48 protein-coding genes and 3 tRNA genes (1 of these 51 running past the window's edge) are annotated in these 57671 nt (G+C 73.3%); 20 read left to right on the top strand and 31 right to left on the bottom strand.

The features are described 5' to 3' along the window. From K7787_RS15920 to ehuB, 6 genes are all read right to left on the bottom strand, one after another. Nucleotides 1-65: transfer RNA gene (locus tag K7787_RS15920), tRNA-Lys, on the bottom strand (it extends 9 nt beyond the left edge of the window). Nucleotides 66-109: 44 nt separating this feature from the next. Then, complete coding sequence (locus tag K7787_RS15915) at nt 110-910, bottom strand: IclR family transcriptional regulator (protein WP_223001808.1); 801 nt, start codon at nt 908-910, stop codon at nt 110-112. Nucleotides 911-1062: 152 nt separating this feature from the next. After that, nucleotides 1063-1851: an ectoine/hydroxyectoine ABC transporter ATP-binding protein EhuA gene (gene ehuA / locus K7787_RS15910; RefSeq protein WP_223001807.1), complete on the bottom strand. Its 789-nt coding sequence runs from the start codon at nt 1849-1851 to the stop codon at nt 1063-1065. Further along, complete coding sequence (ehuD, locus tag K7787_RS15905) at nt 1841-2491, bottom strand: ectoine/hydroxyectoine ABC transporter permease subunit EhuD (RefSeq protein ID WP_043260871.1); 651 nt, start codon at nt 2489-2491, stop codon at nt 1841-1843. Before ehuD ends, ehuA begins: the two co-directional genes overlap by 11 nt. Beyond that, the gene (ehuC, locus tag K7787_RS15900) at nt 2488-3306 is read right to left on the bottom strand and encodes an ectoine/hydroxyectoine ABC transporter permease subunit EhuC (RefSeq protein ID WP_223001806.1); all 819 of its coding nucleotides are present in this window, start codon (nt 3304-3306) and stop codon (nt 2488-2490) included. Before ehuC ends, ehuD begins: the two co-directional genes overlap by 4 nt. Continuing rightward, nucleotides 3303-4151, bottom strand: coding sequence for an ectoine/hydroxyectoine ABC transporter substrate-binding protein EhuB (gene ehuB / locus K7787_RS15895; protein ID WP_009188778.1), 849 nt, complete (start codon nt 4149-4151; stop codon nt 3303-3305). The genes ehuC and ehuB overlap by 4 nt, the downstream gene beginning before the upstream one ends. Before the next feature lie 268 nt (nt 4152-4419). On the opposite strand from ehuB, the gene K7787_RS15890 reads away from it, so the two are divergent. The 3 genes from K7787_RS15890 to K7787_RS15880 all read left to right on the top strand — a co-directional run bounded on the left by K7787_RS15890 (nt 4420) and on the right by K7787_RS15880 (nt 7889). After that, a complete protein-coding gene (locus tag K7787_RS15890; RefSeq protein ID WP_223001805.1) occupies nt 4420-5169 on the top strand; it encodes a maleate cis-trans isomerase family protein in 750 nt (249 codons plus the stop codon). Nucleotides 5170-5391: 222 nt separating this feature from the next. Then, nucleotides 5392-6546, top strand: a complete 1155-nt coding sequence (locus tag K7787_RS15885; protein WP_223001804.1) for a glutathione-independent formaldehyde dehydrogenase — start codon at nt 5392-5394, stop codon at nt 6544-6546. A 257-nt stretch (nt 6547-6803) separates the two neighbouring features. Then, complete coding sequence (locus K7787_RS15880) at nt 6804-7889, top strand: LLM class flavin-dependent oxidoreductase (RefSeq protein WP_009188775.1); 1086 nt, start codon at nt 6804-6806, stop codon at nt 7887-7889. A 26-nt stretch (nt 7890-7915) separates the two neighbouring features. Here the strand turns inward: K7787_RS15880 and K7787_RS15875 are convergent, their stop codons facing one another. Beyond that, nucleotides 7916-9850 carry a putative bifunctional diguanylate cyclase/phosphodiesterase gene (locus K7787_RS15875; RefSeq protein ID WP_247720944.1) on the bottom strand — a complete coding sequence of 645 codons (1935 nt, stop codon included), beginning with the start codon at nt 9848-9850 and terminating at the stop codon, nt 7916-7918. Between the two features lie 476 nt (nt 9851-10326). Here K7787_RS15875 and K7787_RS15870 point away from each other — a divergent pair, with 476 nt between their 5' ends. Next, on the top strand, nt 10327-11700 hold the full coding sequence (locus K7787_RS15870; protein ID WP_223001803.1) for a M6 family metalloprotease domain-containing protein: 1374 nt from the start codon (nt 10327-10329) through the stop codon (nt 11698-11700). A gap of 387 nt (nt 11701-12087) precedes the next feature. Here the strand turns inward: K7787_RS15870 and K7787_RS15865 are convergent. The 8 genes from K7787_RS15865 to K7787_RS15835 form a co-directional block, all read right to left on the bottom strand. Then, nucleotides 12088-12161 (bottom strand) — tRNA-Lys (locus K7787_RS15865). Next, the gene (locus K7787_RS15860) at nt 12152-12796 is read right to left on the bottom strand and encodes a bifunctional DNA primase/polymerase (protein ID WP_009188772.1); all 645 of its coding nucleotides are present in this window, start codon (nt 12794-12796) and stop codon (nt 12152-12154) included. Before K7787_RS15860 ends, K7787_RS15865 begins: the two co-directional genes overlap by 10 nt. A gap of 223 nt (nt 12797-13019) precedes the next feature. Further along, the gene (locus K7787_RS15855; RefSeq protein ID WP_019980558.1) at nt 13020-13394 is read right to left on the bottom strand and encodes a DUF8844 domain-containing protein; all 375 of its coding nucleotides are present in this window, start codon (nt 13392-13394) and stop codon (nt 13020-13022) included. Between the two features lie 227 nt (nt 13395-13621). Then, a complete protein-coding gene (locus K7787_RS32125; RefSeq protein WP_282107264.1) occupies nt 13622-13753 on the bottom strand; it encodes a hypothetical protein in 132 nt (43 codons plus the stop codon). Nucleotides 13754-13782: 29 nt separating this feature from the next. Further along, on the bottom strand, nt 13783-15189 hold the full coding sequence (locus K7787_RS15850; RefSeq protein WP_223001802.1) for an AAA domain-containing protein: 1407 nt from the start codon (nt 15187-15189) through the stop codon (nt 13783-13785). Beyond that, complete coding sequence (locus K7787_RS15845; RefSeq protein WP_164388618.1) at nt 15186-16781, bottom strand: amino acid adenylation domain-containing protein; 1596 nt, start codon at nt 16779-16781, stop codon at nt 15186-15188. The genes K7787_RS15850 and K7787_RS15845 overlap by 4 nt, the downstream gene beginning before the upstream one ends. Further along, nucleotides 16772-17962, bottom strand: a complete 1191-nt coding sequence (locus K7787_RS15840) for a hypothetical protein (RefSeq protein WP_223001801.1) — start codon at nt 17960-17962, stop codon at nt 16772-16774. Before K7787_RS15840 ends, K7787_RS15845 begins: the two co-directional genes overlap by 10 nt. Next, entirely contained in the window at nt 17913-18878 is a 966-nt protein-coding gene (locus K7787_RS15835; RefSeq protein ID WP_164390634.1) for a phosphatase PAP2 family protein, read from the bottom strand. Before K7787_RS15835 ends, K7787_RS15840 begins: the two co-directional genes overlap by 50 nt. 215 nt (nt 18879-19093) lie before the next feature. Between K7787_RS15835 and K7787_RS15830 the strand changes: the two genes are divergently transcribed. Next, nucleotides 19094-19690, top strand: coding sequence for a histidine phosphatase family protein (locus K7787_RS15830; protein WP_164390632.1), 597 nt, complete (start codon nt 19094-19096; stop codon nt 19688-19690). A 32-nt stretch (nt 19691-19722) separates the two neighbouring features. Here the strand turns inward: K7787_RS15830 and K7787_RS31780 are convergent, their stop codons facing one another. Further along, nucleotides 19723-21420, bottom strand: coding sequence for an NsdA family TPR-like regulatory protein (locus K7787_RS31780; RefSeq protein WP_247720943.1), 1698 nt, complete (start codon nt 21418-21420; stop codon nt 19723-19725). Nucleotides 21421-21703: 283 nt separating this feature from the next. Between K7787_RS31780 and K7787_RS15815 the strand changes: the two genes are divergently transcribed. After that, entirely contained in the window at nt 21704-22111 is a 408-nt protein-coding gene (locus K7787_RS15815) for a hypothetical protein (RefSeq protein WP_009188765.1), read from the top strand. Nucleotides 22112-22233: 122 nt separating this feature from the next. Then, nucleotides 22234-23103: a spermidine synthase gene (locus K7787_RS15810; RefSeq protein WP_027757809.1), complete on the top strand. Its 870-nt coding sequence runs from the start codon at nt 22234-22236 to the stop codon at nt 23101-23103. A gap of 81 nt (nt 23104-23184) precedes the next feature. Here the strand turns inward: K7787_RS15810 and K7787_RS15805 are convergent, their stop codons facing one another. Continuing rightward, complete coding sequence (locus K7787_RS15805; protein ID WP_223001800.1) at nt 23185-23715, bottom strand: hypothetical protein; 531 nt, start codon at nt 23713-23715, stop codon at nt 23185-23187. 153 nt (nt 23716-23868) lie between these two features. On the opposite strand from K7787_RS15805, the gene K7787_RS15800 reads away from it, so the two are divergent. The 3 genes from K7787_RS15800 (at nt 23869) to K7787_RS15790 (ending at nt 27586) form a co-directional block, all read left to right on the top strand. Beyond that, a complete protein-coding gene (locus K7787_RS15800) occupies nt 23869-24573 on the top strand; it encodes a response regulator transcription factor (protein WP_043260864.1) in 705 nt (234 codons plus the stop codon). Continuing rightward, complete coding sequence (locus K7787_RS15795; protein ID WP_223001799.1) at nt 24570-25946, top strand: sensor histidine kinase; 1377 nt, start codon at nt 24570-24572, stop codon at nt 25944-25946. The genes K7787_RS15800 and K7787_RS15795 overlap by 4 nt, the downstream gene beginning before the upstream one ends. 173 nt (nt 25947-26119) lie before the next feature. After that, nucleotides 26120-27586 (top strand): glycoside hydrolase family 18 protein, encoded by a 1467-nt coding sequence (locus tag K7787_RS15790; RefSeq protein WP_223001798.1) that lies wholly within the window; start codon nt 26120-26122, stop codon nt 27584-27586. Nucleotides 27587-27705: 119 nt separating this feature from the next. Here the strand turns inward: K7787_RS15790 and K7787_RS15785 are convergent, their stop codons facing one another. Both K7787_RS15785 and K7787_RS15780 read right to left on the bottom strand, forming a co-directional pair. Further along, entirely contained in the window at nt 27706-29133 is a 1428-nt protein-coding gene (locus K7787_RS15785) for a GH1 family beta-glucosidase (RefSeq protein ID WP_223001797.1), read from the bottom strand. A gap of 156 nt (nt 29134-29289) precedes the next feature. Further along, nucleotides 29290-30324 (bottom strand): LacI family DNA-binding transcriptional regulator, encoded by a 1035-nt coding sequence (locus tag K7787_RS15780; RefSeq protein WP_027757805.1) that lies wholly within the window; start codon nt 30322-30324, stop codon nt 29290-29292. Nucleotides 30325-31292: 968 nt separating this feature from the next. On the opposite strand from K7787_RS15780, the gene K7787_RS15775 reads away from it, so the two are divergent. The 5 genes from K7787_RS15775 to K7787_RS15755 all read left to right on the top strand — a co-directional run bounded on the left by K7787_RS15775 (nt 31293) and on the right by K7787_RS15755 (nt 38114). Continuing rightward, on the top strand, nt 31293-32615 hold the full coding sequence (locus tag K7787_RS15775; protein ID WP_164387418.1) for an ABC transporter substrate-binding protein: 1323 nt from the start codon (nt 31293-31295) through the stop codon (nt 32613-32615). Between the two features lie 294 nt (nt 32616-32909). Next, nucleotides 32910-33902: a carbohydrate ABC transporter permease gene (locus K7787_RS15770; protein ID WP_009188756.1), complete on the top strand. Its 993-nt coding sequence runs from the start codon at nt 32910-32912 to the stop codon at nt 33900-33902. 14 nt (nt 33903-33916) lie between these two features. Beyond that, nucleotides 33917-34834, top strand: a complete 918-nt coding sequence (locus K7787_RS15765; RefSeq protein WP_019980541.1) for a carbohydrate ABC transporter permease — start codon at nt 33917-33919, stop codon at nt 34832-34834. Nucleotides 34835-35284: 450 nt separating this feature from the next. Next, nucleotides 35285-36742: a GH1 family beta-glucosidase gene (locus K7787_RS15760; protein ID WP_009188754.1), complete on the top strand. Its 1458-nt coding sequence runs from the start codon at nt 35285-35287 to the stop codon at nt 36740-36742. Between the two features lie 319 nt (nt 36743-37061). Beyond that, complete coding sequence (locus K7787_RS15755) at nt 37062-38114, top strand: LacI family DNA-binding transcriptional regulator (RefSeq protein ID WP_009188753.1); 1053 nt, start codon at nt 37062-37064, stop codon at nt 38112-38114. 51 nt (nt 38115-38165) lie between these two features. Here K7787_RS15755 and K7787_RS15750 read toward each other — a convergent pair whose 3' ends face one another. The 5 genes from K7787_RS15750 to K7787_RS15730 all read right to left on the bottom strand — a co-directional run bounded on the left by K7787_RS15750 (nt 38166) and on the right by K7787_RS15730 (nt 42113). Beyond that, nucleotides 38166-38675, bottom strand: coding sequence for a GNAT family N-acetyltransferase (locus K7787_RS15750; RefSeq protein WP_223001796.1), 510 nt, complete (start codon nt 38673-38675; stop codon nt 38166-38168). Nucleotides 38676-39156: 481 nt separating this feature from the next. Beyond that, nucleotides 39157-39229, bottom strand: a tRNA-His gene (locus tag K7787_RS15745). Nucleotides 39230-39342: 113 nt separating this feature from the next. Next, nucleotides 39343-39951 (bottom strand): oligoribonuclease, encoded by a 609-nt coding sequence (gene orn / locus K7787_RS15740; protein WP_009188751.1) that lies wholly within the window; start codon nt 39949-39951, stop codon nt 39343-39345. A gap of 127 nt (nt 39952-40078) precedes the next feature. Beyond that, complete coding sequence (locus K7787_RS15735) at nt 40079-41323, bottom strand: helix-turn-helix domain-containing protein (protein ID WP_009188750.1); 1245 nt, start codon at nt 41321-41323, stop codon at nt 40079-40081. A gap of 379 nt (nt 41324-41702) precedes the next feature. Beyond that, on the bottom strand, nt 41703-42113 hold the full coding sequence (locus K7787_RS15730; RefSeq protein ID WP_009188749.1) for a hypothetical protein: 411 nt from the start codon (nt 42111-42113) through the stop codon (nt 41703-41705). A 511-nt stretch (nt 42114-42624) separates the two neighbouring features. Between K7787_RS15730 and K7787_RS15725 the strand changes: the two genes are divergently transcribed. Together K7787_RS15725 and K7787_RS15720 are read left to right on the top strand one after the other, a co-directional pair. Further along, a complete protein-coding gene (locus K7787_RS15725) occupies nt 42625-43152 on the top strand; it encodes a universal stress protein (RefSeq protein WP_009188748.1) in 528 nt (175 codons plus the stop codon). A 245-nt stretch (nt 43153-43397) separates the two neighbouring features. After that, nucleotides 43398-43964: a GPR1/FUN34/YaaH family transporter gene (locus K7787_RS15720; protein ID WP_009188747.1), complete on the top strand. Its 567-nt coding sequence runs from the start codon at nt 43398-43400 to the stop codon at nt 43962-43964. Nucleotides 43965-44113: 149 nt separating this feature from the next. On the opposite strand, the gene glmS is transcribed toward K7787_RS15720, so the two are convergent. After that, on the bottom strand, nt 44114-45931 hold the full coding sequence (gene glmS / locus K7787_RS15715) for a glutamine--fructose-6-phosphate transaminase (isomerizing) (RefSeq protein WP_019980526.1): 1818 nt from the start codon (nt 45929-45931) through the stop codon (nt 44114-44116). 35 nt (nt 45932-45966) lie between these two features. Beyond that, nucleotides 45967-46224, bottom strand: coding sequence for a hypothetical protein (locus K7787_RS15710; protein ID WP_009188745.1), 258 nt, complete (start codon nt 46222-46224; stop codon nt 45967-45969). Between the two features lie 165 nt (nt 46225-46389). On the opposite strand from K7787_RS15710, the gene K7787_RS15705 reads away from it, so the two are divergent. Both K7787_RS15705 and K7787_RS15700 read left to right on the top strand, forming a co-directional pair. Further along, nucleotides 46390-47967, top strand: coding sequence for a purple acid phosphatase family protein (locus K7787_RS15705; protein ID WP_223001795.1), 1578 nt, complete (start codon nt 46390-46392; stop codon nt 47965-47967). 241 nt (nt 47968-48208) lie between these two features. Beyond that, nucleotides 48209-49921 (top strand): beta-N-acetylhexosaminidase, encoded by a 1713-nt coding sequence (locus tag K7787_RS15700; protein WP_372456647.1) that lies wholly within the window; start codon nt 48209-48211, stop codon nt 49919-49921. Between the two features lie 148 nt (nt 49922-50069). Here the strand turns inward: K7787_RS15700 and K7787_RS15695 are convergent, their stop codons facing one another. From K7787_RS15695 to K7787_RS15675, 5 genes are all read right to left on the bottom strand, one after another. Then, complete coding sequence (locus tag K7787_RS15695) at nt 50070-51122, bottom strand: ABC transporter substrate-binding protein (protein WP_009188742.1); 1053 nt, start codon at nt 51120-51122, stop codon at nt 50070-50072. Nucleotides 51123-51243: 121 nt separating this feature from the next. Further along, nucleotides 51244-52404, bottom strand: coding sequence for an acyl-CoA dehydrogenase family protein (locus tag K7787_RS15690; RefSeq protein WP_009188741.1), 1161 nt, complete (start codon nt 52402-52404; stop codon nt 51244-51246). Then, the gene (locus K7787_RS15685) at nt 52404-53375 is read right to left on the bottom strand and encodes a hydroxymethylglutaryl-CoA lyase (protein ID WP_223001794.1); all 972 of its coding nucleotides are present in this window, start codon (nt 53373-53375) and stop codon (nt 52404-52406) included. The genes K7787_RS15690 and K7787_RS15685 overlap by 1 nt, the downstream gene beginning before the upstream one ends. Then, nucleotides 53372-55336 (bottom strand): acetyl-CoA carboxylase biotin carboxylase subunit, encoded by a 1965-nt coding sequence (locus tag K7787_RS15680; RefSeq protein WP_164393746.1) that lies wholly within the window; start codon nt 55334-55336, stop codon nt 53372-53374. Before K7787_RS15680 ends, K7787_RS15685 begins: the two co-directional genes overlap by 4 nt. A gap of 16 nt (nt 55337-55352) precedes the next feature. Further along, a complete protein-coding gene (locus K7787_RS15675; RefSeq protein ID WP_019980520.1) occupies nt 55353-56969 on the bottom strand; it encodes a carboxyl transferase domain-containing protein in 1617 nt (538 codons plus the stop codon). A gap of 107 nt (nt 56970-57076) precedes the next feature. On the opposite strand from K7787_RS15675, the gene K7787_RS15670 reads away from it, so the two are divergent. After that, the coding region (locus tag K7787_RS15670; protein WP_223001793.1) for an SACE_7040 family transcriptional regulator at nt 57077-57671 on the top strand (595 nt) is incomplete at its 3' end.

Below are 57671 nucleotides of genomic sequence, written 5' to 3'. Positions count from 1 at the left end.
AGGGACTCGAACCCCGGACCCGCTGATTAAGAGTCAGCTGCTCTAACCAACTGAGCTAGCGGCGCATGACTCCCGCCTTCCGCTTCCGCGGCCGGCGACGAAGAAAATACTACCCGGTGCCGAGGGATGCTCGTGACCACCCGTCCGTCAGCCGGATGGCCAGCGCGAGCAGCACCGGAGCGGAGTTCCGGCCGAGCCCCTCCACGGCCCGGCGCAGCCGGTGCGCCTGCTCGGTGGGCAGCGACAGCGCCAGGCACCCCACGGCGGAGCCGGCCCGTACCGGGACCGCCGCGCAGACCGTGCCGACGGCGTACTCCTGGAGGTCCAGCACCGGGGCCGTGGGCGGCTGGGCGTCCAGACGGGACAGCAGCAGCTTGTCGCTGGTGATGGTGCGCGAGGTGAGCCGGGCCATCCGGTGCCGGGCGAGATGGTCGCGCCGCCCGTCGTGGTCGAGCTGGGTCAGCAGGCTCTTGCCGACCGCGGTGGCGTGCGCCGAGCAGCGGAAGTCCACCCACTCGTGGACCGCGGGCGCGCTCGGCCCCGCGGCGTACTGGGTGACGCTGACCTCGCCGTCCACGTACCGGCTCAGATAGACGGCCGCGCCGACCTGGTCGCGCAGCCGCTCCAGGACCGGCTGGAGCAGCGCGCGCAGCGCCCGTTCGTCGCCGCGGGCCGCGCCGAGGCGGGCGAGGGCGCCGCCGGCGACGTAGGCGTCCTCGGTGACCTGCTCGACGTAGCCCTCGCGGCGCAGCAGCCGCAGCAGGGCGGTCAGCCGCCCGGCGGGCAGGGCGGTGCGCCGGGACAGTTCGGCGGCGGTGACCCCGGCGGAGTGCCGGGAGACCGTCTCCAGGACGCGCAGCGCGTCGGAGACGGAGTGGTCGAAAGCGGTCGGCTCGTGCTTCAGCGCCACGGATTCCCCCTGCGCCTGCTCGCTCCTCGGGCCGTGATCCGGCCGGCCGGCCGGACCCGACCCACGATACGGGGCGCACGGGCCGCGCGGAGCGGCCGTCGGCGAGATTCCCCGCCCCGGCCGCCCCTCCGCGACATCGGCATATGCCAGGGTCACAGCACCGCGCTGAGGAACTCCCGGGTGCGCTCCTGCTCCGGGTCGCCGAAGATCTTCTCCGGCGGACCGGCCTCCACCACGCGCCCCGCGTCGAACATCAGCACCTGGTCGGAGATGTCCCGGGCGAAGCCCATCTCGTGGGTGACGCAGAGCATGGTGATGTCGGTGGAGCGGGCGATGTCGCGCAGCACGTCCAGGACGCCCGCCACCAGCTCCGGGTCCAGCGCCGAGGTCACCTCGTCCAGCAGCAGCACCTGCGGGCGCATCGCCAGCGCCCGGGCGATCGCCACCCGCTGCTGCTGACCGCCGGACAGCTGCGAGGGGCGCGCGTCGCACTTGTCGGCCAGGCCCACCAGGTCCAGCAGCTCCTGGGCCCGCTCCTCCGCCTCGTCCTTCGACAGGCCGAGCACGGTGACCGGGGCCTCGGTGATGTTCCTGAGGACGGTCATGTTCGGGAACAGGTTGAAGTGCTGGAAGACCATCCCGATCTTCTTGCGGATCTCCCGGACCTGTCTGGCGGGCGCCGGGAACAGCCGTTCCCCGGCCACCGTGATGGTGCCCTCGTCCGGCGTGGTCAGCGTCATCAGCAGCCGCAGGATCGTCGTCTTGCCCGAGCCGGACGGCCCGATCAGGGTGACGTGCTTGCCGGCGTCGACGCCGAAGTCGAGCCCGTCGAGGACCGTGTGGTCGCCGAACCGCTTGGTCACGTTCTCCAGGCGGACCAGTTGCGGGCCGGTCCCGGGGACGGGGGCGTGGTCGGGGTTCTTGGCGGTGTCAACGGACAAGACGTCGCTCCAGTGCTCGCAGGAGGAGGGAGGCCAGATAGGAAACGAGGATGAAGGCCACGCCGATCACGGTCAGCGGCTCGGTGAACCGGAAGTGCTGCTGGGAGTAGAGCCGGGCCTGCCCGAGCATCTCCAGCACGGTGATCGCCATCAGCATCGGCGTGTCCTTGAGCATCGAGATGACGTAGTTGCCGAGGGCCGGCACCACCCGGCGGATCGCCTGCGGCAGGATCACCGCCGTCCAGGTCCGCCGCCGGGGCAGGTTCAGCGCCGTCGCCGCCTCCCACTGGCCGGCCGGCACCGCCTCGATGCCCGCCCGGTAGACCTGCATCGTGTACGTCGAGTAGTGCAGCCCGATCGCGAAGACGCCGGTGGTCAGGGCCGAGAAGGTCAGGCCCCACTCGGGCAGCACGTAGAAGAGGAAGAACAGCTGCACCAGCAGCGGGGTGTTGCGGACGAACTCCGTCACCGCCCCCACCGGCCAGCGCACCCAGCGGGTGGGCGCGCGCATCAGCAGCGCCCACACCAGCCCGAGCGCGAAGGAGATCACCGAGCCGAGCGCGAGGGCCTGCAGGGTGACCAGCAGGCCGTCCCGGAAGTGCGGCATGAAGTCGCGTACGGCGCCCCAGTCCCAGTTCACGCGGCACCGCCCTCGGCCGTCCCGACACCGGACGCCCCGGTGCGCGCGGCGCGCGCCGCGGTGGCGCCGGTGCGCGCGGCGCCCACGCCGGAGGTCCCGCTGCCGGCCGCGCCCACGCCGGTGGTCGCGGCGCGCTTGACCGCCCGCGCCCCCGCTCCGTCCAGCGGGTCCTTGCCGATGCCCCGCTTCAGCCGCTTCTCCAGGCCGCGCATCAGCCGGGTCAGCGCGAACGCGATCAGGAAGTAGCCGATCAGCAGGTACGTGTAGATCTCGGCGCTCTCCTGGAGGGCGAGGCGCACCAGGTTGCCGCTGAAGGCCAGGTCGCCCATGCCCATGATCGACACCAGCGACGTGCCCTTGAGCAGCTCGACCAGCAGGTTGCAGAAGGAGGGGATCATCTCGGGCACGGCCTGCGGCAGCAGGATCAGCCGCAGCCGCTGCCAGGGCGTGAAGCTGAGCGCGATGCCGCCCTCGCGCTGCGCCGGGTCCACCGCGTTCAGCGCGCCGCGCACGATCTCCGAGCCGTACGCGCCGTAGGTCAGCCCGAGCGCCAGCGTGCCCGCCCACATCGGCACCAGCTGCCAGCCGAAGGCGGGCGGCAGCACGAAGAACACCCAGAAGATCATCACCAGCGCGGAGGTGCCGCGGAACACCTCGGTGTAGAAGCCCGCCAGGAAGCGGACGATCCACAGCCGGTGGGTGCGGGCGACGCCGACCGCGAAGGAGACGGCGCCGGCGAGCAGGGCGCTGAAGAACAGCAGCTGGAGCGTGGTCCACAGGCCCCGCAGTACGAGTTCCCACAGTCCGGTGGTCATCCCGCGCACAGCTCCTTCGCGGTCAGGTCCGTCATCTCGTCCTTCGTGAAGCCGAAGGGCCGCAGGATGCGGAACAGCTCGCCGCTCTTCTTCAGCTTGTGCAGCTCGGTGTTGAAGGCGTCCCGCAGCTTCGTCTCGGTCGGCCGGAAGGCGAAGGCGCCTCCGTCCACCTGCGGTTTGCCGTCCACCAGGGGCGCGAAGGCCTCGGTGGCCTCCGCCTTGGCGGACTTCTTCACCACCTCGCGGGTGGTGAGGGCGGTGCCCGCGAAGACGTCCGCGCGGCCGGCCTCGACGGCGTTCAGGCCGGCCACCTGGTCGGGGACGATCAGGATGTCGCTCTCCTCGTACCCGGCGGCCACCGCGTGCTGGATCTGCGCGTAGCCGGTGCCGGTGGCGAATTTCGCCTTCTTCGCGACGACGTCCCGGTAGTCGTGCAGGCCCTTCGGATTGCCCTTGCGGACGACGAAGGAGTCGAGCATCTGGTAGTCGGGGTCGGCGAAGATCACCTGCGCGCAGCGCTCCGCGTTGACGTACATCCCGGCGGCGACGACGTCGAACTGCTGGGAGTTGAGGCCCGGGATCAGCGAGCCGAACTCGGTCGGCACGGGCTGGACCTTCGCCACCCCGAGCCGCTCGAAGACCACCCGGGCCAGCTCGGGCGCCTCCCCGGTCAGCTCGCCGTCCCGGTCGATGTACCCGAACGGGATCTCGCCCGCGATGCCGAGCCGTACGACGCCCTGGGCCCTGAGCCGGTCCAGGAGGTCGCCGCCGTTCTCGGCGGACGCGGTGGCCACCCGGCTGCACCCCGCGGCGCCGAGCGCGCCGACCGCGCCGAGCGCCGCCACCCCCGCGAGCAGCGACCGGCGGGCGGGGGCTCGGGGCGGACCGCCGCGGGGCCCCGGACCGGGGCCGTTTCCCGGACCGCTTCCGGGTGCGTTCCCGGGTATCCGTCTGACTTTCCCAGGTGCGTCATGTGCATGTGGTGGAGCCATGAGCGCGCCGCTACCCAGACGCCGCGGGGTTATGCCGAGGAGATCCGCGGCCGCGCTGGGTACCCGGACAGGCACGGCCGCACCGTACGCGCGGCGGAGACGACACGCAGGAAGGCTGGTCATGACCGCACTCGGAATCCTCTACCCGGGCCACTTCGCCGAGGACGACTACCCCCGCATCGAACAGCTCCTGGGCAGCGACATCCGGGTGGACCTGATCGGAACGGAGAACGAGGAGGACGCCGGCGGGACGGAGACGGTCCCGGGCGCCCCGGACGGGAGCGCCCCGGACCACGACGCGTGGCTGCGGCGGAGCGTGGAGGCGCTGCGGCTGTCCGGCGCGGAGGCCGTGGTGTGGGCGAACACCCGCGGCGGCTTCGACCAGGGCTGGGAGGGCGCCCACGCGCAGGTGCGCGAGCTGGCCCTGGCCGCCGGCATGCCGGCCTCCTCCACCTCCTTCGGGTTCGTGAACGCGGCGCGGGAGATCGGGGTGCGCCGGGTCGCGGTCGCGGCGCCCTACGCGGACGACGTGACCGCCCGCTTCACGGAGTTCCTGCGGGCCGGCGGGCTGGACGCGGTCGCCGCGCACAGCGCCGGTCAGGCCACGGCGGCCGAGGTGGCCGGCTGGGGCGAGGCGCAGGTGCGGGCGCTGGCGCGGGCGGCGGACACGGCCGACGCGCAGGCGCTGCTCGTGCCCTGCACGGCGCTGCACACCGCCTCCTGCGTGGCGGAGCTGGAGAAGGAGCTGGGCAAGCCGGTCCTCACCGCGAACCAGGTCACCGTGTGGGAGGCGCTGCGGCTGACCGACCGGCGCGTCAACGCCCCCGGTCTCGGCGCGCTGTTCACCCGGGAACCCGTCATCCAGGTGTGACCTGAGTCACGTAGGGCGAGGGGCGGGGCCGGTGGGTTGCGGGGCCCCGTGCGGGGGCGTTACCTGGAACTGTCCGGCGGTGCGGCGAGAGTCCGCCCCCGGGGCCACGGCGCGGTCCGGCGGCCCCCGCCCGACCGCGCGTCCTCCCTGGCAGCGGCCCGTCGTCGCCGTGAAGGCCGGTGCTCGTCAAGGCCGGTGCTTTCGACGCGGAGGTGACCGAAGGTGAAAGCCGTCGTCTATGAGAAGCCCTTCAACGTCACGGTGCGGGACGTCGACGATCCGGGGATCCAGCACCCCAACGACGTGATCGTGCGCATCACGTCCAGCGCGATCTGCGGGTCCGACCTGCACATGTACGAGGGCCGTACGGCCGCGCAGGCCGGCATCGTCTTCGGCCACGAGAACCTCGGCATCGTCGAGGAGGTCGGCAGCGGCGTGACCTCGCTCGCCGAGGGCGACCGGGTCGTGATGCCGTTCAACGTGGCCTGCGGCTTCTGCAAGAACTGTCTCGCCGGGAAGACCGGCTTCTGTCTCACGGTGAACCCCGGGTTCGCCGGCGGGGCCTACGGATACGTGGCGATGGGCCCGTACACCGGCGGCCAGGCGGAGCGGCTGCGGGTGCCGTTCGCCGACTTCAACTGCCTGAAGCTGCCGCCGGGGGAGGAGCACGAGACCGACTTCGTGCTGCTCGCCGACATCTTCCCGACCGGGTACCACGGCTGCGAGCTGGCCCAGGTATCGCCGGGCGAGTCGGTGGCCGTCTTCGGCGCGGGGCCGGTGGGCCTGATGGCCGCGTACTCGGCGCTGCTGCGCGGGGCGTCCAAGGTGTTCGTGGTGGACCGGGTGCCCGAGCGGCTGGCCAAGGCGGAGGAGATCGGGGCCGTCCCGATCGACTTCACGAAGGGCGAGCCGGCCGACCAGATCAAGGAGCAGACGGGCGGCGAGGGCACCGACAAGGGCGTGGACGCCGTCGGCTACCAGGCGCAGTCCCACCACGAGGAGGGGCACGAGGAGCCGGCCGTCGTCCTCAACACGCTGGTCGAGACGGTACGGCCCACCGGACTCCTCGGCGTGCCGGGCCTGTACGTCCCGTCCGACCCGGGCGGCCCCGACGAGCACGCCAAGCACGGCCAGCTGCTGGTCTCGATCGGCAAGATGTTCGAGAAGGGGCAGCAGATGGGGACCGGGCAGTGCAACGTGAAGCGGTACAACCGCCAGTTGCGCGACCTGATCATCTCCGGCCGGGCCAAGCCGAGCTTCGTGGTCTCCCACGAACTCCCCCTGGACCAGGCCCCCCAGGCCTACGAGAAGTTCGACAAGCGGATCGAGGGCTATACGAAGGTGGTGCTCCACCCGGGCCACGCGCTGGCGGCGTAGGGGCTGTGCGGGGCGGGAAGGGCGAGGCGGCCCGCCTCGCCCTTCCCGCGGGCCTGCGGCGTCCGCGGTCGGCCGCCGGGGGGGGGGGGGCGCCGGCGCCGGTCCTGCCCGGCCCCCGGGAGGGCTGTGCCCGGGGTTCGGGGCGGGGACTTGTGCAGGTCCGGGTCGATCGGATGGGCGGGCCGGGGAACAAACGGGGACCGTCTCCTGTTGCCGACCGGAAGAGCACCGGACGGTACGAGCGCAGGAGGCACCCCGTGGCAGACGAGATCCGAGGCACGACACACGGCACGGCGCCCGTGCCCCTGTCCGTACTGGATCTGGTGACCGTGGGGGCGGGCCGCACGGCCACCGACGCCCTCCGCACCAGCGTCGCCCTGTCCCGTCTCGCGGAGTCCCGCGGCTACCACCGCTACTGGGTGGCCGAGCACCACTCCATGCCCGGCGTGGCGTCCTCCTCGCCCGCGGTGATCCTCGCCCACCTCGCCGCCCACACCGACCGCATCCGCCTCGGCTCGGGCGGCGTCATGCTGCCCAACCACGCCCCCCTGGTGATCGCGGAGCAGTTCGGCACCCTGGAGGCCATGGCCCCCGGCCGGGTCGACCTCGGCCTCGGCCGCGCCCCCGGCACCGACGGCGCCACCGCCGCCGCCCTGCGCCGCACCGACCGGCTCAACGAGGGCGCGGACGACTTCCCGCAGCAGCTCGCCGAGCTGACCCGCTTCCTGGACGACGACTTCCCCGACGGCCACCCCTACCGCCGTATCCACGCCGTCCCCGGCCCCGTCCAGGCCACCTCGCCCGGCGGCGTCCAGTCCCCGCACCGCCCGCCGATCTGGCTGCTGGGCTCCTCCGGCTTCAGCGCCCGGCTGGCCGGCATGCTCGGTCTGCCGTTCGCCTTCGCGCACCACTTCTCCGCGCAGAACACCGTCCCGGCCCTCGACCTCTACCGCGAGTCGTTCCGCCCGAGCGCGGTGCTCGACGCGCCGTACGCCCTCATCGGCGTCGCCGCCCTCGCCGCCGACGACGAGAAGGAGGCCCGCCGCCAGGTCCTGGCCGCCGCGCTGAACATGGTCCGGCTGCGCACCGGCCGCCCGGGCCTGGTCCCCACCCCGGAGGAGGCCGAGGCGTACGAGTTCAGCCCGATGGAGGAGGAGTTCGTCCGCTCCTGGAACGCCAACGTCGTCCACGGCACCCCGGACGAGGTCCGCGCCGGCCTGGACGACCTCCAGAAGCGCACCGGCGCCGACGAGCTGATGCTCACCGCCAACGCCCACGGCGGCGACGTACGCGTCCGCTCCTACGAACTCATCGCCGACGCCTACGGACTGCCCACCGCCTGACCCCCGGGCGCCGCGGTCGCCGCGTGTCAGCGGCGGCCGCAGGCGTGGCCGTCGAGGAGTTCGGAGATGCGGTCCGGTGACACCGGGCGGGAGTACAGCCAGCCCTGCCCGGTGTCGCAGCCGATCCGCCGCAGCCTGCTGGCCTGGTCGGAGGTCTCCACGCACTCCGCGGTGACGGTCAGCCCCAGCCGGTGCGCGAGCTGGATCATCGCCTCCACGATCACCTCGTCGGCGGGGCTGGGCAGCTCCGCCTCGCCCGTCTGCCGCCCGGGCTGGAACCCCCGGACGAAGGACCCGTCCAGCTTCAGCGCCGACACCGGCAGCCGGCTGAGGTAGGCGAGGTTGGAGTAGCCGGTGCCGAAGTCGTCGATGGCGATGGTGACGCCCATGTCGCTGAGCGCCCGCAGGGCCTCCAGCGGGCGTCCGGCCGAGCCCATCACCGCCGACTCGGTCAGCTCCAGCTGGAGCAGCCGCGGCGCGAGCCCGGTCTCCGCCAGCACCTCGGCGACGTCCGCCACCAGGTCGGAGTCCCACACCTGGCGGACCGCGACGTTGACGCTGACGAAGATCGGCGGCTCGTCCGGGTGGTCCAGCTGCCAGCGGCGCGCCTGACGGCAGGCGGTGGCCAGGATCCAGCGGCCCAGCGGCACGATCGAGCCGTCCTCCTCCGCCAGTGTGATGAACCGATTCGGCGTCAGCACCCCGAACTGCGGGTGCCGCCAGCGCACCAGCGCCTCCACCCCGCGCAGCCGCCCGTCCGCCATGGCGACCAGCGGCTGGTACTCCAGCGTGAACTCGCCCCGCTCCACGGCCGCGCGCAGCGTGGAGACGAGGGCCTGGCGGGTCATCCGGGTCGCGTTGCGCTCCGGGTCGAACAGGGTCCAGCGGGCCTTGCCGTCCGCCTTCGCCCAGTACAGCGTCGTGTCGGCCGCCTGCATCAGGGCGGTGGCCGAGGTCCCGGCCGCCTGCCGTTCGACCACGCCGATCGACGCCGACACCGACAGCCGCCGGCCGGAGACCTCGAACGGCTCCTGAAGCGCCGTCAGCACCGACTCGGCCAGATCGGCGAGCTGTTCGGTGCCGGTGGAGTCCTCCACCAGCAGCGCGAACTCGTCCCCGCCGAGCCGGGCCACCAGCGGCGCGCTCGCCCTGCCGTACCCGGCCTCGTCCGCACAGCCCTGGAGCCGCCGGGCCACGGCCGCCAGCAGCCGGTCGCCGATCCGGTGGCCGAGGGTGTCGTTGACCGCCTTGAAGCCGTCCAGGTCGAGGTAGCACAGGCCGATCCGGCCGGTCCCGCCGCGCTCGTACGACTCGGTCTCCAGCGCGGCCGACAGACGTTCGAAGAACAGCGTGCGGTTGGGGAGCCGGGTCACCGGGTCGTGCATCCGCAAGTGCCGCAGCCGGGACTGGAGTTCGCGGCGGACGCTGATGTCGGCGAGGGACAGCAGCACGCCCGCGGTGCTCTCCGGCCCGCTCGCGGGCGCGTCCGTGCCCGGGTGCTCCGCCGGCAGCGGTGCGAGGGTGACCTGGACCCAGCGGGAGCGGCCGTCGGCGTGCTTGAAGTGGCGGACGCAGCGCAGCCGTGCCTGCCGCCCGCGCAGCACCGCCCGGTACGCCTGCCAGGTGCGGGCGTCGGAGGCGAGGTCCACCAGATCGGCGGCGGGCCGGCCGGCCAGCTCGCCGGGGTCGGTGCCGAGCAGCTCGCCGAAGGTGTCGTTGGCGCTGACGACCAGGCCCTCGCGGTCCACGACGGCCATCGCGAGCGGCGCGGCGTCGAAGGCCGAGCGGAACGGCGATCCGACGGGTTGCGCCGTCCGGGTGACGCCGGGCGCGGGGGTGGGCCCGGAAGCGGGCTCGGGGGGCGCTGCGGGAGCCACCGTGCGGGCCACGGCCCCGGCGGCCCCGACGCGCACCTGGCCCCCGGCGGCGGCACCGGCCGATTCGACACCAGGCGGCGCCATAACATCACTCTGTGTGACTTTCGGCTGGATGAGGTCTGCCGTGGGCGTCGGCCCTTCGGACGTTCCGCTCACCGCTCGCTCCCGCAGTGCACTCGGTTCTCGTATCGGTCTCGTCGGGTGGCCGGCCGAGTGACGCTTGGCCGCCGGGCCCGTGTCCGCGCAGGAAAGTGCCAGGAAAGTGTGCCGATCATAGAGGTTGGCGCCGGGCCGCTGCCAGCGGTTCGCCGGTCTCGTCGGATCACTCGCACTCCTGACGGATCGTTTCTGTCCGCACCTGGACAGGTTCTTCGGACCACCGACCGCTTGTGACGTTCCGTGAACGGCCCGGGGGTGTCGCTCCTCCCGGCGTCTCGCCACGGCTCCGTACCTCGCGAACTCGGGCCCCTCACCCTTCCGGTGCAGACAAACAGGGCGTACCTCACCAAACTCCCACAGGCTGGGTGCGGTGTCCCCGCGAACCGCACCCGGAGGTTTCCGTGCCGCGTCAGCTCCCCCTGAAGGCGCTCGGCCGTGACGCCCTCAAGGCGCTGGACCGGGCCGGAGCGCGGCCCCGACTGCGCAGCACCGCCGCCGTGTTCACCACGCTGTCCGCGGTCGCCGCCACCTCCATCCTCGGCGGCCCGTCGGTCGCCGAGCCGTTCTCGACGGCGCCCTGCGCCCTGCACCGCACCGCCGCGCACCACTCCGAAGGGGTGGACACCTGGAACGCCTCCTATGCCCGGCCGACCCGGCCGCTCGACGCCGTGATGGTCTTCCTGTCCTTCCCCGACTCGGCCCCGCTCACCACCCCCGACGACCTCACCGCCGACCACTTCCCGGGCACCAGCCAGTTCTTCGAACGGGCGTCCTACGGCAAGTTCACGCTGCGCCCGCACCCGCTGCGGCACTGGATCCGGATGCCGCGCCCGTCCACGGCGTACGCCATGCACCGCGACTGGAACGCCGCCGACCGCACCGCCTATCTGCGCGACGCGATCACCGCCGCCGACCCGGAGGTCGACTTCTCCCGCTACGACGTCGTCTACCTGGTGGCCGACCCGGACGCGCCGGGCGTCGACTCGGACGCCACGAAGGTCGTCAACCTGGACGCCCCGCTGCGGGCCGACGGCCGGGACCTGCGGCGGGTGGTGACGGTGTTCGAACGGCACCCGCCGGACCGGCTGGTGCTCGCCCATGAGACGGGGCACGTCTTCGACCTGCCGGACCTGTACCACCGCCCCTCGGACGACAAGGGCGACTGGGACACCTACGTCGGCGACTGGGACCTGATGGGCAGCCAGTTCGCGCTCTCCCCGGACCTGTTCGCCTGGCACAAGTGGCGGCTCGGCTGGCTGGACCCGCGCCAGGTGACCTGCGTACGGGGCGCCGGGACGACCCGGCTGACCCTGGAGCCGGTCGAGGCCGGCCCGGCCGGCGCGGACGGGGGCGCGAGCACGGGCGGGGACTCGGGCGTCGACGAGGCCGGGGACGACCGGAGCGTGACGGGGCTCGGCGGGCAGCCCCTGTTCGGGCTGGGCGGCGGGACGAAGCTGGCCGTGGTGCGGACCGGGAGCGACACCGCGCTGGCCGTCGAGGCGCGGGACTCGATCGGCAACGACACGACCGGCTGCCGGTCGGGGGTGCTGATCTACCGGGTGCGCGGCACGGCCGAGTCGGGCGGCGGCGCCGTGCAGGTGATCGACGCCCATCCGCGCACCGAGGCCTGCTGGGAGAACTCCGTCTACCCGCCGCTCGCGGACGCGCCCGTCGACGTGGGCGAGAGCTTCACCGTGCCGGGGGACGGCGTCCGCGTGGAGGTCGAGAACCGCACGGCCTCGGGCGCGTACACGGTCGACATCACACCCGGCTGAACGAAGGCCCGCCGCGGGGCGACCGGCGCGGGGCGACCGGTGGGGTGGACGTGCGGTGGGGTGGGCGTGCGGCCGAGGGGGCCGGTCGAGCGAGGGCGCGACCGAGCGGGGCGTGGTCGCGCGGCGGTGCCACCGAGCGGGGCGTGGCCGACCCGGGGGTGCCACCGAGCGGAGCCTGGTCGAGCGGGGAGGCGACCGAGCGGGGCCCGGTCGAGCGGGGCGCGGCCGACCCGGGGGTGCGACCGAGCGGGGCCTGGTCGAGCGGGGGTGCGACCGAGCCGGGGGTGTGGGTGGCGAAGCCCCCACAACGCGCGGCGCAGCCGCGCAAAAACGAAGATGGCGGGCTGGGTTCGCGCTTTCCACGAACACAACCCGCCACCGCCATCGTGCGCCGCCAGGGACTCGAACCCCGGACCCGCTGATTAAGAGTCAGCTGCTCTAACCAACTGAGCTAGCGGCGCCTGCTGACGTCGTAGACATTAGCACCCTGGTCGGCCGGAGGAAAAATCGAAATCCGCACCGCGGCGCGGGCCGCCCGCACCGCCGCCCACAGCAGGATCTCGGGGCCCGGCAGCCACGGATGGCGGGTGTCGGGGGCGACCAGCCAGCGGGACGCGGAGCGGCCGAGGCCGGCGCCGGCGACGGGCGCGGGCACGGTCACCGCGTCGCCGTTGCCGTGGCACAGCAGCGGCGGGACGCCCCCGGCGCGCCCGGCGCCGTCCGTCCGGCCGCGCGCGCCCCACTCCTCCCACTCCAGCAGCGAGGGCAGCCGGTGGGCGGTGCCCGGCGCGGTGAACAGCAGCATCCGCCCCCGGTGCACGGCGACCGGGCCGGAGCCGGGGCCCTCCTCCCACATCCGGTCCAGCATCCGGCGGCCGAACATCGCCGGCGCGTTGACCACGTCGAACGCGGCGCCGCAGGGCAGCACGACCGGGGCGTCCGGACGCTCCCGCCAGAAGGCGAGCGTGCTGCGCGGGTAGGGGGCGGCCGAGGCGAGCCAGGCGGCGCCGTCCGGGGTGACGCCACACGGGTCACCGCCGTGGCCGGCGGCGAGGTCGAACTGACGGGGGAGCGGGTCGTCACTGGTGCGGCTCATGCCGATATATCTACCGACCGTGCGCGGCCGGTTTCGCAGGGTCGCGGGAAACCGGGACAGACGGCGGAGGAAAGGAGTATCTTGCCCGCCTGTCATATGCCAGGTCGATGATCACGGGGTGTCCCGGAGCGTGGAGGGGGCGCGTGGAGGGGGACCAAGCCGCGGCCGTGCATCTGTGCGCCGCCGACCCGGACGGGGCGGTCCGGGAGCCGGACCGGTCGGATCAGAGGGGGTCGGACGGATTGGCGTGCACGCTCTCCCCGGTGCCGCGCAGCAGGTCCCAGCCGAACTCGATCATCTTCTTGGCGTAGTCCTCGGTCCACTCCGCCCGTTCGGCGATGTCCGCCGCGCTCAGCCGGTCGAACCGCCGCGGGTCGGCGAGCTGCGCCGCGGCGACGGCCTGGAACTCCACCGCGCGGTCGGTCGCCGCCCGGAACGCGAGCGTCAGTTCGGTCGCCCGTTCCAGCAGCGCCTGGGGGTCGTCGATCGACTCCAGGTCGAAGAAGTGCTCCGGGTCGGCAGCGGCCGCTGCGGGCTCGAAGAGCAGGGGCGCGGGGCGTAGCCGCGGTTCGTTGCGACGCGGCGTGGGCTCCGCCATGTCTTCTCCTCCTCGTACGGTTCGGATGGCGCCGCCTTCTGGAAGGGCCACCCTCCATTGTCTCGCGCGAGCGCAAGGGGGCGTCGGGGCAAGCGGCGCCGAGGGCGGGCGGCGCCGACCCCCGGAGGTAGTCAAGGCGCGAGCGCCGCCCGATGTTCCCGCACCGCCCGGACCTGTCCCGGCGGAGCCGATCCGGCGCGCGGACGGCACCGCACCCGTACCGCCGGTCAGGGCCGCCAGCTCACCCGGTGTTCGTGCAGCCGGGCCAGTACCGCGTGATTCGCCTCCCAGCCGTCCGGGCTGTGTTCATCGGCCGCCTCCGGCGGCGTGCCGGACTCCGTCCGGCGTGTGAGCGGCACCGTTCGCGTCCTCCGCGCCCGTCCGCCGCTCACGGTCTCCAGCTCACCCGGTGTTCGTGCAGCCGGGCCAGTACCGCATGATTCGCCTCCCAGCCGTCCGGGAACTTCACCGTCACCCCCAGCTGGACCGGTTCCGTGGACGGGTGGTCGTCCAGGAGTTCGCTCACCCCGGCGCGGCAGACGACGATGCAGGCGTGCCGGTGGCGGGAGGCGAGGACGCACAGCCGGCCGGTCTCCAGGTGGAACGCGGTGGCGTCGGGACGGCCGGAGAGCGGGTGCAGGACGACCGTGACGTCGAACTCCCGTCCCTGGAGCCGGTTCGCGGTGTCCACCGTGACGTCCGTGACGCCCAGCTCCGCGAGCGCCGCCCGCACCGCGGCCGCCTGGTCCCGGTGCGCGGTGCCGACGGCGATCCGGTCGGCGGTCAGCGGCGCCGGGTCCGCGACGGGGGTCCCCCCTGCTGGAGCGGAGCCGAGAGCTCGGGTCAGCTCCGAGGTCGTCGCGCCGCCGCGCTCCAGCAGCCGCCGTACGACCGCCGCGAGGGCCCGCACCGCCTCCGGGTCCGTGCGCGGAGTGTGCCGTGCGGGCAGCTCCAGCAGGCCCCAGCCGGACGCGGCGGCCTCGTCGATCACCCGGTCGGGCCCCGAACCGTCGGAGGGCACCGCGAAGGAGAGCCGCCGGTCACCGGCGGCCGTACCGCTGCGGAACGGCGTGTACGGGTAGAACGCGTCCGAGACCAGCGGCGCCGCCGACGCCGGCAGCCGCCAGGACACCGGCAGCCGGTGCTGGGGCAGCTCCGGGTTGTGCGCGAGCAGGGTCGTCACCGCGGACGCCGACGGATCGTACGTCAGCCCGGCCCACTGCTCGCTGCCGACGATCGCGAACGGGTCCAGCTGACCGGGGTCGCCCACGAACAGCGCCCGCTCGAACAGCCCGGCCACCGCCAGCAGCGCGTCCGAGCGCATCTGGTACGCCTCGTCCACGATCGCGTGCCGCCACGGCTCGTCGACCTTCACATGCGCCCACTTCGCGGCCGTGGACACCACCACGTCCAGCCCGGCGAGATCGGCGGCCTTCGCGGACTTGCGCACGTTCGCCAGGCCGTCCAGCGCCTTGTCGTAGGCGTCGGCGTCGCTGCTGTGCAGCCGCCCCACCGGCAGCTCGGGCTCCTTCTTCGCGAGCCGCAGGACCAGGTCGTCCACCTGGGCGTTCGTCTGCGCGACGACCATCAGGGGCCGTCCGGCGGCGGCCAGCTCCAGCGCGGCGCGCACCACCAGAGTCGACTTCCCGGCGCCGGGCGGCGAGTCCACGACCACCCCGCGGTGCGTGCCGTGCAGGGTGTCGCGCAGGATCGCCCCGGTGGCCCGGGCGGCTGCCGCGCCGGGGTCGAAGGCCGGCTCCGGGCCGGTCGCGGTCGGGTGGACGGGGGCGGTCACAGAAGGTCCTCCTCGGTCACCGGGTCGGGGGCCTCCGGGACGCTCTCCTCGCCCGGCGGGCCGCCGTGCGTCCACGGGGTCTGCTCGGGGTCGGGCAGCTTCGCGCCGCCGCGCTGCTCGTGCTCGAAGAGCGTGAAGCACACCCGGTCGCCCTTCTCGGGCACGGAGCCGGCCTCGGGCTCCTTGCCGCGGCCCATCTTGTCGAGGACCCGCAGCACGATCAGCGTCCCGTCGTCCTCCTCGGCGACGAACTCCGCCGACTGCGGCCTGCCGTTCAGTGAGCGGTACGCCTTCGCCCGCTCGCCGAGGTGCGGCCGGTCGTCCGTGCGCACGGTGACCAGCGGGCGGGGGCTGGGCCGCTTGCCCTCGCTGTAGGCCATGACGACCTCGACGACCTCGCCCGCGAACGCCTCCCCGGCCAGCCGCCGCCCCGCCATCACCAGCGGGTCGTCCAGCGCCTCCTGCGCGTCCAGGCGGGCCTGCTCGCGCTCGCGCGCGGCCAGCTTGTTGGCCGCGGTGACCGCGTCGTCGCGGCGCGGCTGCGGCGGCTCCCCGGCGGTGATCCGGTCGCGGTGCCCGGTGAACGACCAGCGGTCGCGCGTCCACCGCTCCGCCACGTGCGCCCCCTCGGGCAGCGTCCGCAGCAGGTCCAGGCCGTCCCAGACCTTCTCCCAGGTGGGCAGCGCGCACTTCTCGACCAGGGCGAGGATGTCGCGCTCGGCCGCGGTGACCGCGCCGAGCCGGTCGTCGGCCGCCATGCCGTCCTCGGCGGCGGCGAGGGCCTGGCGGGCCCGGTCGTAGCGCTCGATGGCGGGCGCGAGCAGCTTGTTGTCGAAGGCCGGGTCGGTGGCCGGACCCGCCGGCGGGCACAGCAGCTGGCCGGCCGCGTCCCGCTCCAGCTCGGCGCGCAGCGCGGCCTCGGCGCCCGAGCCGCCGTCCGGCGGGGCGATCCACGCCAGCAGCGCCCCCAGGTGCTGGTCCTCCAGACCGGACTGGCCGGTGGTCCAGTGCCGGGCCAGTACGTCGCTGAGGGCCAGCAGCAGGGAGGAGCCGGGCACCCGCGCCCGCTCCCCGAAGTGGGTCAGCCACCGCCCCAGCAGCGGCACCCTGGGCGGCGCCGGATGCGGGGTCTCCGGGTCCTGCTCGGCGGTGCGCCGGAACCGCATGGAGCGGCCGAGCAGCCGGACGAAGTCGATGCCGGCGCGGCTCGGCACGATCAGCTGGGGCGCGTCCGCGCACAGCTCCACCTCGACCTTGACCCGCTTGCCGGTCTCCGGGTCGGTCTCGGTGCGCTCGGCCGCCTCCACCGACTCGGCGAAGGAGTCGACGTAGGGGAGCATGACGTCGGCCAGCTCGGCGAGGAACGCGAACCTGAGGTCGCGGTCGCGCGGCTGCGGCACGGCCAGCAGCCGCGGCGCGTCCCGGTCCGTGCCGACCAGCGCGCCGAGCGGGGCGCCCGCCTCACCGGCGGTGGTGAGCGGCACGAACACCAGCGGCCGGTCGGACAGGTGCCGGTGCCGCACGGTCGCGGCCGGCTGCGCCCGGCCGCTGTGCACGGCCTCGAGCCGGGCCAGGGTGGCGATCAGCGACATGCCGCCCCCTGCCGCTCGCCGTCCTGCTCCAAAGTCTCCTGCCGGTGGCCGCCGGGGGGCGCCGCCGGGCGGTGTCCGGCCAGGGCCTCCGCCCGCAGGCGGGCCGCCCTGCGCAGGGCCGCCACCGCCGGGTCGTCCGGGTCGCCGGCCTCGCCGCGGGCCGCCGTGAGCACATCGTCCACCGTGGACAGACCGCCCAGCTCCGCGCGCACCGAACGGCCCAGCGCGGTCACCGCGCCCCGCGCGCGGGCGCGCGCCCGGCAGTGGAAGGCCAGCTCGCACGCGGCCAGGCACTCGGGCGCGTACGCCGCGGGCACCGCCTCGACGGCGGCGGTCAGCTCCTCGGCGGGCAGCTCGGGGGAGAAGCAGGCGCCCTCGGGGAGCGCGTCGGCGATGTCCTGGACGCGGGTGAGCCGGGCCAGCTGGCGGGCGGTCACGGCCCGCTGCTTGCGCACGTCCACGGCGGAGGCGGTGGGCAGGTTGGAGAAGTCCTTCGGGCACACCAGCAGCACCCGGTGCCGCACCCGGGGCGCGGGGTCCAGGCGGGCGGCGGCGTGCTCCAGCGCCAGTACGTACACCGCGGCCTGCCGCGCCGCCGCGCCGACCTTCGCCGGGTCGGCGGAGCCGTCCAGCATCGGGAACGACTTGATCTCCACGACCGTCCAGCTGCCGTCCGGGTGCACCACCACCGCGTCGGGCTCCAGGAAGGCGGGCGAGCCGGCCACCTCCAGGGCGAGCATCGGGTGGTCCAGCAGCGTCCACGCGCCGGCCGCCGTCGCCTCGCGCAGCGCCAGCGCCGTGCGCTCCGCGCGCCCCTCGGGGCCCGCGGCGCTCAGCTCGGGCAGCTCGGCCCGCTCGGGCGGTTCGGCGGCCGGGTCCAGCCGCCGGTGGACCAGGCGCAGCAGCTCGGCGCCGCCGTCGGCCTTGACCCGCGCCTCGAACGCGTTGCCCCGGGTCAGGGCGAACTGGGACTGGCCGAACGCGGAGGGCGCGCCGAGCGCGCCCGCCAGCGCCGCCTTGTCCACGCCCGCGCCGTCCAGGAGCGCGCGCCGCCGGCAGCCCGGGTTCGCGGCCAGCGCCGCCAGCGCGCGGGCGTCCAGCGCCCGGGCCGGAACGCCCGGCCCGCGCAGCTCAGCGAGCTGCCGCCGGAGCGCCGTCCCCCGTGTCCTGGGAGGAGGCACCCGGCTCGGCTCCGGACCCGAACCGTGTTTCGCGCTGCCGTGGAATTCGCTCACCCGCCGAAGTCTGGCACCCGCCACTGACAATCGCGGAACCCGAGCCCGCCGCGGCCGGCGCGAGGGCGGGGACGCGGGCCGCCAGCAGCGTCCGCACCCGGTCCGCTGCCCGCGTCACGTACGGCGCGAGGATCAGGCCGACGGCCATCACGGCCACTCCGGCGACCGCGTCCAGCAGATAGTGGTTGGCGGTGCCCATCACCACGATCGCGGTCAGCAGCGGATAGGCGACCCCGGCCGCCTTCGCCCACCGGGTGCCGCCGTGCCGCCACAGCATCACGCCGCACCACAGCGCCCAGCCCACGTGCAGGCTCGGCATCGCCGCGTACTGGTTCGTCATGGCGCCCATGCCGCGCGGGGCGCTGGCCTCGCCGCCCCACCAGCCGTAGGAGCTGTAGTGGGCCATGGTGTCCACGAAGCCGTACTCGGGCGACAGCAGGCGCGGCGGGCAGGTCGGCAGCAGGGTGAAGCCGATCAGGCCGATGAACGTCGACGTCATCAGCCAGGTGCGGGCCGCGCGGTAGAGCCGGGAGCGCGCCCGGAACAGCCACACCAGGATCGCGGGCGTCACCACGTAGTGCAGCGAGGCGTACCAGAAGTCGGCCGGGACGCCGAGCCAGGGCTCGCGGGTGAAGAGGCGGTTGAGCGGGTGCTCGGCGTTCAGGTGCAGCGTCTGCTCGAAGCGCAGCAGCGCCAGGCCGTGGTCGACGGCGGAGGCGACGTCGCCGCGGACCAGCAGCCGGCCGGCGGAGTAGCAGGCGTACACCAGCGCGATCAGCGGAAGCTCGGTCCACCAGCGCAGCCGGGTGCGCGGGGCGGCCTCGGTGTGTGGTGCGGGTGCCGGTGCCTTGGTCTGCGGCATCCGATGCCCCTCCCCCTTCTGGTCGCTGCGGCGCCCGGTGATCCCCGGTCGGTCGTGACACTTTACGGGGGATGCGCCCCGGTGTGGGGAGCGCCCCCGGCCCTCGAAGACGCAACGAGCGCCGCCCGGGTTGCCCCGGGACGGCCCCCGACCAGGGTGCGCGATGATGGGAGGGTTCCGTACGAAGATCTGACTTTCTCCCGGAAGGGCTCCTCATGGCACCGCGCATCCTGCTGGCCCGGCACGGACAGACCGAGTGGTCGCTGTCCGGAAAACACACCGGCAGGACCGACGTGCCGCTCCTGGACGAGGGCCGGCGCGGCGCCAAGCTGCTCGGCGAGCGGCTGCACCGGGCGCCGTTCGACGGCCTGCCCGGCGTCGAGGTGCGCACCAGCCCGCTGGTCCGCGCGCGCGAGACCTGCGAACTGGCCGGCTTCGGCGACCGCGCCACCCCCTGGGACGCGCTCATGGAGTGGGACTACGGCGCCTACGAGGGGATGACCCCGCAGCAGATCCAGGACGAGCGGCCCGGCTGGTTCCTCTGGCGCGACGGCGCCCCGCGCGGGGAGACGATCGCCGACGTGACGGCCCGCGCCGACGAGGTGGTCGCCTGGGCGCGCGCCGAGGACCGCGACGTGCTGGTCTTCGCGCACGGGCACATCCTGCGCTCCATCGGCGCGCGCTGGCTCGGCCTGCCGATCGACTTCGCGGCCCGGCTCCGGCTCGACCCGACGTCCCTGTCGGTGCTGGGCTGGGCCTACGGCGAGCCGGCCCTGCAGCACTGGAACGACGTGGGCCACCTCGCCGCGTAGCCGCCGAGCGGGCCGCGTCCTTCCTGACCCGCTCACGCCGTCCGCGGCGCCGAGGCGTGCCGTTCCAGGAACGCCGACACCCCGGAGGCCCGCCGGTGCGGCAGCAGCACGCGCGCGGTGCCCGCCAGCATCGTCTGGATACGGGAGGACTGCACCTGGTCGAGCAGGTCGAGGACCTTCATCCCGGCCGTCGCGGCCTCGTCGGGACGGCCCCCGCGCGCGAGGTCGTCGGCCAGCTCGGCCGTGTAGAGGGCGATGTTCCGGGTGAAGTGCGGGTCCTGCAGCTCGGCCGCGCGCCGGGCGTGCAGCGCCGCCCGCGGCCAGTCCCCGAGCGTGGACCAGCACTGCGCCTCCAGACCCTCCAGCTCGGCCTCGCCGTAGAAGGTCATCCACTCCGGGTCGGCGTCCGAGGGGCCGCGTCCGAACAGCGCCTGCGCGCGGGTGAGCGCCTGCGCGCAGGCGGTGCGGTCGGCGAGCCCGGCCCAGCCGCCCGCCTCGCGCAGCGCGAGCAGCGACATCAGCCGCGCGGACCCCAGCTCCCGGCCGACGCGCTGCGCGGCCTGCGCGGCGCGCACCGCCTCGCGCGGGCGGCCCGCGTCCCGGGCCAGGAACGCCGTGTTGCAGAACGCGTGCGCCTCCAGGCCGGCGTCCCCGGTCATGCGCGCGGTGGCCAGCGCCTCTGCGTAGTGCGAGCGGGCGTCGTCGAAACGGCCCGAGTCATGGGCCAGCCAGCCCACCGAGATCGCCAGTTCACCGGCGCCCGAGTGCAGCCGGTCGGCGGTGGCCTGCCGGGTCGCGCCGGCGTCCAGCAGCGCGTAGGCGGCGCGCAGGGGTGCGGCCGCACGCCGGTAGAGGCCGTCCGCCCCGTGCCGGTCGTCGAGCACCCGGATCTTGCGGACGGCCTCTTCCAGGGCGCCCGCGTCGCTCGCGCCGGCGCGGCGGACCGGCCGGTCCGCCGCCGAAGCGTCGAGGGCGAGCCCCAGGGGACCCAGCGAGACGGCGGCCACGGTGGCGCCGGAGCTGGTCATGAATGCGCGACGCAGCACGTCGCTCTCCTCGTGGTCTTCGTGCGGGTGGTACGGGTCTTGCCGGTCGTGTGGGTCCGGTCGGTCCGGCGGCTCCGGTCGGTCCGGCCGGGTCCGCAGGCCGGTCCCGGTCCGACGGTCGTTCCGGAGGGCCCGGTCGTCCCGGTCGTTCCGGTCAGTCCGGACGGGCCGGACCCGCCGGCCCGTCCGGACTTCCCGGTTCTCCCGGTTCTCCCGGTCCTGCTGGTTCTGCTGGTCCTCCCGGTCCTGTCCGGCCGGCGGGGCCGCGGTGTCGCGCGGTTCCCGTGCTTCGTGGGCGTGATACGGGTGGCTCGCGCTCCGCGTTTCAGACGGGGCGCGTTCCGGGCTCGTGGTGTGCGCGGGGGGCGCGTCGTCCTCGGGTGTGCGCACCGCCCGCCCGCGGACGGACGAGCGGGGTGCGAACCCCAGGTCGGCGAGCGTCCGGCCGGGGAACATGTGCAGGAACACGCGTTCGTAGGCGTAGTTGGGGCAGCGGATCTCGCCCGCCTCCACCCGGCCGATGTAGCGGGCGTCACAGCTGACCCGCTCGCCGATCTCGCGGGCGGCCCGCCGCACCGCCGCGGCGAACTCGGCCGGCGAGCGCTGGCCGCGCAGGCGCCGGAAGGCGAGATTCGGCCGCGGTGGCCGGGGGGACGGGGACGAGGTCACCGTTGACGACGCCATGGCCGGGCCCTCTCGTGCGAACCGTCGAACCATGCCGGATACGGGGTGAGTTGTCCGGGTCGTCCCGGTGCCACCCTGTTTCCGGCGAGCAAGAACGTACCCGCTGTGTCCGCTCCGCCACGCGGAGTTTGGCCACAAACCGGATATCCCCTCCGCGATCTGCCATGAACTGCCATCCTTTGAGGCTGTCTTCGGCCGTAGCCGTTGACGCGCCGCCGCGTTGTACCCCATGGACCGGGAGCCAACCCGACTCCCGCCCGTCGACTCACGAGGAGGGGTATCCGTGGTGGAGGCCGGGACGCAGACCAGTGGGAGCGTCGATCCGTGTCCACCGCCGGCAGCGCGGACCGGGTGCGACCTGGTGACGGTGCCGGCGCGACAGGGCCTGGAGGCGGTCGACATCCTGCGCCGCGGGACGGGGGAGGCGGTGGGCCCCGTTCTGCACGACGACGGCGGCGACACCCTGGGTTTCGTGGTGCCGGCGGGCACCGCCGAGGGCTGGGACGTGCCGGGCAGCACCTGCACCGGCACCGACGGGCGGGGCCTGCGCCTGGCGCCCGAACCGCCCGTGGAGGGCTCGGACTGGCTCCTCCCGCCCGACGAGGCCGACCCGGCGACGGACCCGGCCGTACTGCGCCGCGCCCTGGGCGAGGCGGCCCGGCTGATCGCGGCGGCCGACAGCTGCCGTTGACTCGCGGCTGCCGCTGACTCCGCGGACGTGACGCTGCGGCGCCGTTCGCCCGTACCGCCCCGCGCGGCCACGCACCGTCACCGCCCGCGCGTGCCCCCCTCGCGGCTTGCGACAATGTCCCCATGGGAAGGTCCAGGAGCCCGCGCCGTGAGCGTGGCGCCGTCGAAGCCGTGAGCGAGCGGGTGGACGGCGGCCTCGCGCAGCTCGTCCCCGACAGGGAGCGGCCCCGCGCCTGGACCCTGCTGATCGACGGCGCCCCGCAGTCCCACGTCGACCTGGACGACCCGGCGCACCTCTCCTTCGAGTACCAGCGCCGGCTCGGGCACGTCATCGACCTGGCCGCGCCGCCCGGCAAGCCCGTCCACGCCGTCCACCTCGGCGGCGGCGCGCTCACCCTCGCCCGCTATGTCGCCGCCACCCGCCCCCGCTCCACCCAGCAGGTGGTCGAGCGCGACGCGGCCCTCGTCCGACTGGTGCGCCGTGAGCTGCCGTTGGACGCGAACGCGCGCATCCGGATACGTTCCGCCGACGCCCGCGCCGGACTCGCCAAGGTGCCCGACGGCTGGGCCGACCTCGTGATAGCCGACGTGTTCAGCGGCGCCCGCACCCCCGCCCACCTCACCTCCACGGAGTTCCTGGACGAGGTCCGCAGGGCGCTGAAGCCCGGCGGCCGCTACGCCGCCAACCTCGCCGACGGGCCGCCGCTGGCCCATCTGCGCGGCCAGATCGCCACCGCCGCCGCCCGGTTCGCCGAACTCGCCCTGGTCGCCGACCCCACCGTGCTGCGCGGCAAGCGCTTCGGCAACGCCGTCCTCGTCGCCTCCGACCTGCCGCTGCCGGTTGCCGAGCTGACCCGCAGGGCCGCCTCCGACCCGCACCCGGGCCGTGTCGAACACGGCCGCGAGCTGACCGACTTCACCGGCGGCGCCCTGCCGGTGACGGACGCGGCGGCCGTCGCCTCACCGGCCCCACCGCCCTCCGTCTTCCGCTGAACCGCACTCCGCGGGCGGCAGATGGGGCCAAGCGACGTCCTGGAAGCGACGTCCGGGGAGCGACGTCCTGGAAGCGACGCCCTAGTAGTCGCCCACCTCCACCCGTGGCGGGCCGTCGTGCCAGGTGCAGATGACCGACACCCGGTCGGCGCCCGAGGTGAACTCCACCCGGATCCACGACGCCGTCTTCCACACCTGCATCGACCAGCCCGTGCCCGGGGTCGCCGAGACCAGGGTCGCGGCGGCCGGACCGAGGTCGAAGACCACCCGGCCGCCGTCGGTGTCGTAGCTCTCGACCCGGCCGGCGGCCGTCGCGGTGGGGGAGGGAGTGGTGCGCGCGGCGGACGCGGACGCCGGGGGGCGCGGGGCGGCGGAGGTCCGGGACGGGGTGGCAGAGGCGGCCGGGGTGCTCGGCGGCGCGGCCGGCCCACGGGTGGCGGAGGCGGTCGGCGACGGCTCCTTCGCCTTGGCCTCGGCCGCCGTGATGGGCAGGGCGCGCGGCGGATCGTAGGCCGTGCCCGCCATCACCGTGTGGACGCCCCACCACGACAGGGTGGCCGCAGCGCCGGTGGCGAGCGACCACGCCAGTACGTGTACGAGTCCTCTGTGCATCGCGGTCATACTGCCGCACGCACCCCGCCCGGGGCGGCGTCAGGGGCCCGGCGTGAGGTGGTCCACAAGGAGTTGTCCACAGCCGGCCGGGGTCCGGCCGGAGTTGTCCACAGGCCCGCACCGCCCTCGCGTCCATGGCGTACGGTGCGGCGCATGGCAAGTGTGCTCGTGGTCGAGGACGACCAGTTCGTACGCTCGGCGCTCATCCGGCAGTTGACCGACGCCTCGCACACCGTGCGCAGCGTCGGCACCGCGCTGGAGGCGCTGCGCGAGGTCGCCCACCTCCGCTTCGACGTCGTCATCCTGGACCTCGGACTGCCGGACCTGGACGGCTCCGAGGCCCTGAAGATGCTGCGCGGCATCACCGACGTGCCCGTCATCGTCGCCACCGCGCGCGACGACGAGGCGGAGGTGGTCCGGCTGCTCAACGCCGGGGCGGACGACTATCTGACCAAACCGTTCTCGGTCGAGCACCTGTTCGCGCGCATGGCCGCCGTGCTGCGCCGCGCCCGCTCCGGACCGGCCGAGGCCGCGCCGTCCCCCGTCCTGCGCGTCGGCGGCCTCACCGTCGATCCGCTGCGCCGCCAGGCCGAACTGGACGGTGTGCGACTGGACCTCACCCGGCGCGAGTTCGACCTGCTCGCCTTCCTGGCCGGCCGGCCCGGCGTCGTCGTGGCGCGCCGGGAGCTGCTGGCCGAGGTGTGGCAGCAGTCCTACGGCGACGACCAGACCATCGACGTCCATCTGTCCTGGCTGCGCCGCAAGCTGGGGGAGACCGCCGCCCGGCCCCGCTATCTGCACACCCTCAGGGGCGTCGGCGTGAAGCTGGAACCGCCCGGAGCGGAGCCGTTGCGATGAGATGGGCCCTGGTCAAGGTCTGCCTGGCGGTCACCACCATGGTCGTGGTCGCCTTCGCCGTGCCGCTCGGCCTGGTCGTCAAGGAGATGGCCCGGGACCGCGCCTTCTCCCACGCCGAGCGCCAGGCCGCCGCCGTGGCGCCCGCGCTGTCCATCACCACCGACCACGACCAGCTCGAACGGGTCGTCGCCTCGGCCGGCTCGGACACCGAGATGGCCGTGCACATACCGGCGACCGACGGCGAGCCGGCCGTCGACATCGGCCGCCGCCGGGCCGCCGAGGCGGACATCGCGGCCGTCCGGCGGATGGGCCGCGCCTTCACCACCGGCACGCCCGGCGGTTCCGTCCTGCTCCAGCCGGTCGCGCTCAGCTCCGGGGCCATCGCGGTGGTCGAGGTCTACGTCCCCGAGGCCGAGACGAGCAACGGCGTCGGCACCGCGTGGGCGGTCCTCGCCGGGGTCGGCGTGGCGCTCGTCGTCGGCTCCGTCGCCGTCGCCGACCGGCTCGGGGTGCGGATGGTGCGGCCCGCGCAGCGGCTCGTTCAGGGCGCGCACGAACTGGGCGAGGGCAAGCTCGGCGCGCGGGTGCCCGAGGACGGCCCGACCGAACTGCGCCTGGCGGCGGTCGCGTTCAACTCCATGGCCGACCAGGTCGTCCAGCTCCTCGCCAACGAGCGGGAGCTGGCCGCCGACCTCTCGCACCGGCTGCGCACCCCGCTGACCGTGCTGCGGCTGAACGCGGCCTCGCTCGGCGACGGCCCGGCCGCCGACCAGACCCGGGCCGCGGTGGCGCAGCTGGAGCGCGAGGTGGACACCATCATCCGCACCGCCCGGGAGGCCAAGCCGCAGACGGCCGCCGCGGGACCGGGCGCCGGCTGCGACGCGGCCGAGGTGGTCCGGGAGCGGATGGGGTTCTGGTCCGCGCTCGCCGAGGACGAGGGCCGCAAGTGGCGGCTGGCCGGGGTGGAGCGGCCGGTGCGGGTGCCGGTGGCCCGGGCGGACCTCGCCGCCGCCCTGGACGCCCTGCTCGGCAACGTCTTCCGGCACACCCCGGAGGGCACGGCGTTCGCCGTCGACGTGCACAACGGCGACGACGCGGTGATCGTGCTCGTCTCCGACGCGGGGCCCGGCATACCCGACCCGGACGCGGCCATGCTGCGCGGCAGCGGATCGGGCAGCGACGGCTCGACCGGCCTCGGCCTCGACATCGTGCGGCGGCTGGCGGAGTCCACCGGCGGCGACGTCCGGATCGGCTCCTCCGTCCTCGGCGGCACCGAGGTGCGTATCTGGCTCCAGCTCGACGGCCGCGGCCCCGCCGCCCGCCGCGGCCACCGGGGAGCCGTACGGCGCCGCAGACGCCTGGCGGCGAAGTGACGGAGCGAGCGGGGGAGGCCACTGCGCGCAGCGATCTTTAACCGTCCCCGATCCCTTCCTTAAGCGCACCCTAAGAAGCTCAACGGCGGTCCGGATCAGGCGGATTGCCCGATTCCGGGTCGCTAGCGTGCTGCCGCACCGCACCCCCCTCGTGAACAGTGAAGGCAGGCACGATGAGCACGCACCGGCGCAGGATCAGTGGCAGGAACAAGGTGATCGGCGGTCTCGTCGCGGCGGCCGTGGTGGGCGGCGGCGCGCTCGTCTTCACCGCCACCGCGCAGGCGGCCGGCGTCGGCGCCGCGTACACGAAGACCAGCGACTGGTCGACCGGCTACACCGGGCAGTACGTCGTCACCAACGACAGCGGCCGGACGGAGAAGGACTGGACGCTGGAGTTCGACCTGCCGGCGGGCGCCAAGCTCGGCTCGCTGTGGAACGGCGAGTCCACGGTCAGCGGCCGGCACGTCACCGTGAAGCCGGCCAAGTGGGACACCGCCGGGCTCGCCCCCGGCAAGACGGTCACCGTCGGCTTCGTCGTGGACGGCAGCGGCGACCCGACCGGCTGCCGGATCGACGGCGCCTCCTGTTCCGCGGACGGCGCCGCCACCCCCGAGCCCAGCGGCCGCCCCACCCAGACCGCCACCCCCACCCCGGCGCCCACCGCCACCCAGACCACCGCGCCGCCCGCCACCTCGACGCCGACCCCCACCGCTTCCCAGAGCACCGGCACCGGAACCGGCACCACCGCGACCGCCGGCTTCGCCCCCTACGTCGACACCTCCCTCTACCCGGCCTTCGACCTGCTCGCGAGCGCCGACGCGACGGGCGTGAAGAACTACAACCTCGCCTTCGTCACCGACGGCGGCGGCTGCACCCCCAAGTGGGGCGGCGTGACCGACCTCGCGAGCGACGCGGTGGCCGCCCAGATCGGCGCGCTGCGCGCCAAGGGCGGCGACGTACGGGTCTCCTTCGGCGGCGCGTCCGGCTCCGAACTCGCCACCACCTGCACTTCGGCGGACGCGCTGGCGGCGGCCTACGGGAAGGCGGTCGACCAGTACAAGCTGACCAAGGTCGACTTCGACGTCGAGGGCGGCGCGCTGCCCAACACCGCCGCCAACACCCGCCGCGCCCAGGCCATCGCCGAGCTCCAGCAGCAGCACCCCGGCCTGGACGTCTCCTTCACGCTGCCCGTCATGCCCGAGGGCCTGACGCAGGACGGCGTCAACCTGCTGGCGAACGCCAAGACCAACGGCGTGAAGATCTCCACCGTCAACATCATGGCGATGGACTACGGCGCCTCCTACAACGGCGACATGGGCGCCTACGCCGAGCAGGCCGCCACCGCCACCCAGGCCCAGATCAAGAGCGTCCTCGCCCTGTCCGACAGCGCCGCCTGGAAGACGGTCGCCGTCACCCCGATGATCGGCGTCAACGACGTCTCCTCGGAGGTCTTCAAGGTGGACGACGCCACCCAGCTGGTGAACTTCGCCAAGTCCAAGGGCCTCGGCTGGCTCTCCATGTGGTCCGCCACCCGCGACAAGCAGTGCGCCGGCGGCGCCAAGCCCACCGCGGACGCCACCTGCAGCTCCGTCACCCAGGACGCGTACGCCTTCAGCAAGGCGTTCGGCGCCTACAACTGACGTACCGCCCGGGCCCACGGCCCGGTGGGGCGCGGCACTCCCCCCGACTCCCGTGTGCCGCGCCCGCACCTCCCCGGCCGACGGCCCCGGCCGACGGCCCCGGCCGCCCGGCCGGGGCGTCAGACGGCCGCGTCCACCGGCGGCAACTGCCCCGTCCGGGCGGCCTTCCCATACCACAGGGCACTGGACTTCGGGGTCCGGGCGAGCGTCGCGTAGTCCACGTGGACCGCGCCGAACCGCTTGGCGTAGCCGTAGGCCCACTCGAAGTTGTCCATCAGGGACCACAGGTAGTACCCGCGCACGTCCGCGCCGTCCGCGATCGCGCGGCGCACCGCGGCCAGATGGCCGTGGAGGTAGGCGATGCGCTGCGGGTCGCGCACGCGGCCGTCGTCGTCCACCTTGTCCTCGTAGGCGGCGCCGTTCTCCGTGACGTACAGCGGCACGCCGGGCGCCTCGCGGGTGTAGCGCGTGATGAGCTCGTGCAGTCCGTCCGGGTCGACCGTCCAGCCCATGTCGGTGCGCTCGCCCGGCACCTGGTGGAACACCACGTCGTCGGCGGCCGGCCACGGCGAGTGCGCGCTCGCCCCGTGCGTGTCCGAGCGCGGCCCCTCGGGCGCGGTCTCGACGGACGAGACGATCTGGGGCGTGTAGTAGTTGAGGCCCAGCGCGTCCAGCGGTTGGCGGATGTCGCGCAGATCGCCGTCCAGGACGAAGGACCAGTCCGTCAGGGACGAGGTCGCCTCCAGCAGGGTGTCCGGGTAGGCGCCGTGCAGCAGGGGGCCGTGGAAGACGCCGTTGGCCAGGTCGTCGATCCGCCGCGCGGCCGCCAGGTCCGCCGGGTGCCGCGAGAGCGGGCGGATCACCTGGGAGTTGAGGCTGACGGCGACCGAGGCGCGCGAGGGCAGCACCGAGCGCAGCGCCTGGACGGCCAGTCCGTGCGCCAGGTTCAGATGGTGGGCGGCGCGCAGCGCGGCCGCGGGCTCGGTGCGGCCGGGGGCGTGGACGCCCGAGCCGTAGCCGAGGAAGGCGCTGCACCAGGGCTCGTTGACCGTGATCCACTGCTCGACCCGGTCGCCGAGCGCCTCGCCCACGAGCCGCGCGTACTCCGCGAAGCGCGGCGCGGTGTCCCGCTCCGGCCAGCCGCCCGCGTCCTCCAGCTCCTGCGGGAGGTCCCAGTGGTAGAGGGTGAGGGCGGGTTTGATGCCGTGGGCGAGGAGTTCGTCCACGAGCCGCCGGTAGAAGTCCAGGCCCACCTGGACGGCGGGGCCGCGCCCGGTGGGCTGCACCCGCGGCCAGGACACGGAGAAGCGGTAGGCCGTCAGACCGAGGTCCGCCATCAGGGCCACGTCGTCGCGGTAGCGGTGGTAGTGGTCGACCGCGATGTCGCCGGTGTCGCCGCCGGCCGTCCTGCCCGGCGTATGGCTGAAGGTGTCCCAGATCGAAGGGGTACGGCCGCCCTCCCGTACCGCGCCCTCGATCTGGTAGGCGGAGGTCGCCGCTCCCCAGAGGAAGCCGGGCGGAAAGGACACGGTCAACGGTTCGGGCATGGAATCGCTCCCACGAGTCGGGTCCGCCCATTATGCATGGGAGCGCTCCCACGACGGAAGGGGGTCTCGAAAGAGTTCGGGGCGTCCGAGGCGCCGACGAGGCGGGATGCCGCCGACGGCCGTCCGGGGCGCCGAGCGGGGAGGCCGCCCGAGCCCTCAGGCCGACTCGCGCACCACCAGCTCCGTCGGCAGGACCACCTCGCGGTGGCCGGTGCCGCGGTGGGCGATCTCGTCCAGCAGCAGGCTCGCCATGGTGCGGCCCATCTCCTCCAGCGGCTGGCGCACGCTGGTCAGCGGGGGATCGATGTGCCGGGCCACGATGGAGTCGTCGAAACCGATGAGGGCGACGTCGTGCGGCACCCGCCGTCCCGTGGCGCGCAGTTCCAGCACCGCGCCCGAGGCCATCACGTCGGACGCCGCGAACACGGCGTCCAGGTCCGGACGGCGGCGCAGCAGCTCCCGCATGGCCGCGCGCCCGCCCTCCTCCGTGAAGTCGCCGCTCGCGATCAGGTCGTCCTCGACGGCGACGCCCGCCTCCCGCAGCGCCTCGCGGTAGCCGTCGAGCCGGTCCCGCGCGACGTCCATGTCGAGCGGCCCGGTGATGGTTCCGACGGCCCGCCGCCCGGAGGCCAGCAGATGCCGTACGGCGACCCGGGCGCCGCCGCTGTTGTCCGCGCGGACGTGTCCCAGCGGTTCGCGGTGGCTGCGGCGGCCGGCCAGCACGGTCGGCACCGCGAGTTCCTCCAGCCGGTCGGGCAGCGTGTCCTCGCTGTGCACCGCCATCATCAGCACGCCGTCCACCCGCTGCGCGGACAGGTACGAGGCGAGCCGCGCGTACTCCTGCGCGTCCCGCGCCAGCACCAGCAGCAACTGCATCCCCGCGCCCGCGAGTCCGGCCGACACGCCCCGGATGATCTCCGAGAAGTACGGCTCGGAGAAGAGCCGGGTCTCGGCGTCCGGGACGACCAGGGCGACCGAGTCGGTGCGGCGGGTGACCAGGGAACGGGCGGCGCGGTTGGGGACGTAACCGAGTTCGGCGATGGCCTGCTCGACGGCGGCCCGGGACCGCTCGCTCACCTTGGGGGAGCCGTTGATCACCCGGGAGACCGTGCCGCGGCCGACCCCGGCGCGCGCGGCCACGGCGTTCAGCGTCGGCCGCCGCACCTCCGCGGCCGGGACCGGTCGCCGCACCTCCGCCGACACGGCCGCACGCCGGACGCCCGCGGCCGGCACCGCACTTGAGGCGTCCGCGGCCGATGCCGTGCTCGATGCCTCCACGGCCGACGCCGGACTCGACGCCTCCGCAGCCGGCACCGCGCTCGACGCCGCTGCCTCCGACACCGTGCTCGACGCTTCCGCGCCCGGCACCGCGCTCGACCCCGCCGCCACCGGTACCGTGCCCGACGCGTCCGCGGGCAGGGCCGGGCCCGGGATCTCCGCGGAGCCGGAGCCGGACCCGGACCCGGAGCCGGACCCGGACCCGGAGCCGGACCCGGACCCGGACCCGGACCCGGAGCCGGACCCGAACCCGGAGCCGCACCCGGCCCCGGACGCGCACGGAACGCCCCCGTCCCGCACCGCACTTGAGGCGTCCGCGGGCAGGTCAGGGCGGGGGGCGGGGGTCGGGGCGCCCGCGGCCTCGGGCCGGTGCTCGGCGGAGTTCATCGTTCACCTTCCGGCGGTCGGTCGGGGGTCGCCTCATTCTGGCCCAGAAAAATCCGGCCACGGCCCCGGCGTCGCCCGCCGGTCCGCGACCGGCTCCACCGGCCCGTCTGTGACCTGCGTGAATCCGCTGTGCGTCCGGCCGGTGTCGGGCGGATGTCGCCGCCGTTCCAGACACATTCACGTGACGCGCCGAACACGCTTGCGCAACAACGCCGTTTTCAACTCTTGACACCTGGCCCGGCAACCACGAGTCTTCCGGACATGCCGCGTGGGAGCGGTCCCACGGAAACGTAGGAGTCGCCTCCCGTGTGGACCGAACCACCCAAGGTCCTTCCCTCTGACTCGCATGACACACCGTTGACCAGCACCTTTTCACCGCACGCCCAGTGCTGTGGGCTGGCCGCTGCTCGATCCGAGAGGGCAGGTCCGAGCCGTCGAACCCCGGCGGTCTGATTCCTGAGGTCCCGTTCCCCACTGGAACAAGGAGTAGTGGAATGCGCATCACCCGTACCGGCGGCGGTCGTGGCCGCAGAGCAGCGGCCCTGACCACGACGGTCCTGACGGCCTCCGCCCTGCTGCTGACCGGCTGCAGCAGCGACGACGGCGACTCGGACGCCTCGGACTCCAACGGGAACATCACCCTCAAACTGGCCGACTTCGGTCAGTTCGGCTACAAGGAAGCCGGTCTGTTCGAGCAGTACCACAAGCTGCACCCGAACATCACGGTCAAGGAAGAGACCACCGCCGAGGAGCAGCAGTACTACCCGAAGTTCCTTCAGCAGCTGAACTCGAACAGCGGGCTGGGCGACGTCACGGGCATCGAGGTCGGCCGCATCAAGGAGATCGTCGACACCCAGGCGGGCAAGTTCGCCGACCTGAGCAAGACCATCAACGTGAGCGACTGGGTCTCCTGGAAGGAGAAGCAGGCCACCGCGAAGGACGGCACGGTCATCGGCGCCGGCACCGACATCGGCCCGATGTCCCTGTGCTACCGCAAGGACCTCTTCCAGAAGGCGGGCCTGCCCACCGACCGCGAGGCCGTGGCCAAGGCGATCTCGGGCGGCTGGGAGGACTACCTCAAGCTCGGTGAGCAGTACAAGGCGAAGGCGCCCTCCGGCACCTACTTCATGGACTCCGCGAGCGCCATGTACAACGCGGTCGTCAGCTCCTCCGCCCAGCAGTACTACGACGCGGACGGCAAGCCGGTCTACAAGGACAGCCAGGCCGTCAAGCAGGGCTGGGACCTGGCCGCCGAGACCGCCTCGAAGAAGCTGAGCGCCGGCCTGCCCCAGTTCGGTGTCCCGTGGCAGACGGCGCTGCGCAAGGGCCAGATCGCCTCCATGGTGTGCCCGGCGTGGATGGCCGCCCAGATCTCGACCTACTCCGGTGACGCCTACAAGGGCAAGTGGGACATCTCCCGTGCGCCCGGCACCACCGCGGCCAACTGGGGCGGCTCCTTCCTGGCCGTGCCCAAGGGCGGCAAGCACGTCAAGGAGGCCACCGAGCTGGTCAAGTGGCTGACCGCGCCCGAGCAGCAGGCCGCCGTGTTCAAGGCCGTCGGCGTCTTCCCGTCCAACAAGGGCGCCTACGAGCTGGCCAGTGTGAAGAGCGCCAAGCTCCCGTACTTCAGCGACGCCCCGATCGGCGAGATCTACGCCGACGAGGCCAAGTCCATCCCCGAGGCCGTGCTCGGCGCGAAGGACGGCGTGATCAAGGACACGATCTCCAACCAGATCAACAACATGGAGACGCGGGGCACCAGCCCCGACAAGGCCTGGAAGGCCGCGACCGAATCGGTCGACAAGGCGCTCGGCTGACGACAGCCCGGGGTGCGGGCGGCCACGCCGGCCGCCCGCACCGCGCCCGCCCGCGAAGCCGTACGACGGCTGCCGCGGCGGGCGCGGAGCCGTGTGGCGGCCGTCGCCGCGGTCCCGGTCCCGCCTGAGGGACCACCGCCGGCCGTGCGGGAGCCGCCGTACGCACCGGAGCCGCCGTACGCACCGGGTCGTACACACCGGGTCGTACGCACCGGGTCGTACGCACCGAGCCGTGTGCGCCGGACCCGACTTCCGCCCCGTACCCGGCCAGACCTCCAGGGAAGGACTCCCTCCGTGGCAACGACAACTCCCGCACGGGGCGCCTACACCCCGCCGCCCGGCGGCACCGGTACCGCCTCGAAGCGGCACAGCACATGGCGTTCCCGGCTGTGGCGCTTCGACGACAAGGCGTCGCCGTACGCCTACATCGCCCCCTTCTTCCTCATCTTCGGCGCCTTCGGGCTCTACCCCCTCCTCTACACCGGCTGGATCGCCCTGCACCGGGTGGAGATGACGGGGCTCGACCAGTCCGAGTGGGTGGGCTTCGACAACTTCGCCAAGATCCTCCAGGACTCCGAGTTCTGGACGGCCGTCGCCAACACCTTCGTCATCGGCGTCATCTCCACCGTCCCGCAGCTGCTCGTGGCACTCGGCCTGGCCCATCTGCTCAACTACAAGCTTCGCGCCAGCACCTTCTGGCGGACCGTCATCCTCACCCCGTACGCCACCTCGGTCGCCACCGCGGCCCTGGTCTTCGCCCTGGTCTTCCGCGCCGACGGCGGCCTGCTCAACTGGGTGCTGCACTTCTTCGGCGCGGGCAACACCGACTGGGGCAACGGCGAGTGGACCTCCAAGATCGCCATCTCGGTCATCGTGATCTGGCGCTGGACCGGCTACAACGCCCTGATCTACCTGGCCGCCATGCAGGCCGTGCCGACCGACCTGTACGAGGCCGCATCGATCGACGGGGCCTCGCGCTGGCAGCAGTTCCGCAAGGTGACCATCCCCGCGCTGCGGCCGACGATCCTGTTCACCATCGTCATCTCGACGATCGGCTCCATGCAGCTGTTCGGCGAGCCGCTGCTGCTCCAGGGCGGCACGCTCGGCTCCGTCGGCGGCAGCGAGCACCAGTACGAGACGCTGAGCATCTACCTCTTCAACTACGGCTGGAAGCTCGGGCACCTCGGCCCGGCGGCGGCCGTGGCCTGGGCGATGCTCGTCCTGCTGCTGCTCATCGCCCTGATCAACTGGATCGTCGGCCGGATCATGCGCAAGAGCGCGGCCTGACGGGAGCGATATCGATGACCACGACCAGTCCCACCAAGACCGTGCCGGACCTCGCCCCGGCACCGCTCCCCGCCGCCCCGGGCAAGGGCGGCCGCTTCAAGATCGGTGCCGGGCAGCAGCTCAGGGGCGGACCGTTCACCTACATCGCCCTGATCGTCGTCGGCCTCGGCTCGGTCCTCCCGCTGTACTGGACGCTGGTGGCCGCCTCCCACGACCAGGCGCGGGTCCTGGACAGCCCACCCCCGCTGGTGCCGGGCGGCAGACTGTGGCACAACCTCCAGGCGGCCTGGGAGCAGGCCAACCTGGCCAAGGCGATCGTCAACACCGTCATCGTGGCCGGCTGCATCACCGCCGCCACCCTGTTCTTCTGCACCCTGGCCGGCTACGCCTTCGCCAAGATGCGCTTCCGCGGCCGAGGCGCGCTGATGACCGCCGTCATCGCCACCCTCACGATCCCGCCGCAGCTCAGCGTCGTCCCGCTGTACATGATGATGTCGGACATCGGGTGGAACGGAAAACTGGAGTCGGTGATCTTCCCGACCCTGGTCGGCGCCTTCGGCGTCTTCTTCATGCGGCAGTACCTGCTGGAGGCGCTGCCCTACGAGCTGATCGAGGCCGCCAAGGTGGACGGGGCCAGCAACATCCGCATCGTGTGGAACGTCGTCCTGCCCGCCGCCCGGCCCGCGATGATGGTGCTCGGCATGCTCACCTTCGTGCAGGCGTGGAACGACTTCTTCTGGCCGTTCCTCGCGCTGGACCAGGAGAACCCCACCATCCAGGTGGCACTCGGCCAGCTCAGCGCGTCCTACACCCCCGACCAGAGCATCGTCATGGCGGGCGCGCTGATCAGCACGCTGCCGCTGCTGCTGGTCTTCGTGATCTTCGGCAAGCAGATCGTCGGGGGGATCATGGCGGGGGCGGTCAAGGGCTGACGGGGCGCGGCGGGGCGGCCGGGGCGCGCGAGGGTGTGCGGGGGAGTGCGGACACGGTACGGATCGCCTTCCCCGGGCGCCTTCCGCCCCCCTGCCCCTCCGCTTCCGCGGGGGACTCGGCGCACCGGTCCGAGCCGCCGCCCCTCCCGCCCGGTTCCGTCCGGCCCCGCACGCCGGTCGGCCGCCCTGGTCCGGTAGGGCCTGCGGAAGAGCCGTACCGGGAGCCGTATCGGAAGCCGTACCGGACCGGGCGCTCCCACCCCGTCACACCTCCCGCCCGTCACGGCCTCGTACCCCCTGACGACCTCGCGCCCCTGACGACCTCCCCGGCCGGAGCGCCCGCCCCGCGCCCGGCCACGCCCTTCCTCCCTCCTCTCTCTCCTCTCCTCTCCTTCCTCTCCTCTTCCTCTTCTTCTTCCTCCGCCACGCCACCTTGGGAGCGTTCTCACCATGACCGCCGTACGACCCGAGACCACCGCCCAGCCGGCCCCGGGCGCCGCCTCCCTCTCCTTCCCGACGGGATTCGTCTGGGGCGCCGCCACCGCGGCCTACCAGGTCGAGGGCGCCGCCGCCGAGGACGGCCGGACCCCGTCCATCTGGGACACCTTCAGCCACACCCCCGGCAAGGTCCGCAACGGCGACACCGGCGACATCGCCGCCGACCACTACCACCGCTACCGCGACGACGTGGCCCTGATGAAGCGCCTCGGCCTCAAGGCGTACCGCTTCTCCGTGTCCTGGTCGCGCGTCCAGCCCACCGGCCGCGGCCCCGCCGTAGAACGCGGCCTCGACTTCTACCGCCGGCTCACCGACGAACTCCTCCAGGCGGGCATCACCCCCGTCGCCACCCTCTACCACTGGGACCTGCCCCAGGAACTGGAGGACGCGGGCGGCTGGCCGCAGCGCGACACCGCGGACCGCTTCGCCGACTACGCCGACCTCGTCGCCCGCGCCCTCGGCGACCGCGTCGGCGTGTGGACCACCCTCAACGAGCCCTGGTGCAGCGCCTTCCTCGGCTACGGCTCCGGTGTGCACGCCCCGGGCCGTACCGACCCGGCGGCCACCCTGCGCGCCGCGCACCACCTCAACCTCGCCCACGGCAAGGCGATCGGCGCACTGCGCTCGGCGCTGCCGTCGTCCGCGCAGACCTCCATCACCCTCAATCTGCACCAGGTGCGCCCGCTCACCGACAGCGCCGAGGACGCCGAGGCCGCCCGCCGGATCGACGCGGTCGGCAACCGGATCTTCACCGGGCCGATCCTCGACGGCGCCTACCCGGAGGACCTGCTCGCCGACACCGCGCACCTGGTGGACTGGGGGCGGCTGGTGCACGAGGGCGACCTGGCCGAGATCTCCCGCCCCATCGACGTGCTCGGCGTCAACTACTACGCGCCGACCGTGGTCTCGCACCCGGCGGACGGCGCCGGCACCACCAAGAACGACGGGCACGGCGCGAGCGAGCACTCCCCGTGGACCGGCTCCGACCACATCGCCTTCCACCTCGCCAACGACGACCTGACCGCGATGAACTGGGCCATCGACCCGAGCGGGCTGCACACTCTGCTGACCGGCCTGGCGGCGTCGCACCCCGAGCTGCCGCTGATGGTCACCGAGAACGGCGCCGCCTTCGACGACTACGTCTCGCCCGAGGGCGTGGTGAACGACCCGCAGCGCATCGCGTACCTGCACGCCCACCTGGACGCGGTGCGGCGGGCCATCGCCGACGGGGCGGACGTGCGGGGCTACTTCCTGTGGTCCCTGCTGGACAACTTCGAGTGGTCCTACGGCTACTCGAAGCGCTTCGGCGCCGTCTACGTCGACTACGGCACCCAGCGCCGCATCCCCAAGGCGAGCGCCCACTGGTACGCGGAGGTGATCCGCGCGAACGCCTTGCCGGCGGGGCGCTGAGGACCCGCCGAGGATCCGCCGAGGGCGGGACGGGGGACGGGGAGGGGCGGGGGGAGGCCGGAGGACCGGCCGGAGGACCGGCCGGAGGGACGGTCGGCCGGCGGACTGGTCGGCCGCACGACCGGTCGGCCCGGGAGGACCGCCGCGCCCCCGCCCCGCCCCCCGCCCTCGTGCGTGCCCCGTGCGTCCCCCGGGCGTGCTCCGTGCGTCCCCCGCCGGGGTGGTCCCGCGGCGGAGGGGGCACGATGACGGGGGAGGGGGCGGTAGGCCGCAGGCTGTTACATTCCTGGCCTGACGGCTGCGAACGGAAGGCGCGACTATGGTCAACGGCGGGCGGAACCGTGGCGGTCGGCGGCCCACCCTGGAGGAGGTCGCCGCCCGGGCCGGTGTGGGCCGCGGCACGGTCTCGCGGGTGATCAACGGCTCGCCCCGGGTCAGCGACGCCACCCGCGCCGCCGTCGAGGCGGCCGTCGCCGAACTCGGCTACGTCCCCAACACCGCCGCCCGCGCCCTGGCCGCCAACCGCACCGACGCGATCGCGCTGGTGGTGCCCGAACCGGAGACGCGGTTCTTCGCCGAGCCGTACTTCTCCGACATGCTGCGCGGTGTGGGCGCCGAACTCGCCGACACCGAGATGCAGTTGCTGCTGACCTTCGCGGGCGGCGACCGCGAGCGGCGGCGGCTCGCCCAGTACCTGGCCGCGCACCGGGTGGACGGGGTGCTGCTGGTGTCCGTGCACGCCGACGACCCGCTGCCCGACCTGGTGGCCCAGCTGGAGATCCCGGCCGTGATCAGCGGCCCGCGCTCGGCGGCGGAGACCCTGCCCTCGGTGGACTCGGACAACTACGGCGGCGCGCGCTCGGCGGTGGAGCACCTGCTGGCCGGCGGCCGGCGCCGGATCGCCCACATCACCGGCCACCTGGACGTCTACGGCGCCCAGCGACGCGTCGACGGCTACCGCGACGCGCTGCGCGAGGCGGGCCTCGGGGTGGACGAAGTCCTGGTCGAACAGGGCGACTTCACGGAGGAGGGCGGACGGCGCGCGATGGCGCGGCTGCTGGACAACGCGCCCGACGTGGACGCCGTCTTCGCCGGTTCGGACGTCACCGCGGCCGGCGCCCGGCAGGTGCTGCGCGAACGGGGCCGCCGTACCCCCGAGGACGTGGCCCTGGTCGGCTACGACGACTCGGCCATCGCCCGGCACATGGACCCGCCGCTGACCAGCGTCCGCCAGCCCATCGAGGAGATGGGCCGCGCCATGATCGACCTGCTCCTGACGGAGATCGCCGACCGCCGCCTGGCCGGCGCCCCCGCCCACGAACCCCACCACGCGGTACTCCCGACGGAACTGGTGGTGCGGGCGTCGTCATAACGGCGGTCTCACGCGGCAGGGCGCCGGATCGGGCGGTGTGCGCCGGTCCGCTCACCACCCGCCGAGTGCCAGCCGCCACACCACCTCCCCGTCCGCCCTCTCGTCGGTCGGCGCGAGCCCGGCGGCGCGGGCGACGGCGGCGGAGGCCCGGTGCTCCGGGTGGATGTGCGCGAGGACCAGACCGACGCCCCGCCGCTCCAGCAGCCCGACCAGCCCGCGCGCCGCCTCCGAGGCGAATCCGCGCCCCTGCCAGGCGGTGCCGACCACCCAGGCGACCTCGGCGACCGAGCCGCCGGCGGTCACGGTGGCCTGCACGGTCCCCACCAGCCGACAGGGCCGCTCCCGCGTCCGCAGGACCCAGTTGCACCAGGAGACCTCGGGGTCCGGCGACCCGCCCGCCAGCCGCGCGTACCGCTCGCGCAACCGCGCCGCCCCGAGCGGCGCACCCCCGATGAACTCGTGCAGCGCCGGATCGGCCAGCACCTCTGCCATCTCCCCGGCGTGTCCCGCCTCCAGCGGCACCAGCTCGAGACGAGCGGTGCGGACGAACTCGGCACGCATACGACCCCTGACCCGGAATGGTTCACAACGGCGCGGACCCGAACGGAATTTCACCGGACGGGCGGCGGTTCCACCCGTCGGACCCCACCCGAGGACACGGCCGGCCGGCTGCCGAGGACCACTCCGACGACCTCTGGAGCGCCCACGCCATGACCCGATCGTTCCTCTTCCTCCTCGCGGGCGCCCGTGCGGACGGCAACTCGGAACTGCTCGCCCGTACGGCGGCGGAGCAACTGCCCGGCGGCACGGGCAGCGCCGGCTGGACCTGACGCGGCTGCGCCTGCCGGACTTCACGGACGAGCGGCACACCGGGAAGCCGCCACGCGCGGAAGCGGAGGACGAGACGCTGCTGCGGCGGGCGACGCTCGCCGCCACCGACATCGTGATCGTACGAGGAGTAGAGGCCGTGGCCCGGCCCTGGACGCGGCGGGGGACACGAAGAAGGGCCGCTCCGTTCTCACGGAGCGGCCCTTCTTACCAGGGTGAGTGACGGGACTCGAACCCGCGGCATCCTGGACCACAACCAGGTGCTCTACCAGCTGAGCTACACCCACCATGACCGGAAGCGGTTCACTTGGTCGTTTCCCCGACCGGCCGAGAAAAAGTGTACAGGGTCCGAAGGGGTGCTCGCGCACGACTTTCGCGGCGCCCCTCCGCGGGGACCCGTTCAGCCCTGCTGAGCAGGCAGGACGTGCTTCGCGGCGATCGCCTTCGCGGTGTCGGAGTCCGGGCCCGGCGGCGGGACGAAGACCGCCTCGCGGTAGTACCGCAGCTCCGCGATGGACTCGCGGATGTCGGCGAGCGCCCGGTGGTTGCCGTTCTTCTCCGGGCTGTTGAAGTACGCCCTCGGGTACCAGCGCCGGGCCAGCTCCTTGATCGAGGAGACGTCGACGATGCGGTAGTGGAGGTAGCCCTCCAGGACCGGCATGTCGCGCAGCAGGAAGCCGCGGTCGGTGCCGACCGAGTTCCCGCACAGGGGCGCCTTGCCGGGCTCCTTCACATGCTCGCGGACGTAGGCGAGCACCTGCTCCTCGGCGTCCTTCAGGGTCGTGCCGCCGGGCAGCTCGGCGAGCAGGCCGGACGCGGTGTGCATCTGGCGCACCACCTCCGGCATCGTCTCCAGCGCGGCGTCCGGCGGGCGGATGACGATGTCGACTCCCTCGCCGAGCACGTTCAGCTCGGAGTCGGTGACGAGGGCGGCCACCTCGATGAGAGCGTCGTCGGACAGCGAGAGGCCGGTCATCTCGCAGTCGATCCACACCATGCGATCGTTCATGTGTGCAACCTTACGGCGAGCGGCCCCCGGCCGGACCCGCCGTGCACCGCCGCGACGGCACACGGCGCGGGAAGAGGCACGGGACGCGAACGGGCGGGCGCCCCCAGGACGCCCGCCCGCTCCTCGCTCAGCTGCCGGACCGCTGCCCCGGCAGGCTCGCCGACAGGGCCCCCGCCGGCGTCCGCCGGGCCTGGTGCGGCACCGGGCCGTCGGAGTGCAGCGACGACGGCACCGGACCCGCGGGCTGCGGCATGCCCACCGGTCCGGCCGGAGCCGGTCCGGCGAGGCCCTGGCCGTTCGGGCCCGGCCCGCCCGGCCCCAGCGGCTCCTCGCCCTCGCCCGGCCGCTCGCCCTGCGGGCGGCGCGCCCGGTACGCGGCCCGGTAGGCGGCCGGGGACGACCCCAGCTGCCGCCGGAAGTGGCCGCGCAGCGCCACGGGGGAGCGGAAGCCGCAGCGGCCCGCCACCTCGTCCACCGAGTAGTCCGACGTCTCCAGCAGCCGCTGCGCCTGCAGCACCCGCTGGGTGATCAGCCACTGCAGCGGGGCGCTGCCGGTGAGCGAGCGGAAGCGGCGGTCGAACGTCCGCCGGCTCATGTACGCGCGCGCCGCCAGCGTCTCCACGTCGAACTGCTCGTGGAGGTGCTCCAGCGCCCAGGCGACGACCTCGGCGAGCGGGTCGGCGCCGATCTCCTCGGGTAAAGACCTGTCGAGATAGCGCTCCTGCCCGCCGCTGCGGCGCGGCGGGACCACCAGCCGGCGGGCCAGCGCGCCGGCCGCCTCGTTGCCGTGGTCCGTGCGCACGATGTGCAGGCACAGGTCGATCCCGGCCGCGGTGCCCGCCGACGTCAGCACATCGCCGTCGTCGACGAACAGCTCCCGCGGATCGACGTGCACCGACGGGTAGCGCTTGGCCAGCGTCGGCGCGTACATCCAGTGGGTGGTCGCGGGACGGCCGTCCAGCAGGCCTGCGGCGGCCAGGACGAACGCCCCGGTGCACAGGCCGACGATGCGGGCCCCCTCTTCGTGCGCCCGGCGCAGCGCGTCGAGCGCCTCCGCGGGCGGCGGCGAGGTGATCGAACGCCAGGCCGGCACGACGACCGTGCCCGCCCGCGAGATCGCCTCCAGGCCGTGTGGCGCGGTGAGTTCCAGGCCCCCTGTGGTCCGCAGCGGGCCGTCCTCGCCGGCCGCCACCAGCAGGCGGTAGCGCGGCACTCCGGCGTCCTGGCGGTCGATCCCGAACACCGAAAGCGGTATGGAACTCTCGAAGATGGGGCCGCCGCTGAACAGCAGCACCGCGACGATCTCCTTGCGGCGTCGCCCGGAAAGCTTCCGGGCCGCGGCATCCGGCGCGGCAGTGGAGTCGTGGCTCATACTGCTAAGCCCCCCTCGGTGGTCGCGGCTCCTCGGTTGTGTCGCTCCTGCACGTTTCCCCTCGGTCCTGCACGAGTCCCCCGCCGTAAAGACAGTCAAGATCGAATCTACTGTGTCCAGCCGTGCGCCAGTGGCCAGTTCACCACCCGGCACATTGTCGACATGGCAACTTGGCGTGAAGCATTCGATCACGAAGCGTCGCACTAGCGCGGCGCGCAGGGAAGTGCGCCTCGTCGCGGTGGCCAATCCACGTAGGGTGCGCAGACCCCCTGTGGCCCTTTCCGTGCAGGTCGAACGGGGGTTGGGGGGTACTTCGGCCAGGGAAAGCACAACTCAGAGAAGTTGGCTGAAAAGATACGGGCGGGGGCGCGGAAACCGGTCAGTCAGCCGGTGTAGTTCCGCCGGGGTGCCGGTGGCCCCGGTGAGCCCCCGTACCGGTCCGCCGCCGCCGGCCGCGGTGCGGTACGCGTTCCTCGGCGCGCAGCCGGGCCGCCCCGCGCTCCGACTGGCGCAGCAGGACGCGGCAGGCTCCGGTCACGGCCGCCAGCCCCAGCGCGGTCCCGGCGGCGTCGGCCGGCGGCGTGCCGTACCAGAGCAGGACCGCCGGTACGAGCGCGCAGCTGAAGGCCGCCCAGCGGAGCACCTCGGTCACGCCGCCGTCGGTCGGACCGCCGTCGCCGTCGGCCGTCCCCGGCGGTGGCGGCGGCGCGGGGCGGGTCCCAGCTGCGGGGCGGCCGCCCGGGTCGCCGGGAACACCGGTCGCACCCGGGACAGTACGGGGTCCGGACACGGCGCGCTCCCTGATTGCTCCCGGCGACGGCTCGCCGGGTTCAACGCCGGTTCGGTCCGTCGGTCACTGTCCGGAGCCGACGGGCCTCTCCGCGACCGTCCCGCGCGCCCCTTTCCGTGACCTCCCGCGCGCCCTCCGCACGTCGCGCGCCGCCCGCGCGCCGGTCCCGCACCGGACCCGCGCCCCGATACGTACCGCCCTGTCAGGGCCTCCCGCCTTCCCCCACATGCCCCTCTTCAATCCCACTGGCCCCACCGGAACCTCCACGCTCCGGCCATGGCCCGTTCATAGCGCGCAAACCGCCTGTACGGGGCAGCAACCATTGCGTTACGGGCGCGCGTCGTGCATGCTCCGGTGAACCGCGCCGAACCGCCACGGAGAGTGCGCGGAATCTGGGCTAGAAAGGCTTGGCGCCGTACCCTTGGGGGTATGGGGACGGGAAGACGATTCCCGGACACAGCTTCGCCGCAGACTGTCGTCCCCGACTAAGGATCACATCGCCGAGACAGCCATGGCCGGTCACGAATTCTTCGAACCCGCGGACCGCAAGCGGCCGGTCGCCGACCCCACGGCGGCCGATCCCCTGGCGGCGCAAGAGCCACGCCACCCCTGCGATCCGGCGTTCAAGCACGGCGTCGTCGTCGGTTTCGACGGGTCCGACTCCAGCGAGCGCGCCCTCGCCTACGCGATCGGGATGGCCCACCGCACCCGCTCCGGTCTGATCATCGTCCATGTCGCCAACCGGCTGCCCACCACGGTGTGGGCCGGCTGCGAGCCACCCGTCTTCGTGGACGTGCCCGACCACCGCACCGAGGTCCTCGGCCTGGAGCTGGCGTGCGCGGAGTACCTCGCCGAGGTGCCGTGGATCCTGGTCGAGCGCGGCGGCGACATCTGCCACGAGCTGGAAGAGGTCGGCAAGGAGTACGCGGCGGACGCCATCGTCGTCGGCACCACCCACGGGCTCGTGGGCCGGATCTTCGGCTCGGTGGCCGGGCGGCTCGCCAAGCGCGCGCAGCGGCCGGTCGTCGTCATCCCGTAGACCGTCCCCGGCCATCCGCGGACCGCCCACGGCCACCCGTACGCCGTCCTCGGTCACCCGCCCTTCCCGGCCATTCCGTACGCCGTCCCCGTGGCTCGCGGGAGCGGCTTCGGCTCTCCCCAACTCGCCTGTGCGACCGGGCACTTCGAGGTGCGAACCTACTCGCGCGTAGAGGTGTTCGTGCCTTTGTGAAGGGCATATACCGGTCACCGCACAACTGCACACAGGCATGAAGGGAGCCCGCCGTGGCCAACGACGTCTCTGCGGGAAGCGCGACCACCACCATCGCCGGCCGACTCGCCCTCTTCGTCACCCTGCTGGCCTTCGGCCTCGGGAACACGAGGGTCGTCCACTCCGTCACCGCCGCCGACGCCGTGACGGTGGCTCACTACATAGGCGGAGCAGCCCTGTTCCTCATAGGACTGCTCGCCTTCCACGACCGCGACACCGCCTCCGGCACGGCCTTCACGGCCTTCGGCGCCCTCTGGTTCACCTGGGCGCTCTCGGCCGGCGGGCCGTCCTCCGCCAACGCCGGGGGACTGTTCCTGGTCCTGTTCGCCGCGGTGGTCCTCACACTGACCCTCGCGGCCGGCGATCAGCTCACCCAGGCCGGGTACGGGCTGTTCCTGGTCTCGCTGGTCCTGCTCGCCATCGCCGACTTCGCCGGGAACGACGGGCTCGGCAAGGTGGGCGGCTGGTTCTCCGTGGCCGCGGGAGCGGTGGTCTGGTACGCGGCCACCGCCGCGCTCGCGCACTGGCCCACGGCGTTCTCGCGTCGCGCTGCCCGCCGGGGGGTGACGGCCACCGGCTAGCCGCGCGGGCCGGGGGGTGGGCGGCTCCCCGGCATGCGGGGCGGCCCCCCACGTGGTCGGTGGCGACACGTGGGGGGCCGTTCTGTTTCGTCGGCCTCTGCGGGGCCGTTCTGTCCGTGGGCTCTGTTCGTCGCCCGCGCGGGGGAGTCCTACTCCACCGTCACCGACTTCGCCAGGTTGCGCGGCTTGTCGATGTCGCGGCCCAGGGCCAGGGCCGTGTGGTACGACAGGAGCTGGAGCGGGATGCCCATGAGGATCGGGTCCAGCTCGTCCTCGTTCTTCGGGACGACGATCGTCTGGTCGGCCTTCTCCTGCACCTGGTGGGCGACGGCGAGGATCTTGCCGCTGCGGGCCTTGATCTCCTCCAGGGCCGCGCGGTTCTTCTCCAGCAGGTCGTCGTCCGGCACGATCGCGACCGTCGGCAGCGCGGGCTCGATCAGGGCCAGCGGGCCGTGCTTCAGCTCGGAGGCCGGGTAGGCCTCGGCGTGGATGTAGGAGACCTCCTTGAGCTTCAGGGAGGCCTCGCGGGCCACCGGGTAGCCGCGCACCCGGCCGATGAAGAGCATCGAGCGGGCGTCCGCGTAGCCCTCGGCCAGCCGCTTGATCTCCTCCTCCTGCTTCATGATCTCGGTGATCTGCTCGGGCAGGCGGCGCAGGCCCTCGATGATCCGCTTGCCGTCGCGCACCGACAGGTCGCGGATGCGGCCGAGGTGCAGGGCGAGCAGCGCGAAGGCGACGCAGGTGTTGGTGAAGCACTTGGTGGACACCACGCACACCTCGGGGCCGGCGTGCACGTAGATGCCGCCGTCCGCCTCGCGGGCGATCGCGGAGCCGACGACGTTGACGACGCCGAGCACCCGCGCGCCCTTGCGCTTGAGTTCCTGCACGGCGGCCAGCACGTCGTAGGTCTCGCCGGACTGGGAGACCGCGATGTAGAGGGTGTCGGGGTCCACGACCGCGTTGCGGTAGCGGAACTCGGAGGCCGGCTCGGCGTCGGCGGGGATCCGGGCCAGCTCCTCGATCATCTGCGCGCCGATCATGCCGGCGTGGTACGAGGTGCCGCAGCCGAGGATCTTCACCCGGCGCACCGCGCGCGCCGCGCGGGCGTCGAGGTTGATGCCGCCGAGGTGCACGGTGGCGAACCGGTCGTCGATCCGGCCGCGCAGCACCCGGTCCACGGCCTCGGCCTGCTCGTGGATCTCCTTGTGCATGTACGTGTCGTGGCCGCCCATGTCGTACGACTCGGCCTCCCACTCCACGGTGGTCGGCTCGGCCGTCGTACGGGTGCCCTCGGTGGTGTACGTGCGGAAGTCGTCGGCCTTGAGGGTGGCCATCTCGCCGTCGTCGAGGGTGACTATCTGGCGGGTGTGGGCGACCAGCGCGGCGACGTCGGAGGCGACGAACATCTCCTTCTCGCCGATGCCGAGGACGACCGGCGAGCCGTTGCGGGCGACGACGATGCGGTCGGCGAAGTCGGCGTGCATGACGGCGATGCCGTAGGTGCCCTCGACCAGGCGGACCGCGGCGCGGACCTTCTCCTCCAGCGTCGCGGCCTCGGAGCGGGCGATGAGGTGGACCAGGACCTCGGTGTCGGTCTCGGAGAGGAACTCGACGCCGTCCGCCTCCAGCTTGCGGCGCAGGTCGGCGGCGTTGTCGATGATGCCGTTGTGCACGACGGCGACCTTCTGGTCGGCCGACATGTGCGGGTGGGCGTTCACGTCGGAGGGGGCGCCGTGCGTGGCCCAGCGGGTGTGGGCGATGCCGGTGGTGCCCTTGAAGCGCGCCGGGACCTTGGCCTCCAGGTCGCGGACCCGGCCCTTGGCCTTGACCATCTTCAGACCGGGCGCCTTCGGCGAGGTGACGACGATGCCCGCGGAGTCGTAGCCGCGGTACTCCAGGCGCTGCAGGCCTTCCAGGAGCAGCGGCGCGACGTCACGCTTGCCGATGTATCCGACGATTCCGCACATAAAGACGTATTCCTCAGGGTTGGAGGGCGGGGGACTCAGCCGTAGACGATGCGGCGCAGCTGGCGGAGGGACAGCTCCGGCGGCGCGACCGCGCGGTACTTCAGGTCCGTCCCGATCCGTTCGAAGATCTCCGCGTTCACCAGGCCCTGCGCCTGGAGTTCGCGGTGGCGGCGACGGACGAACTCCTCGGTCGTCTCGTCGAAGTAGGCGAGCACGTCCTGGATCACCCGCAGCGCCTCGCCCCGGCTCAGCGGCGTGGAACGCGTCAGATGATCTACAAGTTCGTCGTGCACCCGGTAGATCCTGGGGTACCGGCGATACTTTCGCAAGAATCTTGCCCGATTTCGGGCAGGCGCCTCTTGGGGTTCTTGTGAACTCCTGTTCGCATGCTGTCCACTCGGCGGCCCGCGTCCCGTCGCGCGGGTGCACCATTTTCAGACGCCATGGACATTCCTCGCATGGGCGTTCCCGAGCAGCTGGCCGACCGCATGAGCATGGCCGAGCAGCACGAGTACCTGCGCTCCAAGTTCTCGCGGCGCACGATGATGAGAGGCGGCGCGGTCACTCTCGGCGCCGTCGCCGGTGGCGCGTTCCTGACGGGCACCGCCGCCCAGGCCGCCGTCCCGGCCCAGCGCACCACCCCCTCCGCGGCCCCCTCGACGCAGCACGTCGACGGCGCCTACGTCGCCCCGTTCGGCCGCCACCTGGCCTACGGCAACGACCCGCGCACCGAGATCACCGTCTCCTGGCAGGTCCCGGTCGCCGTCAAGAAGCCGTTCATCCGCATCGGCGCCCACCCCTGGGACCTCTCCCGCAAGATCGAGGCCGAGGTCCGCACCCTCTACACCCCGGCCGGCGTCGGCGCGAGCGGCGACCACACGCAGTACTACCTGCACGCCAAGCTCACCCACTTGCGCCCCGGCCGGACCTACTACTACGGCGTCGGCCACCAGGGCTTCGACCCGGCCCAGGCGCACCTGGCCGGCACCCTCGGCACCTTCACCACCGCCCCCGACCACAAGGCGCCGTTCACCTTCACCGCCTTCGGCGACGAGGGCGTCGGCTACCACGGCCTGGCCAACAACAGCCTGCTGCTCGGCCAGAACCCGGCCTTCCACCTGCACGCCGGCGACATCGCCTACGCCGACCCGTCCGGCGCCGGCAAGACCGCCGACACCGGCTTCGACTCGCGCACCTGGGACCAGTTCCTCGCCCAGACCGAGTCGGTCGCCAAGCAGATCCCGTGGATGCCCGCCTACGGCAACCACGACATGGAGGCCTGGTACTCGCCCAACGGCTACGGCGGCGAGGACGCCCGCTGGACCCTGCCCGACAACGGCCCCGACGCCGAGAACCTGCCGGGCGTCTACTCCTTCGTCTACGGCAACACCGCGGTCATCTCGCTGGACGCCAACGACATCTCCTTCGAGATCCCCGCCAACCTCGGCATCTCCGGCGGCACCCAGACCAAGTGGCTGGAGGCGCAGCTGAAGAAGTTCCGCGCCTCCCGGGACGTCGACTTCGTCGTCGTCTTCTTCCACCACTGCGCCTACTGCACCTCCACCGCGCACGCCTCGGAGGGGGGCGTGCGCCAGGAGTGGGTGCCGCTGTTCGAGAAGTACTCCGTGGACCTGGTCATCAACGGCCACAACCACCAGTACGAGCGCACCGACGTCATCAAGGCCGGCGCGGTCACCAAGAAGCTCCCGATCGGCGCCACCGCCTACCCGGAGACCGAGGGCGTCGTCTACGTCACCGCCGGCGCGGCGGGCCGCAGCCTGTACGCCTTCACCGCCCCCGACTCCTACGAGGGCCACGAGCACGAGGTCGAGTCGGTCGCCTCCTTCGTCAACACCAAGGACGGCAAGAAGAACGAGACGGTCACCTGGTCGCGCGTGCGCTACCTCGACTACTCCTTCCTGCGCGTGGACGTCCAGCCCGCCGCGCGCGGCCGGTACGCCACGCTGACGGTGCGCGGCATCGCCGAGACCGGCGAGCAGATCGACCACTTCACGGTGGCCCGCCGGGCGAAGTAACGCCCGCCGCCCCGCAGGTTCCCCGCCTCGCCGGTTCCCCGCCCGCCGCCGGGGGACCGCCGACCGCTGCCCGGCTCCCGCCCGTCGCCGACGGAGGGCGCCGGGCAGCGCCGTTCCCGTGCCGCCCTACGGATGATTTCGCCGGGGGAGAGACGGTTCGGCCGCTGCTGCGGGACAGTGGTCAATAGCCTCGGGCCGTGCACCAGGCCCCTGTCCTCGTCCGAACGTAAAGGGAGCGCATGTGAGACGGCACCACAGCACGACTCCCCGCACGCACCGCGAACTCCACCCGACCCCCCGCCCCCGCAAGCCGGTCGGCTTCCGGCCGGCCCGCGCGGCCCGCGCCCTCGGCGCGCTGCTGCTCGTCTCCGCGGCCGGCGCCTGCGCCGTGGGCGCCGCCCCCGCCGGGCACGAGAACGCCGTACGGGAGAACGCCGCGCGGGCGAGCGCCGCGCACAGCCGCGCGGCCGTGACCCCGCTCGACCAGGTGATCCCCGCGCCCGCCTCCGTGCGGCCCGGCGGATCCCCGTACCGGCTCACCGCCGGCGCCCGGATCCGCGTGGACGACGCGCCCGCGGTCCGCGCGGTCGGCCAGTACCTCGCGGACGTCCTGCGCCCGTCGACCGGCTACCGGCTGCCGCTGACCACGCACGCCGCCGCCGGCATCCGACTGCGCCTGGCCGAAGGACCGTTCGGCGCCGAGGGCTACCGCCTCGACAGCGGCCCCGCCGGGGTGACCCTCACCGCCCGCGAACCGGCCGGCCTCTTCCACGGCGTGCAGACCCTGCGGCAACTGCTGCCCGCCGCCGTGGAGAAGAAGACCGTGCAGCCCGGCCCCTGGAAGGTCGCCGGCGGCACCGTCACCGACACCCCGCGCTACGCCTACCGGGGCGCCATGCTCGACGTCTCCCGGCACTTCTTCACCGTCGCGCAGGTCAAGCGCTACATCGACGAACTCGCCCTGTACAAGGTCAACGAGCTGCATCTGCATCTGAGCGACGACCAGGGCTGGCGCATCGCGATCGACTCCTGGCCGCGCCTGGCGTCCTACGGCGGCTCCACCCAGGTCGGCGGCGGCCCCGGCGGCCACTACACCAAGGCCGACTACCAGGAGATCGTCCGCTACGCCGCCTCCCGCTATCTGGAGGTCGTCCCCGAGATCGACATGCCGGGCCACACCAACGCGGCCCTCGCCTCCTACGCCGACCTCAACTGCGACGGCGTCGCGCCCCCGCTCTACACCGGCACCAACGTCGGCTTCAGCTCCCTGTGCGCGGGCAAGGAGATCACCTACAAGTTCGCCGAGGACGTGATCCGCGAGCTGGCTGCCCTCACCCCGGGCCGCTATCTGCACATCGGCGGCGACGAGGCGCACTCCACCAGCCACGAGGACTACACGACGGTCATGAACCGCGTGCAGCCCCTCGTCGCCGAGTACGGCAAGACGGTCATCGGCTGGCACCAGCTGACCGGCGCCACCCCCGCCAAGGGCGCCCTCGCGCAGTACTGGGGCCTGGACTCCACCAGCGCGGCCGAGAAGGAGCAGGTCGCGCGGGCCGCGCGGAACGGCACCGGGCTGATCCTCTCCCCGGCCGACCGGGTCTACCTCGACATGAAGTACACCAAGGACACCCCGCTCGGCCTCGCCTGGGCCGGCTATGTCGAGGTGCGGCGCTCCTACGACTGGGACCCGGCGACCTATCTGCCCGGCGCGCCCGCCTCCGCGGTACGGGGCGTGGAGGCGCCGCTGTGGTCGGAGACGCTGGCCACCTCCGCCCAGCTGGACACGATGGCCTTCCCGCGGCTGCCCGGCGCCGCCGAACTCGGCTGGTCGCCCGCGGCCACGCACGACTGGGACGCCTACAAGGTCCGGCTCGCCGCGCAGGCGCCGCGCTGGGACGCCCTGGGCATCGGCTACTACCGCTCGCCCCAGGTGCCCTGGCCGAGCAGCTGACCGGCGCACAGCGCGACGGGCGCCCCGGAGGACCGTACTCCGGGGCGCCCGCCCGTTCCCGGCGGCTGCGGCGGTGTGCTCGCGCACCCTCGCGGGCCGTCGCCGGGAATGCTCCTGACGCGAGATCAGGGTGTTGTGTACGCGGCGGTCAGGAGACCTTCTTCGCCGTCTCGATGGCCTTGGCGAGGTCCTCCAGCAGCGGCACGCACTTGTCGTAGGACAGGATCGGCTCCGGGTTGCGGGCGATGACCTGGTTCGCCTTGACCGCGGGGAGCTTCTTCCAGGTGGCCTGGGTGATGGCGGCGGGCTGGATGGCCGAGGTGCGGTTGTCCATCATGATGATGTCCGCCGCGTACTTGTCGACGTTCTCCCAGCTCAGCGACTCGTACCAGCCGCCGCCCTTGGCCTTGGCCTGCTCGGGCGGCTCGACGAGGTTCACGCCGAGCGCCTTGAAGTACTCCAGGTCGATGGAGAGGTTGGAACCGGAGACGTAGAACAGGTCCTGGCTGGCGGAGCCGACCAGCACCTTGATGTCGGGCTTGGCCTTGGCGGCGGCGCGCAGCCGGGCGGCGGCGTCCTCGAAGCGCTTCTTGGCCTGCTTGACCTTCTCGGTGTCCACGTCGGCGCCGAGCGACTTCGCCAGCGCGAGCATGCGCTCCAGCGGCTGGGTGAGCTGGCGGTCGTAGACGGAGACGCCGACCGAGGGGGCGCCGACGGCGAGGATCTTCTTCTTCGACTCCTCCGGGACGTACCAGAGGGTGCCCGCGCTGTCGAACATCGTGGAGATCAGCAGATCGGGGGCGAGGGAGGCGTACTTCTCGATGTTGAACTGGCCCCACTCGTTGCCGAGGACCGTCACCTTGGTGACGTCCATGTCGCCGGCCTGGACGTCGGCCTTGCCGTCCTTGGTCGTGGTGGGACCGAAGACGCCCTTGACCGGGACGCCGTAGTCGTACAGCGCGGCGGCGACGCCGACGAAGGCGACGATGTTCGAGGGGACCTTGTCGGCCTTCGCCGTCTGCCCGCGGTCGTCCTTGAAGGACCAGGGGCCGGACTTCGCCGCGCTCCCCTTGCCGCTGTCCGACCCGCCGTCCTTGCCGTCCCCGTCGCCGCAGGCGGCGAGCGCGGCGCCGAGGCCGATGGCACCGCCGGCGGCGAGGATGCCGCGGCGGGAGAGACGGGGGATACGGGGCTGGGACATGGGCGTGCTGCTTTCGAACGGGGCGGGGAACCGCCGGTGAGGTTCGAAGGTAGGTTAGCCTAACCTCATCCTCTGTCCAGGGCCGGGGGACCCCGCCCGTCCGGGCGTCAGGGGCGGCCGCTCAGCTCGTAAGGCCCAACTCCCGCGCGATCAGCATGCGTTGCACCTCACTGGTGCCCTCGCCGATCTCCAGGATCTTCGAGTCGCGCCACATCCGGGCCACCGGGTACTCGTTCATGAAGCCGTAGCCGCCGTGGATCTGCGTGGCGTCGCGGGCGTTGTCCACCGCGATCGTCGACGAGTACAGCTTCGCCAGCGCCGCCTCCTTCTTGAACGGCTCGCCCGCCACCAGCCGGTAGGCCGCGTCCCGCCAGGCCAGCCGGGAGGTGTGCGCCTTCATCTCCATGTCGGCGATCTTGAACTGGATCGCCTGGTTGGCGCCGATCGGCTTGCCGAAGGCGTGCCGCTCCTTGGCGTACTTCACCGACTCGTCCACGCAGCCCTGCGCCAGGCCGGTCGCCAGCGCCGCGATCGCGATGCGCCCCTCGTCCAGGATGCGCAGGAACTGCGCGTAGCCGCGGCCCTGTTCGCCCAGCAGGTTGGCGGCCGGCACCCGCACGTCCTGGAAGGACAGCTCACGGGTGTCCGAGGCGTTCCAGCCGACCTTGGAGTAGGCGGGCGCCACCGTGAAGCCGGGCGTCCCGGAGGGGACGATGATCGAGGAGATCAGCGGCCGGCCGTCGCTCTTGCGGCCGGTGACCGCCGTGACCGTCACCAGACCGGTGATGTCCGTGCCGGAGTTGGTGATGAAGCACTTGGCGCCGTTGATGACCCACTCGCCGCTCTCCTCGTCCAGGCGGGCCGTGGTGCGGGTGGCGCCCGCGTCCGAGCCGCCGTCCGGCTCGGTCAGGCCGAACGCGCCGAGGATCTCGCCCGCGCACAGCTTCGGCAGCCACTGGCGCTTCTGCTCCTCGGTGCCGAACAGATGGATCGGCATGGCGCCCAGCGAGACGCCCGCCTCCAGGGTGATGGCCACGGACGAGTCCACCCGGGCCAGCTCCTCCAGGGCGATGCCGAGCGCCAGGTAGTCGCCGCCCATGCCGCCGTACTCCTCCGGGAACGGCAGCCCGAACAGGCCCATCCGGCCCATCTCCCGCACGATCTCGTACGGGAACTCGTGCCGCTCGTAGAAGTCGCCGATCTTCGGCGCCACGACGTCGTGCGCGAACTCCTCCACCGTACGGCGGAGTTCCTCCAGCTCGGGGGTGAGGCGGTGGTTCATCACTGCTCCTTGTGGGAGAGGGCACGCAGGGTGCGGGAGGGACTGGGCCGGCCGAGCCGGGCGGCCATCCACTCGCTCGTGGCGGTGAGACGGCCGAGGTCGACTCCGGTGTCGATGCCGAGGCCCCGCAGCATCCACACCAGGTCTTCGGTGGCGAGGTTGCCGGTGGCGGACTTGGCGTACGGGCAGCCGCCGAGGCCGCCGGCGGAGGCGTCCACGGTGGTGACGCCGTGCTGGAGCGCGGCCAGGGTGTTGGCGAGCGCCTGGCCGTAGGTGTCGTGGAAGTGCACGCCGAGCGCGGCGGTGGGCACCCGCCGCTCGTTCAGCGCGGAGAGCAGTTCCAGGACGTGGCCGGGGGTGGCCACGCCGATCGTGTCGCCGAGGCTCAGCTCGTCGCAGCCCATGTCGAGCAGCGCCCGGCACACCCGCACCACCTGGTGGACCGGGACCGCGCCCTCCCACGGGTCGCCGAAGCACATCGACAGATAGCCGCGCACATGGGCGCCGGAATCCTTCGCGCGCGCCACCACCGGCTCGAACATGGCCAGCGCCTCGTCCACCGTGCGGTTGAGATTGGCCTTGGCGAAGGACTCGGTGGCGCTGGCGAAGACGGCGATCCGGGACGCGCCCAGCGACAGCGCCCGCTCGAGGCCGCGTTCGTTGGGCACCAGCACCGGCAGGTCCACCGGGAGACCGGCGACCTGCGGGAACAGCTCCTCGGCGTCGGCCAGCTGGGGCACCCACTTGGGGTGGACGAAGCTGGTCGCCTCGATCGTCGTCAGACCGGCGTCGGCCAGGCGGCGGATGAACTCCGCCTTCACCTCGGTCGGCACGGCCGTCTGCTCGTTCTGCAGGCCGTCGCGCGGGCCCACCTCGTGGATCCTGACCCGGGCGGGCAGGTCCGGGGCGGGCACCACCATGGGCAGCGGCTCGGCCGCGGGGGCGCCGGCCGCGGGGGTGCCGTCGCTCATCGCCGCACCGTCCCTTCCTCGTCGTCGTGCGACGCCTCGTCGTGCGGCGCGATGACCGCGAGGACCTGGTCCATGGCGACCGTCGTGCCCGGCGAGACGTCCAGCTCGGTGACCGTGCCGGCGTGCGGGGCGGAGATGACGTGCTCCATCTTCATCGCCTCCACCACCAGCAGGCTCTGGCCCGCCGTCACCTCGTCGCCGACGGCCACCTTCACCACCGTCACCGTGCCGGGCATGGGGGCGGTGAGCGAGTCGGCGCCGGCGTGGGCGGCGCGGGTGAGGGAGGCGGCGACCGGGTCGTGGTCGCGCACCTGCCAGGCCTCGCCGTCCCGGCCGAGCCAGTCGGCGGCGCGGTGGAAGGTGTGCCGCACCCCGTCCAGGACGACCGAGACCGTGTCGTCGGTGACCGTGTGGACGCCGCGCGGGACGTACTCCACCGGGTCGCTCACCCGCAGGTGGAAGGCGAGCGGCTTCGGCTCGCCGCCCAGCCGCCAGCCGCTCGGCACGGAGAACGGGTCCGTCCAGCCGGCGTCGTCGGCCTTCGGCCGCAGCGCGTCCAGCCGGACGGCGGCCGCCGCCTCGTACACCTCCTCGGGCACCTCGGTGGAGACCAGGTCGTCCACCACCCGCTCCACCAGACCGGTGTCCAGCTCGCCCGCCGCCACCGCCGGATGCGCCAGCAGACGGCGCAGGAACGCGGCGTTGGTCTGCACGCCGAGAGTGACGGTCTGCGCCAGGGCCGCGCGCAGCTTCCTGAGCGCGGTGGCGCGGTCGGGGCCGTAGGCGATCACCTTGGACAGCATCGGGTCGTAGAGGCTGCCGACCTCGGTGCCCTCGCTCAGCCCCGAGTCGGTGCGCACGCCGTCGCCCTCGGGCTCGTGCAGCTTGAGCACCGTGCCGCCGGAGGGCAGGAAGCCGCGCGCGGGGATCTCCGCGCACAGCCGGGCCTCCACCGCGTGCCCGGTGAGGGCGATGTCCTCCTGCGCGAAGGGCAGGTGCTCGCCGGCCGCCACCCGCAGCTGCCACTCCACCAGGTCCAGGCCGGTGATCAGCTCGGTGACCGGGTGCTCCACCTGGAGGCGGGTGTTCATCTCCATGAAGTAGTACGAGGAGGGGTCGCCGCCGGGGACGATGAACTCCACCGTGCCCGCGCCGCGGTAGCCGCAGGAGCGGGCCGCCTGGACCGCCGCCTCGCCCATCGCGGCGCGCGTCGCCTCGTCCAGCAGGACGCTCGGCGCCTCCTCGATGATCTTCTGGTGGCGGCGCTGCAGCGAGCACTCGCGCTCGCCGAGATGGATCACCCGGCCGTGGCCGTCGGCCAGGACCTGGATCTCGATATGGCGCGGGGTGTCCACCCAGCGCTCCACCAGCAGCGTGTCGTCGCCGAAGGAGGCGCGGGCCTCTCGGCGCGCGGCGGCGATCTCCTCGGCCAGCCGGTCCGCCTCGCGCACCAGCCGCATGCCCTTGCCGCCGCCGCCCGCCGACGGCTTCAGCAGCACCGGCATGCCGATCTCCCGGGCCGCCTCGGCGAGCTGGTCGTCGCTCAGCCCGGAGCCGCTGGAGCCGGGCACCACCGGCACCCCGGCCGCCCGCACCGTCTCCTTGGCCCGGATCTTGTCGCCCATCAGCGAGATCGCGTCGGCCGGCGGGCCGATGAAGACCAGCCCGGCCTCCTCGCAGGCGCGCGCGAAGCCGGCGTTCTCCGCCAGGAAGCCGTACCCCGGGTGGACCGCCTGCGCGCCGGTCAGACGGGCGGCCTCCAGCAGCCGCTCCACCGACAGATAGCTCTCGGCCGCGGGCGGCGGGCCGATCCGCACCGCCGTGTCCGCCTCGCGCACATGGCGGGCGTCCGCGTCGGCGTCGGAGAAGACCGCCACCGAGCGCACCCCTAGGGCGCGCAGGGTGCGGATCACCCGGACGGCGATCTCGCCGCGGTTGGCCACCAGAACTGTCTCGAACATGCTCACGAGATCCCCCTCACATCCGGAAGACGCCGAACTGGGGGTCGCCCAGCGGAGCGTTGGCGCACGCGGTCAGGGCCAGGCCCACCACCTGGCGGGTCTCCAGCGGGTCGATCACACCGTCGTCCCACAGCCGGGCGGTGGCGTAGTAGGCGTTGCCCTGGCGCTCGTACTGCGCGCGGATCGGCGCCTTGAAGGACTCCTCGTCCTCCGCGGGCCACTGCTCGCCGCGCGCCTCCAGCTGGTCGCGCTTGACGGTGGCGAGGACCGAGGCGGCCTGCTCGCCGCCCATCACGGAGATCTTGGCGTTCGGCCACATCCACAGGAAGCGGGGCGAGTAGGCCCGGCCGCACATGGAGTAGTTGCCCGCGCCGTACGACCCGCCGACGACGACCGTCAGCTTCGGCACCCGCGTGCAGGCGACCGCGGTGACCATCTTCGCGCCGTGCTTGGCGATGCCGCCCGCCTCGTAGTCCCGGCCGACCATGAAGCCCGAGATGTTCTGCAGGAACAGCAGCGGGATGCCGCGCTGGTCGCACAGCTCGATGAAGTGCGCGCCCTTCTGCGCCGACTCCGAGAACAGGATGCCGTTGTTGCCGATGATCCCCACCGGGTGGCCGTGGATCCGGGCGAAACCGGTGACCAGGGTCTGGCCGAACTCGGCCTTGAACTCCGCGAACCGCGAGCCGTCCACCACGCGCGCGATGATCTCCCGCACGTCGTAGGGGGTGCGGGAGTCGACCGGCACCGCGCCGTACAGCCCGAACGGGTCCACCTTCGGCTCCACCGGAGCGGTGACCTCCCAGGGCAGCGGGCCGCGCGCGGGCAGCGTGGCGACGATGTTCCGCACGATGCGCAGGGCGTGCGCGTCGTCCTCGGCGAGGTGGTCGGTGACGCCGGAGGTGCGGGAGTGCACCTCGCCGCCGCCCAGCTCCTCCGCCGTGACGACCTCGCCCGTGGCCGCCTTCACCAGCGGCGGGCCGCCCAGGAAGATCGTGCCCTGGTTGCGGACGATCACCGCCTCGTCGCTCATCGCCGGGACGTACGCCCCGCCCGCCGTGCAGGAACCGAGCACCGCCGCGATCTGCGGGATGCCCGCGCCGGACATCCGCGCCTGGTTGTAGAAGATCCGCCCGAAGTGCTCGCGGTCCGGGAACACCTCGTCCTGCATCGGCAGGAACGCGCCGCCGGAGTCCACCAGGTACAGGCACGGCAGCCGGTTCTCCAGCGCCACCTCCTGCGCCCGCAGATGCTTCTTCACCGTCATCGGGTAGTACGTGCCGCCCTTGACGGTGGCGTCGTTGGCGACGATCACGCACTCCCGGCCGCTGACCCGGCCGATGCCGGCGATCACCCCGGCGGCCGGGGCCTGCCCGTCGTACATCCCGTCGGCGGCCAGCGGCGCCAGCTCCAGGAACGGCGAACCGGGGTCGAGCAGCGCGTCCACCCGCTCGCGCGGCAGCAGCTTGCCGCGGGCGGTGTGCCGCGCCCGCGCCCTCTCGCCGCCGCCGAGCCGGGCCGCGGCCAGCTTGCCGCGCAGCTCCTCGACGAGCGCCCGGTGCGCCTGTTCGTTGGCCCGCCAGGCCTCCGACGCGGGGTCGGCCGCGCTCGTCAGCTCCGGTGCCTCGTGCATCCCTGTGGTCCCCTCACCCGGTGGTCGACGTGGTCCACTTGTTAATGAGCGTTAACCCATCGCCTTCAGGTTAACGAGCGCTAACGTCGCTGTCTAGAATTGTTCTCATGGCCATGCGAACCGACGCCCCCACCCGCCGCGAGCAGATCCTCAAAGAGGCCGCACGCCTGTTCGCCGAACGCGGGTTCCACGGCGTCGGCGTCGACGAGATAGGCGCCGCGGTGGGCATCAGCGGGCCCGGCCTGTACCGGCACTTCCCCGGCAAGGACGCGATGCTCGCGGAACTGCTGGTCGGCATCAGCGGCCGGCTGCTGACCGGAGCGAAGCGGCGCCTGGCGGAGGCGGACGGGGTGGCCGGGCCCGAGGCGGTCCTCGACTCGTTCATCGAGGGGCACATCGACTTCGCGCTCGACGACCGGCCCCTCATCACCTTGCACGACCGCGAGCTGGACCGCCTCCGGGACAGCGACCGCAAGCTCGTGCGGCAGTTGCAGCGGCAGTACGTGGAGCTGTGGGTGGAGGTGGTGCGGGAGGTGCACCCCGGGCTCAGTGAGCCCGCGGCGCGGTCCGCCGTGCACTCGGTGTTCGGGCTGCTGAACTCCACTCCGCATCTGGGGCGGCGGGGGGTGCTGCCCGGGCGGGGGGCCACGGCGGAGTTGCTGCATCGGATGGCGCGGGGGGCCTTCGCGGCGGCGTCGCCTC

The organism is Streptomyces sennicomposti (genome assembly GCF_019890635.1).
Lineage (GTDB): Bacteria > Actinomycetota > Actinomycetes > Streptomycetales > Streptomycetaceae > Streptomyces > Streptomyces sennicomposti.
The sequence above is the reverse complement of the archived record's forward strand: the minus strand, read 5'-3'. Positions and strand labels throughout refer to the sequence as shown.

Bases quoted from the DNA above. Each gene is read 5' to 3' on its own strand.
- ehuC (WP_223001806.1), bottom strand. From the start codon at position 3,306: ATGACCACCGGACTGTGGGAACTCGTACTGCGGGGCCTGTGGACCACG.
- K7787_RS15890 (WP_223001805.1), top strand. From the start codon at position 4,420: ATGACCGCACTCGGAATCCTCTACCCGGGCCACTTCGCCGAGGACGAC.
- K7787_RS15875 (WP_247720944.1), bottom strand. From the start codon at position 9,850: ATGGCGCCGCCTGGTGTCGAATCGGCCGGTGCCGCCGCCGGGGGCCAG.
- K7787_RS15860 (WP_009188772.1), bottom strand. From the start codon at position 12,796: ATGAGCCGCACCAGTGACGACCCGCTCCCCCGTCAGTTCGACCTCGCC.
- K7787_RS15855 (WP_019980558.1), bottom strand. From the start codon at position 13,394: ATGGCGGAGCCCACGCCGCGTCGCAACGAACCGCGGCTACGCCCCGCG.
- K7787_RS15845 (WP_164388618.1), bottom strand. From the start codon at position 16,781: ATGTCGCTGATCGCCACCCTGGCCCGGCTCGAGGCCGTGCACAGCGGC.
- K7787_RS15835 (WP_164390634.1), bottom strand. From the start codon at position 18,878: ATGCCGCAGACCAAGGCACCGGCACCCGCACCACACACCGAGGCCGCC.
- K7787_RS15830 (WP_164390632.1), top strand. From the start codon at position 19,094: ATGGCACCGCGCATCCTGCTGGCCCGGCACGGACAGACCGAGTGGTCG.
- K7787_RS31780 (WP_247720943.1), bottom strand. From the start codon at position 21,420: ATGGCGTCGTCAACGGTGACCTCGTCCCCGTCCCCCCGGCCACCGCGG.
- K7787_RS15810 (WP_027757809.1), top strand. From the start codon at position 22,234: ATGGGAAGGTCCAGGAGCCCGCGCCGTGAGCGTGGCGCCGTCGAAGCC.
- K7787_RS15805 (WP_223001800.1), bottom strand. From the start codon at position 23,715: ATGCACAGAGGACTCGTACACGTACTGGCGTGGTCGCTCGCCACCGGC.
- K7787_RS15800 (WP_043260864.1), top strand. From the start codon at position 23,869: ATGGCAAGTGTGCTCGTGGTCGAGGACGACCAGTTCGTACGCTCGGCG.
- K7787_RS15795 (WP_223001799.1), top strand. From the start codon at position 24,570: ATGAGATGGGCCCTGGTCAAGGTCTGCCTGGCGGTCACCACCATGGTC.
- K7787_RS15790 (WP_223001798.1), top strand. From the start codon at position 26,120: ATGAGCACGCACCGGCGCAGGATCAGTGGCAGGAACAAGGTGATCGGC.
- K7787_RS15785 (WP_223001797.1), bottom strand. From the start codon at position 29,133: ATGCCCGAACCGTTGACCGTGTCCTTTCCGCCCGGCTTCCTCTGGGGA.
- K7787_RS15775 (WP_164387418.1), top strand. From the start codon at position 31,293: ATGCGCATCACCCGTACCGGCGGCGGTCGTGGCCGCAGAGCAGCGGCC.
- K7787_RS15765 (WP_019980541.1), top strand. From the start codon at position 33,917: ATGACCACGACCAGTCCCACCAAGACCGTGCCGGACCTCGCCCCGGCA.
- K7787_RS15760 (WP_009188754.1), top strand. From the start codon at position 35,285: ATGACCGCCGTACGACCCGAGACCACCGCCCAGCCGGCCCCGGGCGCC.
- K7787_RS15755 (WP_009188753.1), top strand. From the start codon at position 37,062: ATGGTCAACGGCGGGCGGAACCGTGGCGGTCGGCGGCCCACCCTGGAG.
- K7787_RS15750 (WP_223001796.1), bottom strand. From the start codon at position 38,675: ATGCGTGCCGAGTTCGTCCGCACCGCTCGTCTCGAGCTGGTGCCGCTG.
- orn (WP_009188751.1), bottom strand. From the start codon at position 39,951: ATGAACGATCGCATGGTGTGGATCGACTGCGAGATGACCGGCCTCTCG.
- K7787_RS15735 (WP_009188750.1), bottom strand. From the start codon at position 41,323: ATGAGCCACGACTCCACTGCCGCGCCGGATGCCGCGGCCCGGAAGCTT.
- K7787_RS15725 (WP_009188748.1), top strand. From the start codon at position 42,625: ATGGCCGGTCACGAATTCTTCGAACCCGCGGACCGCAAGCGGCCGGTC.
- glmS (WP_019980526.1), bottom strand. From the start codon at position 45,931: ATGTGCGGAATCGTCGGATACATCGGCAAGCGTGACGTCGCGCCGCTG.
- K7787_RS15705 (WP_223001795.1), top strand. From the start codon at position 46,390: ATGGGCGTTCCCGAGCAGCTGGCCGACCGCATGAGCATGGCCGAGCAG.
- K7787_RS15695 (WP_009188742.1), bottom strand. From the start codon at position 51,122: ATGTCCCAGCCCCGTATCCCCCGTCTCTCCCGCCGCGGCATCCTCGCC.
- K7787_RS15690 (WP_009188741.1), bottom strand. From the start codon at position 52,404: ATGAACCACCGCCTCACCCCCGAGCTGGAGGAACTCCGCCGTACGGTG.
- K7787_RS15685 (WP_223001794.1), bottom strand. From the start codon at position 53,375: ATGAGCGACGGCACCCCCGCGGCCGGCGCCCCCGCGGCCGAGCCGCTG.
- K7787_RS15680 (WP_164393746.1), bottom strand. From the start codon at position 55,336: ATGTTCGAGACAGTTCTGGTGGCCAACCGCGGCGAGATCGCCGTCCGG.
- K7787_RS15675 (WP_019980520.1), bottom strand. From the start codon at position 56,969: ATGCACGAGGCACCGGAGCTGACGAGCGCGGCCGACCCCGCGTCGGAG.